The organism is Anaeromyxobacter sp. Fw109-5 (genome assembly GCF_000017505.1).
Classification (GTDB): Bacteria; Myxococcota; Myxococcia; order Myxococcales; family Anaeromyxobacteraceae; genus Anaeromyxobacter.
In genome coordinates, this window is record NC_009675.1 from 2479674 (window position 1) to 2536180 (window position 56507).

General features: G+C 72.1%; 49 protein-coding genes and 5 tRNA genes (1 of these 54 only partly in view). 10 read left to right on the top strand and 44 right to left on the bottom strand.

The window, feature by feature from the left end; genetic code table 11:
* The 3 genes from icd to ANAE109_RS11150 all read right to left on the bottom strand — a co-directional run.
* Positions 1 to 110 carry the start of an NADP-dependent isocitrate dehydrogenase gene (gene icd, locus ANAE109_RS11140; protein ID WP_012096970.1) on the bottom strand. Its footprint begins 1204 nt before the window's first position, so the window shows 110 of its 1314 coding nt (coding positions 1-110); the start codon lies at positions 108 to 110; its stop codon lies off the left edge, out of view.
* Between the two features lie 122 nt (positions 111 to 232).
* A complete protein-coding gene (locus ANAE109_RS11145) occupies positions 233 to 931 on the bottom strand; it encodes a ChbG/HpnK family deacetylase (protein ID WP_049768571.1) in 699 nt (232 codons plus the stop codon).
* Positions 932 to 995: 64 nt separating this feature from the next.
* Entirely contained in the window at positions 996 to 2120 is a 1125-nt protein-coding gene (locus ANAE109_RS11150; protein WP_083776854.1) for a PAS domain-containing sensor histidine kinase, read from the bottom strand.
* A gap of 155 nt (positions 2121 to 2275) precedes the next feature.
* Here ANAE109_RS11150 and ANAE109_RS11155 point away from each other — a divergent pair, with 155 nt between their 5' ends.
* Positions 2276 to 2827, top strand: coding sequence for a bifunctional nuclease domain-containing protein (locus tag ANAE109_RS11155; protein WP_012096973.1), 552 nt, complete (start codon positions 2276 to 2278; stop codon positions 2825 to 2827).
* A 36-nt stretch (positions 2828 to 2863) separates the two neighbouring features.
* On the opposite strand, the gene ANAE109_RS11160 is transcribed toward ANAE109_RS11155, so the two are convergent.
* Genes ANAE109_RS11160 through lepA form a run of 8 tightly spaced genes read right to left on the bottom strand, consistent with a single transcriptional unit; the run spans position 2864 to position 10869 of the window.
* Positions 2864 to 3550 carry a hypothetical protein gene (locus tag ANAE109_RS11160; RefSeq protein WP_012096974.1) on the bottom strand — a complete coding sequence of 229 codons (687 nt, stop codon included), beginning with the start codon at positions 3548 to 3550 and terminating at the stop codon, positions 2864 to 2866.
* Entirely contained in the window at positions 3547 to 4665 is a 1119-nt protein-coding gene (gene carA, locus ANAE109_RS11165; RefSeq protein ID WP_012096975.1) for a glutamine-hydrolyzing carbamoyl-phosphate synthase small subunit, read from the bottom strand. Before carA ends, ANAE109_RS11160 begins: the two co-directional genes overlap by 4 nt.
* Complete coding sequence (locus ANAE109_RS11170; RefSeq protein WP_012096976.1) at positions 4662 to 5963, bottom strand: dihydroorotase; 1302 nt, start codon at positions 5961 to 5963, stop codon at positions 4662 to 4664. The genes carA and ANAE109_RS11170 overlap by 4 nt, the downstream gene beginning before the upstream one ends.
* Before the next feature lie 39 nt (positions 5964 to 6002).
* Positions 6003 to 6953: an aspartate carbamoyltransferase catalytic subunit gene (locus ANAE109_RS11175; RefSeq protein WP_012096977.1), complete on the bottom strand. Its 951-nt coding sequence runs from the start codon at positions 6951 to 6953 to the stop codon at positions 6003 to 6005.
* The gene (pyrR, locus tag ANAE109_RS11180) at positions 6950 to 7483 is read right to left on the bottom strand and encodes a bifunctional pyr operon transcriptional regulator/uracil phosphoribosyltransferase PyrR (protein WP_041449097.1); all 534 of its coding nucleotides are present in this window, start codon (positions 7481 to 7483) and stop codon (positions 6950 to 6952) included. Before pyrR ends, ANAE109_RS11175 begins: the two co-directional genes overlap by 4 nt.
* A gap of 11 nt (positions 7484 to 7494) precedes the next feature.
* Entirely contained in the window at positions 7495 to 8013 is a 519-nt protein-coding gene (locus tag ANAE109_RS11185) for a hypothetical protein (protein ID WP_012096979.1), read from the bottom strand.
* A gap of 20 nt (positions 8014 to 8033) precedes the next feature.
* On the bottom strand, positions 8034 to 9056 hold the full coding sequence (gene lepB / locus ANAE109_RS11190; protein ID WP_012096980.1) for a signal peptidase I: 1023 nt from the start codon (positions 9054 to 9056) through the stop codon (positions 8034 to 8036).
* A gap of 7 nt (positions 9057 to 9063) precedes the next feature.
* Positions 9064 to 10869 (bottom strand): translation elongation factor 4, encoded by a 1806-nt coding sequence (gene lepA / locus ANAE109_RS11195; protein ID WP_012096981.1) that lies wholly within the window; start codon positions 10867 to 10869, stop codon positions 9064 to 9066.
* Positions 10870 to 11450: 581 nt separating this feature from the next.
* Here lepA and ANAE109_RS11200 point away from each other — a divergent pair.
* Together ANAE109_RS11200 and ANAE109_RS11205 are read left to right on the top strand one after the other, a co-directional pair.
* A complete protein-coding gene (locus ANAE109_RS11200) occupies positions 11451 to 14240 on the top strand; it encodes a vitamin B12-dependent ribonucleotide reductase (protein ID WP_012096982.1) in 2790 nt (929 codons plus the stop codon).
* 231 nt (positions 14241 to 14471) lie between these two features.
* Entirely contained in the window at positions 14472 to 14903 is a 432-nt protein-coding gene (locus ANAE109_RS11205) for a hypothetical protein (protein ID WP_012096983.1), read from the top strand.
* A gap of 20 nt (positions 14904 to 14923) precedes the next feature.
* Here ANAE109_RS11205 and ANAE109_RS11210 read toward each other — a convergent pair whose 3' ends face one another.
* The 3 genes from ANAE109_RS11210 to ANAE109_RS11220 form a co-directional block, all read right to left on the bottom strand.
* Positions 14924 to 18517 carry an error-prone DNA polymerase gene (locus tag ANAE109_RS11210; RefSeq protein WP_012096984.1) on the bottom strand — a complete coding sequence of 1198 codons (3594 nt, stop codon included), beginning with the start codon at positions 18515 to 18517 and terminating at the stop codon, positions 14924 to 14926.
* A 76-nt stretch (positions 18518 to 18593) separates the two neighbouring features.
* Positions 18594 to 20261: a DNA polymerase Y family protein gene (locus ANAE109_RS11215; protein ID WP_012096985.1), complete on the bottom strand. Its 1668-nt coding sequence runs from the start codon at positions 20259 to 20261 to the stop codon at positions 18594 to 18596.
* Positions 20245 to 20985, bottom strand: a complete 741-nt coding sequence (locus ANAE109_RS11220) for a hypothetical protein (RefSeq protein WP_012096986.1) — start codon at positions 20983 to 20985, stop codon at positions 20245 to 20247. Before ANAE109_RS11220 ends, ANAE109_RS11215 begins: the two co-directional genes overlap by 17 nt.
* Before the next feature lie 373 nt (positions 20986 to 21358).
* Here ANAE109_RS11220 and ANAE109_RS25770 point away from each other — a divergent pair, with 373 nt between their 5' ends.
* A complete protein-coding gene (locus tag ANAE109_RS25770) occupies positions 21359 to 21808 on the top strand; it encodes a hypothetical protein (protein ID WP_234945287.1) in 450 nt (149 codons plus the stop codon).
* Between the two features lie 131 nt (positions 21809 to 21939).
* Here ANAE109_RS25770 and ANAE109_RS11230 read toward each other — a convergent pair whose 3' ends face one another.
* The 3 genes from ANAE109_RS11230 to ANAE109_RS11240 form a co-directional block, all read right to left on the bottom strand.
* Positions 21940 to 22335: a co-chaperone YbbN gene (locus tag ANAE109_RS11230; RefSeq protein WP_012096988.1), complete on the bottom strand. Its 396-nt coding sequence runs from the start codon at positions 22333 to 22335 to the stop codon at positions 21940 to 21942.
* A gap of 140 nt (positions 22336 to 22475) precedes the next feature.
* Positions 22476 to 23024: a response regulator transcription factor gene (locus ANAE109_RS11235; RefSeq protein ID WP_012096989.1), complete on the bottom strand. Its 549-nt coding sequence runs from the start codon at positions 23022 to 23024 to the stop codon at positions 22476 to 22478.
* A complete protein-coding gene (locus ANAE109_RS11240; RefSeq protein WP_012096990.1) occupies positions 23021 to 24310 on the bottom strand; it encodes an ATP-binding protein in 1290 nt (429 codons plus the stop codon). The genes ANAE109_RS11235 and ANAE109_RS11240 overlap by 4 nt, the downstream gene beginning before the upstream one ends.
* A gap of 214 nt (positions 24311 to 24524) precedes the next feature.
* On the opposite strand from ANAE109_RS11240, the gene ANAE109_RS11245 reads away from it, so the two are divergent.
* Complete coding sequence (locus ANAE109_RS11245; protein WP_041448284.1) at positions 24525 to 24821, top strand: DciA family protein; 297 nt, start codon at positions 24525 to 24527, stop codon at positions 24819 to 24821.
* Positions 24822 to 26423, top strand: coding sequence for a CAP domain-containing protein (locus tag ANAE109_RS11250; protein WP_012096992.1), 1602 nt, complete (start codon positions 24822 to 24824; stop codon positions 26421 to 26423). It abuts the gene before it with no gap.
* A 223-nt stretch (positions 26424 to 26646) separates the two neighbouring features.
* On the opposite strand, the gene ANAE109_RS11255 is transcribed toward ANAE109_RS11250, so the two are convergent.
* Positions 26647 to 26871 carry a hypothetical protein gene (locus tag ANAE109_RS11255; RefSeq protein ID WP_012096993.1) on the bottom strand — a complete coding sequence of 75 codons (225 nt, stop codon included), beginning with the start codon at positions 26869 to 26871 and terminating at the stop codon, positions 26647 to 26649.
* A 277-nt stretch (positions 26872 to 27148) separates the two neighbouring features.
* Between ANAE109_RS11255 and ANAE109_RS11260 the strand changes: the two genes are divergently transcribed.
* Positions 27149 to 29326 (top strand): lytic transglycosylase domain-containing protein, encoded by a 2178-nt coding sequence (locus ANAE109_RS11260; RefSeq protein ID WP_012096994.1) that lies wholly within the window; start codon positions 27149 to 27151, stop codon positions 29324 to 29326.
* A gap of 81 nt (positions 29327 to 29407) precedes the next feature.
* On the opposite strand, the gene ANAE109_RS11265 is transcribed toward ANAE109_RS11260, so the two are convergent.
* Both ANAE109_RS11265 and ANAE109_RS11270 read right to left on the bottom strand, forming a co-directional pair.
* Positions 29408 to 30298, bottom strand: coding sequence for a ribonuclease D (locus ANAE109_RS11265; protein WP_012096995.1), 891 nt, complete (start codon positions 30296 to 30298; stop codon positions 29408 to 29410).
* A gap of 11 nt (positions 30299 to 30309) precedes the next feature.
* Entirely contained in the window at positions 30310 to 31239 is a 930-nt protein-coding gene (locus ANAE109_RS11270; RefSeq protein ID WP_012096996.1) for a pseudouridine-5'-phosphate glycosidase, read from the bottom strand.
* Positions 31240 to 31329: 90 nt separating this feature from the next.
* Here ANAE109_RS11270 and ANAE109_RS11275 point away from each other — a divergent pair, with 90 nt between their 5' ends.
* The 3 genes from ANAE109_RS11275 to ANAE109_RS11285 are packed head-to-tail and all read left to right on the top strand — an operon-like array spanning position 31330 to position 33028.
* Positions 31330 to 32115 carry a lysophospholipid acyltransferase family protein gene (locus ANAE109_RS11275; protein ID WP_012096997.1) on the top strand — a complete coding sequence of 262 codons (786 nt, stop codon included), beginning with the start codon at positions 31330 to 31332 and terminating at the stop codon, positions 32113 to 32115.
* Between the two features lie 50 nt (positions 32116 to 32165).
* Positions 32166 to 32648, top strand: coding sequence for a hypothetical protein (locus tag ANAE109_RS11280; protein WP_012096998.1), 483 nt, complete (start codon positions 32166 to 32168; stop codon positions 32646 to 32648).
* A 2-nt stretch (positions 32649 to 32650) separates the two neighbouring features.
* A complete protein-coding gene (locus ANAE109_RS11285; protein ID WP_012096999.1) occupies positions 32651 to 33028 on the top strand; it encodes a response regulator in 378 nt (125 codons plus the stop codon).
* Here ANAE109_RS11285 and ANAE109_RS11290 read toward each other — a convergent pair.
* The 24 genes from ANAE109_RS11290 to dnaK form a co-directional block, all read right to left on the bottom strand.
* Positions 33025 to 33477 carry a hypothetical protein gene (locus tag ANAE109_RS11290; protein ID WP_041448285.1) on the bottom strand — a complete coding sequence of 151 codons (453 nt, stop codon included), beginning with the start codon at positions 33475 to 33477 and terminating at the stop codon, positions 33025 to 33027. The genes ANAE109_RS11285 and ANAE109_RS11290 overlap by 4 nt on opposite strands.
* The gene (locus tag ANAE109_RS11295) at positions 33474 to 34778 is read right to left on the bottom strand and encodes a FliI/YscN family ATPase (protein ID WP_012097000.1); all 1305 of its coding nucleotides are present in this window, start codon (positions 34776 to 34778) and stop codon (positions 33474 to 33476) included. Before ANAE109_RS11295 ends, ANAE109_RS11290 begins: the two co-directional genes overlap by 4 nt.
* A 34-nt stretch (positions 34779 to 34812) precedes the next feature.
* Positions 34813 to 35418, bottom strand: coding sequence for a FliH/SctL family protein (locus ANAE109_RS11300; protein WP_012097001.1), 606 nt, complete (start codon positions 35416 to 35418; stop codon positions 34813 to 34815).
* A 48-nt stretch (positions 35419 to 35466) separates the two neighbouring features.
* A complete protein-coding gene (nikR, locus tag ANAE109_RS11305) occupies positions 35467 to 35883 on the bottom strand; it encodes a nickel-responsive transcriptional regulator NikR (protein ID WP_041449102.1) in 417 nt (138 codons plus the stop codon).
* Positions 35884 to 35995: 112 nt separating this feature from the next.
* The gene (locus tag ANAE109_RS11310; RefSeq protein WP_012097003.1) at positions 35996 to 36721 is read right to left on the bottom strand and encodes an RNA polymerase sigma factor RpoD/SigA; all 726 of its coding nucleotides are present in this window, start codon (positions 36719 to 36721) and stop codon (positions 35996 to 35998) included.
* A 427-nt stretch (positions 36722 to 37148) separates the two neighbouring features.
* Positions 37149 to 41336, bottom strand: a complete 4188-nt coding sequence (gene rpoC, locus ANAE109_RS11315) for a DNA-directed RNA polymerase subunit beta' (RefSeq protein ID WP_012097004.1) — start codon at positions 41334 to 41336, stop codon at positions 37149 to 37151.
* 117 nt (positions 41337 to 41453) lie between these two features.
* The gene (gene rpoB, locus ANAE109_RS11320; RefSeq protein WP_012097005.1) at positions 41454 to 45704 is read right to left on the bottom strand and encodes a DNA-directed RNA polymerase subunit beta; all 4251 of its coding nucleotides are present in this window, start codon (positions 45702 to 45704) and stop codon (positions 41454 to 41456) included.
* Positions 45705 to 45919: 215 nt separating this feature from the next.
* On the bottom strand, positions 45920 to 46297 hold the full coding sequence (gene rplL / locus ANAE109_RS11325) for a 50S ribosomal protein L7/L12 (protein ID WP_012097006.1): 378 nt from the start codon (positions 46295 to 46297) through the stop codon (positions 45920 to 45922).
* Positions 46298 to 46386: 89 nt separating this feature from the next.
* On the bottom strand, positions 46387 to 46911 hold the full coding sequence (gene rplJ / locus ANAE109_RS11330; RefSeq protein WP_012097007.1) for a 50S ribosomal protein L10: 525 nt from the start codon (positions 46909 to 46911) through the stop codon (positions 46387 to 46389).
* A 271-nt stretch (positions 46912 to 47182) separates the two neighbouring features.
* Positions 47183 to 47887, bottom strand: a complete 705-nt coding sequence (gene rplA, locus ANAE109_RS11335) for a 50S ribosomal protein L1 (RefSeq protein WP_012097008.1) — start codon at positions 47885 to 47887, stop codon at positions 47183 to 47185.
* A 19-nt stretch (positions 47888 to 47906) separates the two neighbouring features.
* Positions 47907 to 48353 (bottom strand): 50S ribosomal protein L11, encoded by a 447-nt coding sequence (rplK, locus tag ANAE109_RS11340; protein WP_012097009.1) that lies wholly within the window; start codon positions 48351 to 48353, stop codon positions 47907 to 47909.
* Positions 48354 to 48458: 105 nt separating this feature from the next.
* Positions 48459 to 48998 (bottom strand): transcription termination/antitermination protein NusG, encoded by a 540-nt coding sequence (nusG, locus tag ANAE109_RS11345; protein WP_012097010.1) that lies wholly within the window; start codon positions 48996 to 48998, stop codon positions 48459 to 48461.
* Positions 48999 to 49119: 121 nt separating this feature from the next.
* Complete coding sequence (gene secE, locus ANAE109_RS11350) at positions 49120 to 49512, bottom strand: preprotein translocase subunit SecE (protein ID WP_012097011.1); 393 nt, start codon at positions 49510 to 49512, stop codon at positions 49120 to 49122.
* Between the two features lie 120 nt (positions 49513 to 49632).
* Positions 49633 to 49708 (bottom strand) — tRNA-Trp (locus ANAE109_RS11355).
* A gap of 18 nt (positions 49709 to 49726) precedes the next feature.
* Positions 49727 to 49885 (bottom strand): 50S ribosomal protein L33, encoded by a 159-nt coding sequence (gene rpmG / locus ANAE109_RS11360; protein WP_012097012.1) that lies wholly within the window; start codon positions 49883 to 49885, stop codon positions 49727 to 49729.
* Positions 49886 to 49897: 12 nt separating this feature from the next.
* Complete coding sequence (gene tuf, locus ANAE109_RS11365; RefSeq protein ID WP_012096692.1) at positions 49898 to 51088, bottom strand: elongation factor Tu; 1191 nt, start codon at positions 51086 to 51088, stop codon at positions 49898 to 49900.
* A 66-nt stretch (positions 51089 to 51154) separates the two neighbouring features.
* A tRNA-Thr gene (locus tag ANAE109_RS11370) sits at positions 51155 to 51230 on the bottom strand.
* A gap of 28 nt (positions 51231 to 51258) precedes the next feature.
* Positions 51259 to 51334 (bottom strand) — tRNA-Gly (locus tag ANAE109_RS11375).
* 42 nt (positions 51335 to 51376) lie between these two features.
* Positions 51377 to 51459: transfer RNA gene (locus tag ANAE109_RS11380), tRNA-Tyr, on the bottom strand.
* A gap of 59 nt (positions 51460 to 51518) precedes the next feature.
* Positions 51519 to 51591: transfer RNA gene (locus ANAE109_RS11385), tRNA-Thr, on the bottom strand.
* 137 nt (positions 51592 to 51728) lie between these two features.
* Positions 51729 to 52466: a 23S rRNA (guanosine(2251)-2'-O)-methyltransferase RlmB gene (gene rlmB / locus ANAE109_RS11390; protein ID WP_012097013.1), complete on the bottom strand. Its 738-nt coding sequence runs from the start codon at positions 52464 to 52466 to the stop codon at positions 51729 to 51731.
* A gap of 55 nt (positions 52467 to 52521) precedes the next feature.
* Positions 52522 to 52944 (bottom strand): hypothetical protein, encoded by a 423-nt coding sequence (locus tag ANAE109_RS11395; RefSeq protein WP_012097014.1) that lies wholly within the window; start codon positions 52942 to 52944, stop codon positions 52522 to 52524.
* Positions 52945 to 53168: 224 nt separating this feature from the next.
* Positions 53169 to 54107 carry a RimK family alpha-L-glutamate ligase gene (locus tag ANAE109_RS11400; RefSeq protein ID WP_083776858.1) on the bottom strand — a complete coding sequence of 313 codons (939 nt, stop codon included), beginning with the start codon at positions 54105 to 54107 and terminating at the stop codon, positions 53169 to 53171.
* A gap of 251 nt (positions 54108 to 54358) precedes the next feature.
* Positions 54359 to 56248, bottom strand: coding sequence for a molecular chaperone DnaK (dnaK, locus tag ANAE109_RS11405; RefSeq protein ID WP_012097016.1), 1890 nt, complete (start codon positions 56246 to 56248; stop codon positions 54359 to 54361).
* Positions 56249 to 56507 lie beyond the last annotated feature (259 nt).

The window sequence follows — 56507 nt, forward strand, 5'->3', positions numbered from 1 at the left end:
CCATCACCCTCGATGAACGGCAGGATGGGACGATCCGGGACGTTCAGCTTCCCGTTCACCAGCGTGATCTTCGCTCCGTCCTTCGGCACAACGGGCTTGGCGTCGGGCATTCGATCGGACCTCGCGTATGGGGAGTGGAGCCGGGTCTTATCACCGCGATCGAGAGGGAGTAAAGGCGAAGGGAGGGCCAAAGCCCTCGGAAAATCGGGAGTTTAGTGACCGCTAGGGTCGACTATGGGAGCCGGCCGGCGACCCTCGTATGGGGCCGCTGCGACAAAAACTCCGCGTAATCACAGAGCACCGCCCCGGCCGCGTCCGCCGCCGCACGCGCCCGGGGGCTGCAGAGCGCGGCGAGCTCGAGCTCGCGCTCGTGCCCGAACGAGGTGCGGGCGTGGCTCGGCGCGTACCCCGGATGTGCCATGAGCTCGGTCGCCCCTTCCTCGAGACCGAGGAGCGCGGTCACGAGCGCCTCCTCCGTCCACGCGGGCCGCCGCGCGGCGTCGCCGAGGAAGCGATCCGCCGTGACCACCCCTCCCGCGCGGAGCGCCGCGCGCATCGGTGCATCGATCGCTCTCACCGGGAGTCCGCGCTCCGCCGCGACCGCGGTGAACGCCGCGAGGATCGCGGGCGCCGCGTGCGCGTGCTTGTGGCTGTCGAGGTGCGTCGGCGCGGCGCCGCGCAGGTCCTCGAACCTTCCCAGCTGGGCCCGCAGCTCCGCCTCGGCCGCCGCGCGCGAAAGGTCCGCCGGGACGACCGCGTGGAGGCCGACGCCGAGCGTGGGCGGGGCGGCTCCCAGGGCGGCGCGCGCGAACGGGCTGAGCACCATCACGGTGGCGCTCGTCACGATCCCGCGGGCGTGGGCCTCGAGGATGCCGCGGTCGATCTCGGGATCGTAGCCGAGGTCGTCGGCGTTGACGACGAGGAGCTTCAAGCGCGCGAGCCTCGCTCTCGCGCCGCGCCCGGTCAAGGGACGCGCACCCCGCGCGCGCTCGCCGTCAGTGGACCGCCGGGGCGTCGAGTGCCGCGGGCGCGTGCTCGCCGGGAGGGTCGCGGGGCAGCTCCACCGTGAACGTCGCGCCGGCGCCGGGCAAGCTCTCGACGCGGATCTCCCCGCCGTGCGCCGCCACGACCTGGCGCGCGACGTACAGCCCGAGGCCGAGCCCTCCGTAGTTGGCGATGGGGACGGCGCGCTCGAACCGCTCGAACACGCGGGCGTGATGCTCCGGCGCGATGCCCATCCCCTGGTCGGTCACCCGCAGGCGCGCGCGCGGGCCGTCCGCCTCGACCTCCACCGCGATCGGCTTTCCCTGCCCGAACTTGGACGCGTTGAGGAGCAGATTCGTGACCACCTGCTCGAGGCGCATGCGATCCCACCGCCCGGGAGCCCGCGCGAGGTCGAGCTGGAGGACCGACCCCGAGCGCGCCACCTCCTCGCGCACCTGGGCGGCTGCGCCGCGCACGACGTCCGCGAGGTCGAGCGCCTCGTAGCGGAGCTCCAGCCGCCCGAGGCGCATGCGGGAGACGTCGAGCAGCTCGTTCACGAGCAGCGCGATCCGGCGCGTCTGGCGCTCGAGGGCCTCGACGCGCGGCTCGAGCAGGCGCGGGACGTCGTCCTTTCCGCGCGCGGCCAGCCGGTGGAGGAGCTGGAGCTGGAGCTGGAGCGCGGTGACGGGGGTCCGCAGCTCGTGGGACGCGACGGAGAGGAACTCGTCGCGCTCGCGCACCTCGTCCTGCGCCTTGCTCCACAGCCGCGCCCGGCCCTCGAGGAGCTTCCGGTCCGTGACGTCCCGCACCGCCGCCACGACGCAGCGCCGCCCGTCGACCTCGATCGGCGAGAGGCTGATCTCGGCCGCGAACTCCGCCCCGTCCTTGCGCAGGCCCGACAGGTCCAGCCCGAGGCCCATCGGCCGCGTGCGCGGCGCCGCGTGGTAGCCGGTCCGGTGCGCCCGGTGCTCGGCGCGGAAGCGGGACGGGAGCAGGATCTCTATCGGCCGTCCCGCCAGCTCGCTGCGCGGCCACCCGAACAGGCGCTCCGCCTCGCGGTTGGCGTGCACGATCTCCCCGTGCTCGTCCGCGATCACCATCGCGTCCGGCACGGAGTCGAGGAGGGAGAAGTCCACGGCCTCACGTTGACCCTCCCCCGGTGCCGCGAGAAGCCTCGCCCGCTCGCCGCCCCCTCGTCCGAGGTGGCGTGGGGCGCGCGCCCGCGCTGGCGCCTCGCACGCGGTCGACCCCACCTTGAGCGAGGCGCCGTCGCGCGCCGGGAGGAGCGCCGATGCCCGCCGCCGGAACCATCTCGCTGCCGCTCGCCGCCGCCGCGGCTGGGATCCTGGCGCTGGTCGCGGGGGGCCAGAGGACGCCGCGGGCGACGCACGGAGGGGGGCGGGTCACGCTCGAGCTCGCGGCCGTGCTGCCGATGCCGGAAGGCCCCGCTGGGCTCGTCGTGCTGCGGGACGGGAAGAGCGGGACGGTGCTCCCCCTGCTCGTGCCCGACGGCGACGCCCTGGACCTGGGGGCGCGATCCGGGGCGGCCCCCGAGGGGCTGCTCGGTCGCGCCCTGGAGGCGCTGGGCGCGCGAGTCCTCGGGGTCGAGATCGACGCCGTCGAGGAGACCTCCGCCGGGGCCCGGGTTCGCCTGGCGCAGGCAGGCCGCGAGATCGAGGTGGCCGCGCGGCCCTCCGAGTCGCTCGCCCTCGCGCTGGCGGCGGGCGCGACCATCTCGACGACCAAGCGGCTGCTCGCCGAGGCGGGGCTCACGCCCGACGAGCTGCGGCACGCGCACGAGGCGCTGGTGGCGGAGACGAGGGCGCCAGCGCTCCGCCTGTGAGGCGGGGTCCCGGGCTGCGAGCGGCGCTACCGCGCGCTACCCGGTCTTGGAGGGCGGCCGCGGGGTCGTCGCCCGCGGCTCGGGCGAGAAGTCGTAGATGGACTCCAGCCGGACGTTGCGGTAGCGCTCGAGCTTCATGGCCATGCGCGCCAGCCGCGCGAGGAAGGCGGGCACGTCGGGCTGGTTGCCCTTCCCCGCCGCCTTCTTCAGCCGCTTCACCTCGGCGAGCACCTCCTTGCGCACCTCCCGCGGGTGGTAGAGGAACGCGCCGGAGAAGAGGAGCGTGCCGTCGAACGGGAGCAGGCGGGCCTCGAGCAGGTCCCCCTTCTCGAGCCCGGCCGTGGTGCGCCGCTCCGTCACGTCGTAGTCGCCGCCAGTGAACACGTCCCGCAGCCGGACCATGCCCTCCGAGATCTTGCGGACCTCGAACAGGCCGTGGACCGTCTTCGAGAGCTCGCGGTACGCCGCGACGTCCTCGGAGGCCAGCGCAGGGCCCTCCGCCTCGAGGAAGCGCTCGAGGGTGGTGCCGGCGCCGCCGGACGGGCGGAAGTCGTACAGGTAGAAGTCCAGCATCCCGTTCAGCCGGACCTCGTGCGTGCGGTCCTCCTCGTGCGGCTCGCCGTAGGCCTCGAAGTGCGCCCTCCGCGCGGCGAGCAGCTCCTCCTTGCGCTCCTCCGCCGTGGCCCACGCCAGGAGCCGTTCCTGCAGCTGCCCGAGCTTCATCGCGCGCGCTCCATGAGCTGCGCGAACCGCCCGAAGAGCTGGCGCGCGTCGTGCGGGCCGGGCGACGCCTCGGGGTGGTACTGGACGCTGAAGGCGGGCGCGTCGAGGAGCTCGAGGCCCTCCACCGTGCCGTCGTTGAGGTTCAGGTGCGTGACGCGGGCGTGCTTGCCGAGCGTCTTGTCGTCCACCGCGAAGCCGTGGTTCTGCACGGTGATGTCGACCTTGCCGGTGACGAGATCCTTCACCGGCTGGTTGGCGCCACGGTGGCCGAACTTGAGCTTGTAGGTCTTCGCGCCCACGGCGAGCGAGAGGATCTGGTGACCGAGGCAGATGCCGAAGATGGGGACCTTCCCGATCATCGCCGCGACCGTCTCGCGCGCGCCCACCACCGCGGCGGGGTCGCCCGGGCCGTTCGTCAGGAAGACGCCGTCCGGCTTCAGCGCCAGCGCCTCCGCGGCGGTGGTGCGAGCGGGCACCACCGTGATCCGGCAGCCCTGCTCGGCGAGGAGCCGCAGCATCGCGCGCTTGAGGCCCCAGTCGTAGGCGACCACGTGGAAGCGCGCCTTCGCCTCGGGCCGCTCCCCGTCGGACCACGCGTCGGCGCCGGTCTCGCTCCAGCCGTAGGACCGGTCGGTCGAGATGCGCGTCGCGAGGTCCTGCCCCTCCATCCCGGGCAGCGCGCGGGCGCGCTCGACGAGCGCCTTCGCGCTCCCCTCCGTCGCGACCACGCCCATCTGCGACCCGGCCGTGCGCAGGTGGCGGGTGAGCCGGCGGGTGTCGATCCCGGCGATCCCGACGATCCCGTGCTGGACGAGGTAGCTCTCGAGGCTCCGCTCCGAGCGGAAGCTCGACGGCGCCTCGGCGAAGTTCTTGACGATGAACCCCGTCGCGTGCGGGCGCGCCGACTCGTCGTCGGGCCCGTTGACGCCGTAGTTCCCCTGCTCCGGGTACGTCATGCAGATCATCTGCCCGACGTACGAGGGGTCGGTCAGGATCTCCTGATACCCGGTCATCGACGTGTTGAAGACGACCTCGCCGGTCGCCTCCCCGGTCGCGCCGAACGCGCGACCTTCGAACGTCGTGCCGTCCGCCAGCGCGAGGATCGCCTGCTTCATCTTTCCGTCCTGCCCTCCTCGTGGACGATCCGGCCGCCCACGATGGTGATCAGACAACGCCCGGTGAGGCGCCGTCCCTTCCACGGCGTGTTCCGGCTCTTCGAGTACATCCGAGCCGGGTCGACCGTCCACTCCGCCACGGGATCGAGCACCGCCACGTCCGCCGGCACCCCGGCCGCGAGGGTCCCCCCCGCGAGGCCGAACGCCCGCGCCGGCCCGGAGGTCAGCGCCTCCACGAGGCGGCGCTCGCTCAGCGCGCCCGCTCGGACGAGGTCCAGGCAGACGGGGAAGGCCGTCTCGAGCCCGGTGATCCCGTTGGCGGCGGCGTCGAACTCCACGTCCTTCTCCACCGCCGAGTGGGGCGCGTGGTCGGTGGCGATCGCGTCGAGGGTCCCGTCGGCGAGCCCCTCGCGGCACGCCCGCACGTCCTCCGCGGAGCGGAGCGGCGGGTTCATCTTGTAGTCGGTCGAGTAGCCGGACGCCGCGACGTCCTCGTCGGTGAGCGCGAGGTGGTGCGGGGTGACCTCGCCGGTGACCGGGAGGCCGCGCGCCTTGGCGTCGCGGATGGCGCGCACCGCGCCCTTCGTCGAGACGTGCGCGACGTGCAGGCGACCGCCGGTGAGCTCCACGAGCGCGATGTCGCGGAGCACCATCACGTCCTCGGCCGCGCCGGGGATCCCCTTCAGGCCGAGGCGCGTCGAGGCGGCGCCCTCGTGCATCACGCCCTTGCCGACGAGCTGGAGCTCCTCCTCGTGGACCGTGAGCGGCAGGCCGAACGCCCTCGCGTACTCGAGCGCGCGCCGCATGAGCGCCGCGGAGAGCACCGGCCGGCCGTCGTCGGAGAGCGCCACGCAGCCCGAGGCGAGCAGCTCCCCGTACTCGGCCAGCTCCTCGCCGTTCGAGCCCTTCGAGATCGCGCCCACCGGGTAGACGCGCGCGAGGCCCGCGGCCGCGGCGCGGGCGAGCACGAGCTCGGTCACGGAGGCGTTGTCGTTGACCGGCTTCGTGTTCGGCATCGCGCACACGGCCGTGAAGCCGCCCGCCACCGCCGCGCGCGCGCCGGTCGCGATCGTCTCCTTGTACTCCTGGCCCGGCTCGCGCAGGTGCACGTGCAGATCGATGAACCCCGGCGTCACCCACTTGCCGCGCGCGTCGATCGCGCGGGCGTCGCGCGGCCGCTCCAGGCGCGCGGCGACCTCCGCGACCTTCCCGTCGCGGACGACCACCGTGCGGACGCCGTCCGTCCCGCTCGCGGGATCGATGACCCGCCCGCCCTCGATGAAGAGCACCTCAGCCATGTCGTCCCCGCAAGGAAGCGCCGGCTCTCGCCGCGCGCGTCACGCCTTCGCCTCGCCCGCGTCGGCGGGGTTGCCGCCGGCGAGCAGGTACAGGATCGCCATCCGGACCGCCACCCCGTTCTGCACCTGGTCGAGGATGACGCTCTGCGGTCCGTCCGCCACCTCGGGCGAGAGCTCCACGCCGCGGTTGATCGGGCCGGGGTGGAGGATCACGCACTCGGGCCGCAGCCACTCCGCGGCCTTCTTGGCGTTGAGGCCCCACAGCTTCGAGTACTCGCGCGTCCCCGGGATCAGCGGATCGCCGATCCGCTCGTGCTGGATGCGCAGCATCACGACGGCGTCGGCCCCTTCGACCGCCTCGCGCAGCTGGGTGCGCACGGTGGCGCCGAGCGCCTCGATGCCGGCGGGGATCATGGTGGGCGGGCCGCACAGCCGGACGCGCGCGCCGAGCTTGGTCATGGCGTGGAGGTCGGAGCGCGCGACGCGCGAGTGGGAGATGTCGCCGACGATGGCGATCGTCTTCCCCTCGAGCGTGCCGAGCTTCTCGCGCAGGGTGAAGCAGTCGAGGAGCCCCTGGCTCGGGTGCTCGTGGGCGCCGTCGCCCGCCGAGACCACCGAGCAGCCCACGTGCTCGGCGACGAGCCGCGGCGCGCCGCCGGCCGAGTGCCGGATGACGAGCACGTCCGGCCGCATCGCCTCGAGGTTGCGCGCGGTGTCGACGAGGGTCTCGCCCTTGGTGACGGACGAGGCGGAGGCCGTCCAGTTGAGCGCGTCCGCGGAGAGGACCTTGGCGGCGATCTCGAACGAGCTCCGCGTGCGCGTGGACGCCTCGAAGAAGAGGTTCACCACCGACTTGCCGCGCAGGCTCGGCACCTTCTTGATCGGTCGCTGGAGGACCTCCTTCATGGAGACGGCGAGGTCGAGGACCTCGAGGATCTCCTCGCGCGAGTACTCCGCGAGGGAGATGCAGTGCTTGTGACGGCCGATCACGTGCCCCTCCTCTTCACGACCACGTCGTCCTGCGCGGCGCCGCCCTCGGTGAGCCGCACCTCGACGACGTCCTCGTCCGCGACCTGGAGCCGGACGCCGACGAAGTCGGCGGCGATGGGCAGCTCGCGTCCGCCGCGGTCTACGAGCACGGCGAGCCAGACCGCGCGAGGGCGGCCGAAGTCCACGAGCTCGTCGAGCGCGGCGCGGACGGTCCGCCCGGTGTAGAGCACGTCGTCCACGAGGACGATGAGCTTGCCCGCGATCGGGAAGCGGATGTCCGTCGGGCCGATGATGGGCGCGGCGCCCCGCTCCGAGAGATCGTCGCGATAGAGCGCGATGTCGAGGGTGCCGAGCGGCGGCTCCGCGCCGAGGAGCCGGGCGAGCTCCGCGCGCAGCCGCTGGGCGAGGTGCACCCCGCCGCGGCGGATGCCGACGATGGCGAGGTCGCGCGCCGCTCCCGACGCCTTGGCGCGGTCGGCCACCTCCTCCGCCAGCCGCCGGATCCCCCGCTGCAGCTCCTGTGCGTTCATGCCGTGCTCCATCAGCGCCCCGGCCCCCAGTCCGGCCGGGTGAGATCGCTCGTGAGGTCCACCGTGAAGACCTTCGTGCCCGTCCGCTCGAGGAAGGGATACCTGACCGACCGCTCGTAGTCGAAGGCGACCCGCAGCGTGGGCACCGCGGCGCTCGCGTCGCGCTCCCAGCTCACGGCGGCGGGATCGATGACGACCGCGGGCACCCGGGCGGCGGCCCCGTAGGCGTCCTCCCCGTCGACCGAGGCGAGCACCTCGAGCTTGTGCACCATGCCCCGCACCAGCTCGGCGTCGTTCGGGTTGCGCACCGCCTGGTTCATGTACTCGCGGACGACCTGCCTCACCTCGTAGTGGACGACGTAGACCGGCCCCCACACCCAGAGCCAGTAGCCGGCCAACGCGACGGACGCGAGGAGGAGCAAGCCGACCCACGTGACCTCTCCGCGCTCGGCGCGGCGGCGGCCGGAGCGCGCGTCTCCGGAACGCGCGGCGCCGGCGGCGCGCGCGGGAGCGGAGGGAGGGGCGAGCATCGAGGTGAGACTCTTACCAGCTACTCGATGCGCTTGAAAAGCCGCTCGATGCGCGGGCCGCGGCGGTCGCCGAGGAGGCCCCCGCCGTCGCCCCAGCTCCAGAACACCAGGGTCGCCCGACCGGCGATGTGGTCCAGGGGGACCTGCCAGCCGCCCTCGCCGCGGCTGTCGGCGGACCGGTCGCGGTTGTCCCCGAGCACGAACACGTGGCCGGGACGGACGATCTCGAACGGCCCCTCCGTCTGGGCGAGCCGGGCCCTGCGGCACTGGAGCACGTCGTAGGTGGCCACCCCGGCGGCGGCCCCGCTCTGCCAGCTCGCCTCCGCGTCCGCGGCGGCCTCGCCGTCCGGCCGCGTCAGCTCGCCGCGGGCCAGCGCCTCCCGGTAGCGGCGGCAGGTGTCGTTGAAGACGGCGCCCGTGACGTCGCTCCGCTCCTCGTAGGCGAGCTCGCCGGAGGCGGAGCGCGGCTGCGGCACGCCGTTCACGACCAGCACCTGCTCGCGGAGCTCGAGGACGTCGCCGGGCACGCCCACCACGCGCTTCACGTAGTCCTTCGTGGGGTCGAGCGGGTTCTCGAACACGATGACGTCGCCGCGGCGCGGGACGCCCAGCTCGACGAGCCGCAGGTGGGTGAACGGGACGCGGATCGCGTAGGCGAGCTTCGACACGAAGATGTGGTCGCCGACGAGCAGCGTGGGGACCATCGACCCCGAGGGGATGCGGAACGCCTCGACCACGAAGCCGCGCAGCGTCAAGGCCACGAGCACCGCGGCGAGCGTGGACTCCGCGTACTCGCGCCACAGCGGGCGCGCGCGGCGCGCCAGGTGCGCCTCCCACTGCGCGTCGAGGGCGCGCAGCGCGGTCGAGAGGCGCTCGGACGTCCCCTCCTCCGCGGCCCGCTCGACCTCCTCCGCCGCGGCGTCGATCTCCGCCCGCGCCGCGCCCAGCTGGCGTGCGTGCCGGGCGGCGAGCCGCCGGGCGTCCCGCGCGAAGCGGCGCGCGTCCTTGCGAGCGCGGGCGAGCCGGCGGGCGGCGCGGTCCACGCCGCCGCTACTCCTCGACCTTCAGCACCGCGAGGAACGCCTCCTGCGGGATCTCCACGGAGCCGACCTGCTTCATGCGCTTCTTGCCCTCCTTCTGCCGCTCGAGGAGCTTGCGCTTGCGGCTGATGTCGCCACCGTAGCACTTCGCGATGACGTCCTTGCGGAAGGCCTTCACGGTCTCGCGGGCGATGATCTTGGCGCCGATCGCCGCCTGGATGGCGACCTCGTACATCTGCTTCGGGATGACCTCGCGGAGCTTCTGGCAGAGCTCGCGGCCGCGGTGGTAGGCGCGCTCGCGGTGGACGATGACGCTCAGCGCGTCGACGGGCTCGCCGTTGATGAGGATGTCGAGCTTGACGAGATCCGCCTCCTCGTAGCCCTTCAGCTCGTAGTCCAGGCTCGCGTACCCGCGCGAGACGCTCTTCAGCTTGTCGAAGAAGTCGAAGACCACCTCGGCGAGCGGGATGTCGTAGGTGATCTGGACGCGCTTCGTGCCGAGGTACTTGAGATCCCGCTGCACGCCGCGGCGGTCCTGGCAGAGCTGGAGGATCGCGCCCACGTCATCCGTGCGGGCGTGGATGTGGCAGGTGAGGTGCGGCTCCTCGAGCTTCGCGATCCGCTGGACCGGCGGGAGCTTCGCGGGGTTGTCGATCTCCACCACCTCGCCCTGCGTGTCGGTCACGCGGTAGACGACCGAGGGGGCGGTGGTGATGAGGGAGAGGTTGTACTCGCGCTCGAGCCGCTCCTGGACGATCTCCATGTGGAGGAGCCCCAGGTACCCGCAGCGGAAGCCGAACCCGAGCGCGGTCGAGGTCTCGGGCTCGAACGTGAAGGCGGAGTCGTTGAGGCGGAGCTTCTCGAGCGCGTCGCGGAGCTGCTCGTAGTCCTTCGCCTCGATGGGGAACACGCCCGAGAACACCATCGGCTTCACGACCTTGAAGCCGGGGAACGGATCCTCCGTGGGCCGATCCGCCTCCGTGACGGTGTCCCCCACCTTCGCGTCCTGGACCTCCTTCACGTTCGCGACGACGATCCCCACCTCGCCCGCCGTGAGCCGCTGCACGGGCTTCGCGAACGGCGCGAAGATCCCGAGCTCCTGCACCTCGAACTTCTTCCTGTTCGAGACGAGCTGGATCTTCTGCTTCGGCGCGAGCGTCCCCTCGAACACGCGCACGAGCATGACGACGCCGCGGTACGAGTCGTACCAGGAGTCGAAGATGATCGCCTTGAGCGGCGCCTCGGGGTCGCCCTTCGGCGGCGGGACCTTGCGGACGATCTGCTCGAGGATGTCCCCGATGCCGATCCCTTCCTTGGCGGACGCGGGGACCGCCTCCGAGGCGTCGAGCCCGATGACCTCCTCGATCTCCGCGCGCACGCCGGGGACGTCGGCGCTGGGCAGGTCCACCTTGTTGATGACCGGGATGATCTCGAGGTCGTGGTCCAGCGCCTGGTAGACGTTCGCGAGCGTCTGGGCCTCGACGCCCTGCGTCGCGTCCACGACGAGGATCGCCCCCTCGCACGCGGCGAGCGAGCGCGACACCTCGTAGGCGAAGTCCACGTGCCCGGGGGTGTCGATGAGGTTCAGCTCGTAGTCCACCCCGTCCCTGGCGCGGTAGCGCATGCGGACGGTCTGGGCCTTGATGGTGATCCCCCGCTCCCGCTCGAGCTCCATGTTGTCGAGGAACTGCGCCTGGGCGTGACGCTCGCTCACGGTCCCCGTGTGCTCGAGGAGGCGATCCGCGAGCGTGGACTTGCCGTGATCGATGTGGGCGATGATCGAGAAGTTTCGGATGTGCGCGTTCGACTCGGGCATGGAACGCGGGGCTTGTAACACGCGCGTCCCCAGGGGGCCACGCCGCCCACCGCCCCGCCCGTCGCTGCGGGCGGCGAGCGGGCGCGACGTCGTGCCGCTCGACGCGTGATCGGCGGGGGTGATATCGCTGCGCGCCGCGCGGCGTGGCCTGGTCGCGCGCCCGTGTAGGCAGTGCCCTCCTGGCGCGGCGCTCGCCGCTGGACCGAGCCGTGCCCGCATCGGTTACCTCTAAAGGGGAGCCCCAGGAATACCAGCGGGTTGTATTGCCCTACGTGTATGGCACTATATATTGTAGTCACGCGTTGACATCAGGTGGTCGGCTGCTAGAGTAGACATTCGCGGTTGGGCGGCGTCGCAGAGGTCGGAGGGCGGAGTGCGGCGCTACGCGCGGGAAATCCAGACATTTGCGCCTCGTGAAGAGGCGCTGCGGCGGGCGCGTCAGACGCGCTTGCTACACCTCCGGCACTGAACGAGGGCCGGCCGGGGGCACGAACGTTCGATCGGCTGCGCGCCTGGCGTGCAGCCGAAGGGGCAGGCGTTTGCCCGCGCTCGCCGGGGCGCGGGGGCGGAGGACGAGGGACATGATGGAGCGCGAGATCACGGGGCAGCGGGCGCGGGGCGCGAAGGCCAGGAAGGTCGCGAGGAGGGGACTCACCATCCCGCGCACCTTCACGACGCGAGGGGTCGATCCGGCGGAAGAGCTCGCCTGGGAGACGCGAACCGCGCAGATCAACGGCGAGGGCGGCGCGGTCATCTTCGAGCAGCGCGACGTGGAGGTCCCGAAGTCCTGGTCGATGCTCGCGACGAACGTCGTGGCCTCGAAGTACTTCCGCGGATCGCTCGGGTCCCCTACCCGCGAGCGCTCGGTGAAGCAGCTCGTCGGGCGTGTCGTGTCCACCATCGCCGCCTGGGGCCGCAAGGACGGCTACTTCGCGACGGAGGAGGACGCCGCCGCCTTCGAGGCCGACCTCGCGCACCTCGTGTACCGGCAGAAGATGAGCTTCAACTCGCCGGTCTGGTTCAACGTCGGCGTCGAGGAGCACCCCCAGTGCTCCGCCTGCTTCATCAACTCGGTCGGCGACTCGATGGACTCGATCCTGAGGCTCGCCCACACCGAGGGGATGCTCTTCAAGTACGGCTCCGGGGCGGGCTCCAACCTGTCGAAGATCCGCTCGTCGAAGGAGCGGCTCTCCGGCGGCGGCGAGGCCTCCGGCCCGGTGTCGTTCATGCGTGGCTTCGACGCGTTCGCGGGCGTCATCAAGTCGGGCGGCAAGACGCGGCGCGCGGCGAAGATGGTGATCCTGGACGCCGACCACCCGGACATCGGGGAGTTCGTCAGCTGCAAGGCCGACGAGGAGAAGAAGGCCTGGGCCCTCATCGACGCCGGCTACGACGGCGGCTTCAACGTGAAGGGCGGCGCCTACGACTCGGTCTTCTTCCAGAACGCGAACCACTCGATCCGGGTGACGGACGGGTTCATGCGCTCGGTCCTCGACGATCGCGCCTGGGAGCTCACGGCGCGCACCGACGGCCACGCCCTGGAGTCGATCCGAGCGCGCGACCTCATGCGGCAGATCACCGAGGCGGCCTGGCTGTGCGGCGATCCGGGCATGCAGTTCGACACCACCATCAACGCCTGGCACACCTGCCCGGCCACGGATCGCATCAACGCGTCCAACCCGTGCTCGGAGTACATGTTCCTCGACGACTCGGCCTGCAACCTGGCGTCGCTGAACCTCATGCACTTCCGCGGGATCGACGGCGCCTTCGACGTGGAGTCCTTCAAGCGCGCCGTCGACCTCACCGTCCTCGCGCAGGAGATCCTGGTCTCCAACGCGAAGTACCCCACCGAGCAGATCGGGAAGAACAGCGAGGACTACCGGCCCCTCGGGCTCGGGTACGCGAACCTCGGCGCGCTGCTCATGGCGAGCGGCCTGCCCTACGACTCCGACGGTGGCCGCGCCTGCGCGGGGGCGATCACCGCGCTCATGACGGGCGAGGCGTACGCGATGAGCGCCCGCATCGCGGAGCGCATGGGGCCGTTCGCCGGCTACGAGCGGAACCGCGAGCCGTTCCTCGGCGTCGTCCGCAAGCACGCGAACCACGTCGATCGCATCGACCCGACCTTCGTCGAGCGTCCCCTCCTCGACGCCGCGCGCGACGCGTGGGGCGACGCCCTCCGGCTCGGGACGCAGAGCGGCTACCGGAACGCGCAGCTCACCGTGCTCGCGCCGACCGGCACCATCGGGTTCATGATGGACTGCGACACGACGGGCATCGAGCCGGACATCGCGCTCGTGAAGTACAAGAAGCTCGTCGGCGGAGGCGTGCTCAAGATCGTGAACAACACCGTCCCGCTCGCGCTGCAGCGGCTCGGGTACTCCGCCGACGCGATCGCCTCGACGCTGGAGTTCATCGACAAGGTCGAGACGATCGAGGGGGCCCCCGAGCTCCGCGACGCCCACCTGCCCGTGTTCGACTGCGCCTTCAAGCCGCAGAACGGCACGCGCTCCATCCACTACATGGGCCACATCCGCATGATGGGCGCGGTGCAGCCGTTCCTCTCGGGCGCCATCTCCAAGACGGTGAACATGCCCACCGAGGCGACGCCGGCGGACATCGAGACGGCGTACCTCGAGGCGTGGAAGCTGGGGCTCAAGGCCATCGCGGTGTACCGCGACGGCTGCAAGCGGAGCCAGCCGCTCAACACCGGCAAGGCGAAGGAGGAGGAGAAGCGCGAGAGCGCCGGCGAGCGGCTCGCGCGCCGCCGCCTCCCCGACGAGCGCCGCGCGCTCACGCACAAGTTCTCGATCGGCGGGCACGAGGGCTACATGACCGTCGGCATGTACGACGACGGCTCGCCGGGCGAGGTCTTCATCACGATGGCGAAGGAGGGGTCGGTGGTCTCCGGCCTCATGGACTCTTTCGCGACCTCCATCTCGATGGCGCTCCAGTACGGCGTGCCGCTCAAGGTGCTCTGCGACAAGTTCAGCCACATGCGCTTCGAGCCCTCGGGGTTCACGGGTAACCCGGACATCCCGATCGCGAAGTCGATCTCGGACTACCTGTTCCGCTGGCTCGCGCTGAAGTTCCTCCCCAGCGAGGGCGCCGTCGCCGAGGCCCCGCAGAACGCGCTGCCGCCGGGGTCGGCCCCGACGGGCTCGTCCGCGCGCGCCGCGCAGCAGACCGTGGAGGCGAAGCCGCTGGCGGCCTCCTCGAACGGCCACGCGAACGGGTCGTCCAACGGCGTCCAGACGGCGTACAAGCGGGAGAGCGACGCCCCGCCGTGCCCGACGTGCGGCTCCATCACGGTCCGCAACGGCGCCTGCTACAAGTGCGTGAACTGCGGGTCCACGACCGGCTGCAGCTAGCCGAGCACCGGGCCGCGACCTCGCGGCCGTGATCTTCACGCGCCGGGGCGGCTCGTCCGCTCCGGCGCGTGACGTCTTGGACCCGGTGGGTCGCGTCGCAGCGGGGTGGCGCCGAACGCCCGCACGCTCCCCTCCCTGGCGCAGCCTCCCTCACACCCTGCCCCGTTTCACCCTCGGGCGCTGCATTGCCCGGCGCGCCCCCGCGCCAAACGTTCGTGGCGGAGGTCCGCCATGAGCTCGCGCGCAGTCGCCCTCGTCCTCCTCCTCTCCGCGGGGTGCGGCTTCTCCCGCGGCGCGGTGCTGGCCCGCCGCGTGGAGGAGGGACCCCCGCTCGAGGACCCCGGCTCCGAGTCGTATTCCCTCTGGCACGACGGCGGCGGCTGGCACCTGCGCGCTCGCTCCGACCTGCCGCGGCGGTTCCACGGGGAGATCGCGGGGACCGGAGACCGGGCGTCCGCGGTGGGAGTCGCGGGGGACGCGGTGAGCGCGGGCGGAGGTCGCATCCGGTTCTCGTTCCAGGCGGGCGACGACGCGGGGTTCGACTTCGGAGGCGGCTGCGTGGACGTCGCGCTCTACATCGACGGGGACCCGCGCCCGCTCCGCGTGTTCATCGGGGAGTTCGGCGCCGCGCCGGGGCGGGTGCCGTTCCGGGTCTGCCCGTAGGCGCTGCGCGCGGCGGCTGGTCAGCGGAACTCGCGCGCGCGGTTCCCGACCTGGGGCGCGAGCGCGAGCGGCGCGACCGAGCTCACCCGCACGTTCACGACCTCGCCGCTCCGCTCCACCCGGCCGCGCGCCAGGAGGAACGGGGCCGCACGCACGACCGGCCGGAACCGCTCGTACACGTCGGGCATCACGACGAGGTTGGCGATCCCGGTCTCGTCCTCGAGGCTCACGAAGACGATGCCCGCGGCGGTCTGAGGCCGCTGCCGGACGATCACGAGTCCCGCCACCTCGACGGGCGCGCGGTCGGGCAGGCGCGTCAGCTCCCGGGCGGTGCGGACGGCGCCGCCGGGGAGCGTGCCGCGCAGGACCGCCATCGGATGGCCGCGCACCGAGACGCTGGTCGTCGCGAAGTCCTCCGACACCTCCTCCGCCGCGCTCGCCGACGGGAGCGTCGCGTCCGGCTCGGCCGGGGTGACGCCCGCGAAGAGGTCGCCCCCGTCCGCCTCCATCGCGAGGCTGCGCCAGATCGCGCCGCGCCGGTCCGGCGCGAGCGATCCGAGCGCGTCGGCCTCGGCGAGCCGGACGAGCCAGGCCCGCGAGAGCCCCCCGCGCCGGACGAGGTCGCCCAGATCGGCGAGCGGGCGCGCCCGCCGCGCCGCCACGATGGCGTCGCCGACGTCCCGCGGCAGCCCGCGCACGAGGTGCAGTCCGAGCCGGATCGCAGGGGCTTCGCCAGCCCCCGCAGGCTCTCCAGGCGCCCTCCCCTCGAGGCCGCTCTCCCAGCCGCTCGCGCACACGTCGACCCCTCGCACCTCGACGCCGTGCCGCTTCGCGTCCTCGACGAGGGTGTGCGGCGCGTAGAAGCCCATGGGCTGGCTGTTCAGCAGGGCGCAGGCGAAGGCGGCGGGGTGATAGCGGCGGAGCCAGGCGGAGGCGTAGACGAGCAGGGCGAACGAGGCGGAGTGCGACTCGGGGAAGCCGTAGCCGGCGAACCCGAGGAGCTGGTGGAAGATGAGCTCGGCGTCCGCCGCGGAGATGCCGCGCTCGGCCATCCCGGCGAGCAGCCGCGCCTTCATCGCCGCGAGCTTCTCGTGCGATCGCCGGTGGGTCATGAGTCGACGCAGCTCGTCCGCCTCGCCCGGCGTGAACCCCGCGGCGACGACCGCGAGCCGCATGATCTGCTCCTGGAAGAGCGGCACGCCGAGGGTCTTCGCGAGGACCGGCTCGAGCGGCGGGTACGGGTAGCGGACCTGCTCCTTGCCGTCGCGCCGGCGCAGGTACGGGTGCACCATCCCCCCCTGGATCGGCCCGGGGCGCACGATCCCCACCGAGATCACGAGGTCGTAGAAGTTCCGCGGCTTGAGCCGCGGCGCGAGCGACATCTGCGCGCGCGACTCGATCTGGAACACGCCGATCGAGTCCGCCTTGCAGAGCATGTCGTAGACGGCGGGATCCTCGGGAGGGATGGTCGCGAGCGAATCCGGATGTGCGAGGCCAGCGGCGGTGGGGAGCGCCGGGGCCGGCCGGTGGGCGGCGAGGAGCGCGAGCGCGCGCGAGAGCGCCGTGAGCATGCCGAGCCCGAGGAGATCCACCTTGAGCAGGTCGAGGTCGGCGAGGTCGTCCTTGTCCCACTGCACGATGGTGCGCCCCGGCATCGCCGCGGGCTCGATGGGGACCGTCTCGCAGAGCGGCCGGCGGGTGATCACGAACCCGCCGACGTGGATCGAGAGGTGACGCGGGAAGCCCTGCAGCTCGCGGGCGAGGTCGAGCGTCATGCGCACGCGGTCCGACGCCTCGACGTCGAGGCCCGCCTGGGCGAGGAGCTCCGGTCCGACCTCCGAGAGGTCCTCGTACATGCCGACGAGCTTGGCGAGCCGGTCGACCTGCGGGAGCGAGAGGCCGAGCGCCTTGCCCACGTCGCGGAGCGCGGACTTGCCGCGGTAGGTGATGACCTCGCAGACCATGCCCGCGCGGTCGCGTCCGTAGCGCTCGTAGACGTACTGGATCACCTCCTCGCGCCGCTCGTGCTCGAAGTCGATGTCGATGTCCGGCGGCTCTCCCCGCTCCGCCGAGATGAACCGCTCGAACAGCAGGCCCATCCGGACGGGATCGATCGCCGTGATGCCGAGCGCGTAGCAGACGGCGGAGTTCGCCGCGCTGCCGCGGCCCTGGCAGAGGATCCCGCGCGAGCGCGCGAAGCGGACGACGTCCCAGACGGTGAGGAAGTAGCTCGCGTACCCGAGCTGCTCGACGAGCTCGAGCTCCCGCGCGAGCTGCCGGGCGACGTCCTCCGGCGGCTCCCCGCCGTAGCGCCAGCGCGCCCCTTCGCGCACGAGCGCGCGGAGGAGCGCCATGCCCGAGACTCCGTCCGCTGGGTCGATCGGGGTCGAGGTCGTCCCTCGACTCCGCGCCTCCGCTGACGCGGAGTCGCTACGCTCGGGATGAGCGGCCTCTTTCCCCGGCGGTACCGGCGTCGCGGTCGGGGTCGCGGTCGGGGTCGCGGTCGGGGTCGCGGTCGGGGTCGCGGTCGGGGTCGGGGTCGCGGTCGGGGTCGCGGTCGGGGTCGCGGTCGGGGTCGCGGTCGGGGTCGCGGTCGGGGTCGGGGTCGTCCCTCGACTCCGCGCCTCCGCTGACGCGGAGTCGCTACGCTCGGGATGAGCGGCCATCGATTCCGCGGCAGGAGTTGGCGTCGTCCGCAGCGACCGGTTCGGCACCGCCGCGACGGCGCGAGCGTCCTGCGCCGGGCTCGACATCGCGGTCGCTGCGCCGCCCGCGAGGGTGGCGCGATCGACGACGACGGGCGGCAGCGGGTGCTCTCCCCGGATCTCCTCCAGGCGGAACCGGCACCCGTCCGCGATCTCCGCGGCGGCCTCGAGTCCCTCGGGGAAGTCGCCCCACAGGCGCGCCATCTCCTCGGGGGCCTTGAGCGTCCGCTCCGCGTTCGGGAACAGGCGCCGGCCGGCCCGGTCGACCGTGGTGCCGTGGCGCACGCAGGTGAGGACGTCCTGCAGCACCTGCCGCCGCCGGTCGTGCGTGTGCACGTCGTTCGTGACCGCGATCCGGATGCCCAGCCGCCGGCCGATCGCGCGCGCGGCGAGCACGCGCGCCTCCTCGCCCGCCACCCGGTGACGGGCCACCGCCAGCGCGAGCCGCGCGCCGAAGATCTCCTTCAGGCGTGCCGCCGCGTCTCCGTCGGCGCCGGGGAAGAGCGCGAAGAGCCCGCGCGCCCGGGCGGCGACCGCCTCGAGCGCCACGGCGACCTCCTCCCGCGGCCGGCGGGGCGCGGCCCGCGCCGGGTCCTCCGCCCCGTGCGCGCGGGTCGCGAGGCGGCAGAGCCCCGCGTATCCCTCGCGATCCTGCGCGAGCAGCACGAGGCGCGCGGGCCGGCCGGTCGCGAGCCCGGTCACCACCAGCTCCGCGCCGACCAGGAGCGGCAGCCCGCGCCGCTTCGCCTCCCCGTGCGCGCGGACGATCCCGTACAGCCCGTTCACGTCGGTGAGCGCGAGCGCCGAGAGCCCGAGCTCCGACGCGCGCGCGACGAGCTCCTCCGGATGGCTCGCGCCCTCCAGGAAGGAGAAGCAGGAGCGGCAGCGGAGCTCCGCGTAGCGCGGCACGCCCGGCCGGAGCGTCTTCCGCGCGCCGCCGGACGCGGCCGGTCCCGTGTCGATCCGCTGTCGCTCGTGGTTCACGTCAGTCGAAGTAGCCGTGCAGGTAGAGCCGTCCGTCCGCGGCGTCGCGGTACACCCAGCAATCGCCCAGCCCATCGAGCCGGACGCGGTAGTAGTCCCGGTCGAACGGCGCGGGCGCCCACCACTCGCCGCGCAGCCGCTCCGGCCCCTCCATCGCGATCACCGCCCGGGCGCGCCCCTCCACGCGGAGCGCGGTCACCCGCCCGCCCTCGCCCTCCGCGAGGATCGGCGCGGGGGGCTGCACGAGCCGGGTGGGCCGGGGCGGCGCCCCTTCGTCGCGCGCGGGGGCCGCGTCCCCGTCGCGGAGGAGGCTCCGCGGGCGCGCGGCCCCGGGCCGCGAGGCGGAGGGCTCGAACGGAACGGGCCGGTACGCCGCCTCGGGCCGGTAGCGCTCGACCGGCTCGGCGGCGAAGAGCGCGCCGTCGCCGAGCCGCCCGGTGAGCCGGGCGAGGACGTTCTCGAGGGCGGCGAGCGCCTCGGGCCGATCGTCGATCGCCAGCTGCTCGGCCGCCAACGGGGCGACCTCGATCGCTGCGAGCTGGACGGAGGTGACCGCACCGGGCAGCCGCAGCGCGAACACGTGCTCCTTCGCCGGGACGAGCCAGCGCGCGGCCGCCGCGGTGGGCTGGGCGAGCGGCACGATCACGCGCTCCTCCCCCCGCGGGTCGAGCTTCAGGACGATCTTGAGCCGCGTCGCGCCGAGGCCGCGGCCGGCGAGGCGCGCGGCGACGCGGTCGGCGAGCCGCTTCACCGCGAACAGGAGCGGCTCGGCGCTCTCGGCGGGCGCGTCGAGCTCGAGCGCCTCGACCGGCAACGTCTCCGGCGCGTAGGGCGAGAGCGGGGTGTCGTCCTCGCCGCGCGCGAGGCGCGCCGCCGCGACGCCGTCCGGCCCGAAGCGGTGCGCCAGCGTTCCGGCCGGCAGGCGCGCCAGCGCGCCCGCGTCCGCGACGCCGAGGCCACGGAGGCGCGCCGCCACCGCCGGCGCGAGCCCGAGCGCCTCGAGCGGCAGCGCGGCGAGGGCGCGTCCGGTCTCCTGCCGCGGCACCTGGACGATCCGCGCGGTCACGCCGTCGTGCGCGGGGAACGCGCCGTGCCGCGCGAGCGCGCCTGCCGCCGCGCGACCCGTCGCGATCGCCGCTTGCGCCACGTACCCCATCTCCGCCGCCGCCGCGATCGCCCGCTGCGCGAGGACCCGCTCGCCCGCGACGAGCGCGCGATCTCGCGCGGCCATCGTGCCGGTGATCACGGGAGCCGACGGAGCCGTTCCCCCGGCGGCGGTGGCCTCCGCGCGGGCCCCCTGCACGGCTCCGGCGAGGAGGTGCGCCGAGCTCGCGTCGAGGAGCACCACGTCCGGCGTGACCGGCTCGACCGCGGGGGCGAGCAGGAGCACCGCCTCCGCGACCGCGCGCAGCGCAGCGCGTTCCGCCGCGGGATCGAGCGCGACGGTGCGCAGCCGACCGCACGCGGCGAGCGCCGCGGATACCGTGGCGCCAGGGCGGACGCCGTCGGCGGCCGCGGCGGCGTCGCAGTGGACGATCTTCCCGTCGGAGACGACCGCGAGCGGTCCCTCCCCCCCGTCGATGCGCAGCCTTCGCGCGCGCTGGAGCGGCAGCTCCGGCAGGCAGAGCGCGACGACGCGCAGCCCGCTCGCCTCACGCCGCGTCGCCATCTCCCACCTCCCCGCCGCCGCGCGCCTGCGGCCACCAGAGCCCGCGAGCGAGACCGCAGTGAGCCGCCGCGCCACTCCCCCATGCCGGCGCCTCCGCCGCTTGCCGGCGGCGACCGACGATCCGGCCGTCCTCTGCGCACAGCTCGAGGCGGACGGCCGCAGGGACACGGAGCCCCGTCCCGTTCTGCGCGGCGAGCCACAGCCCCACGGCGCCGCCCTTCTCCGCCGCCGCCTGGAGGCGGCGCGCCGCGGCGTCCGCGCCGCGCACTGTGCGCGCCATCGGCACGTCGATCGCCACCGCGTCGAACGCACCCGACCCGAGGAGCGCCTCCGCGGCCCACAGGGCGACGAGCGCCGGGTCGCGCTCCGGGCCTCCACCGTGCGCCCGGGGCGGCGGCCGTACGACGAGGAGCCTGGAGAGCTCGACTCCGAGCGCCGCCGCGGCGGGCGGGTACAGCTCCCCTCGCCCATCGACGTAGGCGGCGAGGGCTCCTGGGCCGAGCGCAGCGAAGAGCGCCAGCGCGATCGCAGTCTTGCCGCTCGCCGGCCCTCCCGCGAGCTCGGTGAGCGCCCCACGCCGAAAACCGCCGTCTGGCAGCAAGGTGTCGATCTCCGCCCGGCCGCACGCCAGCACCCCTTCCCGCCGGGAGGGGCGCCGCTCGATGCGGCGGATCTCGTCGCGCAGCCGCGCGACCACCCGTTGACGCTCCGCCCCCGCCGACATGCCGACCGCTGCCTCCGCGTCGCAAGATAGCTGCTCAAGCGTTCAGGTCGCAAGCCGTAGCAATCGGGTCTGACACGCGGCGTTGGGATGCTCACCCTATTCGCACATCAGCGAGCCACGGCAGTTCGGCCGGGCTCCGTCATTCGGAGCAAGGGAGGGTATTGGAATGAAGCATTTCGGATGGGTCGCGGGTCTCGGAGTCGCGGGTCTTCTCGTCGCGGGCATCCCCGCGCAGGCTCAGTCCGGCTCGACGACCGGCAGCCAGTCGACCGAAGATCAGATGAAGGGCTCCGGCTCCACGACGTCGCAGGGCACCGGCTCGGCCGGCTCCTCGACGATGGGCTCGGGCTCGGCCACCGGGTCGAGCACGGGGATGGAGAGCAGCAAGAACGAGCTCACCGGCACGGTCCAGAAGTTCGACCGCGAGACGAAGGAGCTCACCCTCGCGAACAGCGACAAGACGCTCAAGGTGAGCGAGAGCACCACCGTGATGAAGGACGGCCAGGCCGGCACCCTCAGCGACATCAAGGAGGGCGAGCAGGTCCGCGCGAGCTTCTCCGGCTCGGGTGACACGCTGCAGGTGAGCCAGATCGAGGTGATGACCGCGGGCAGCACCGGCACGTCGGGCATGGGGACGGGCTCCACCGGCACCACGACGCCGCCGTCCGACACCGGGACCGGCTCCACGGGCACCACCACGACGCCGCCGTCCGACACCGGCACCGGCTCCACGGGCACCACCACGACGCCGCCGTCCGATACCGGGACCACGCATGACAGCGGCTCGAGCGGCGCGACCCCGCCTCCGAGCAAGGGTTACTAGCGAGGCGTCGGCAGTCGAGAACGAAGGGCGGGTGACCGAGAGGTCACCCGCCCTATTTTCTTCGCAGGCTCGGACGACCTTCTGGCCGTCCGGGTCGTGAGCGTTCGACGAGGGAGATCGCGGACGAGCGCTCAGACCGAGGCGCGCTTCGTGCCGCCCTCCTGCTCCTGCGCGGCGATCTCCGCTCGCACCTTCTCCATGTCCAGGGCCCGGACCTGACGGATGAGATCTTCCAGGGCCGCCTCGGGCAGCGCGCCGGCCTGCGAGAACAGCAGCACCTTGTCGCGCAGGATCATCAGCGTCGGGATGGAGCGGATGTCGAACGCCCCCGCGAGCTCCTGCTCGACCTCCGTGTTCACCTTGCCGAAGGTGAGGTCCGGGTGCTTCGCCGCGACCTTCTCGTACGTGGGCCCGAAGACCCGGCACGGTCCACACCAGGGGGCCCACCAGTCGATGAGGACGATTCCGTCCTTCTCGACCGTCTCCTTGAAGTTCTTGCCGGTGATCTCGACCGTCGCGTTGCCCATGCTCGATCCTCTCGGCGCCCCCCGCCGTCCATCGGCCCTTCGGCGCCTGATGAGGGATTGGACCCGGCACGCCGGGAAAGGATTCGCGGGGCGTGCCCGCCTCGCAGGCACGCCCCGGCTGGGCAGACAGCGGGCCGGCGTCAGCGCGACGGCGGGTACTTGTGCAGCTTCCGCTGCAGGGATCGGCGGTGGATCCCGAGCCGCCGCGCCGCCTCCGAGATGTTGCCGCCGCAGTCGGTGAGGACCCGCTGGATGTGCTCCCACTCCGCGCGCGCGAGCGACGGGGTCTCGACGCCCGACTGCTTCGCCGTGTTGGTGCCGTTCAGCGCCGCCAGGATCTCGTCCGCGTCGGCGGGCTTCGGGAGGTATCCGACGGCCCCCTCGCGCACGGCCTCGACAGCGGTCGAGATGCTGCCGTAGCCGGTCAGCATGAGGACGCGGGTCGCGGGATCGTGCCGGCGGAGCTCCTTCAGCAGGTCGAGCCCCCCGCCGCCGGGCATGCGCAGGTCGAGGACCGCCATCTCCGGCGATTCCTTCGCGGCCTCGCGCAGCGCCTCCTCCGCGCTGCCCGCGGTCCGGACCTCGTAGCCGCGGGCTCGGATCGCGGTCGCGAGACGCTCGCGCAGGACCTCGTCGTCGTCCACGAGCAGGATGCTCGGGAGGGTTTCCTGCGTCCCTTCGACGTTCATTGGGCACTCCTCTCGCCGGCGTCCGCCGGCAGTTCGATGCAGGCCTCGGTCCCGGCCCCGGGATGCGAGGTGATGTGGAACTGGCCGCCCAGCTGCTCGACGAGCGCTCGGGTGAGGAAGAGGCCGAGGCCCATCCCTTCGCCAGGGCTCTTGGTGGTGAAGAACGGCTCTCCGACACGGCGCAGCACCTCGGCGCTCATGCCGCGCCCGCGGTCCACCACCCGCGCGCGAATGTCCCCGTCGGTCGACGTCAGCTCGAGCGTCACGCGCTCCCCCGGCGGCGACGCCTGGATCGCGTTCTTCAGCAGGCCGCGGAGCGCGTCGCCGAGCGCCCGCGGCGGCCCGACCAGGATCGCCTCGAGCGCGCCGCCCTCGGGCGCGACCTCGACGCGCTCCCGCGTCGGGAGCCCGTCGAGCGCAGTGTCCACCCAGGCCTTCACCGTCATCGGCGCGAGCGGCTCGCCGGCGTGCTCACCGGCGTTCGCCGACATCCGATCCAGGATGTCGCGGCAGCGGCCCACCTGCTCGCGGACGAGCTGGAGGTCGCCGCGGACCTCGGCGGGGACGTCGGCCGGGAGCGAGCGCTGCAGCTCCTTCGCCACGACCGCGATGGTGGAGAGCGGGGTCGACAGCTCGTGCGCCGCCCCGGCGGCGAGGGTGGCGAGGGAGGCCAGCTTCTCTCGCCGCTCTGCGCGCGTCCTTGCCTGCTGCAGCTCGCGCTCGCGGGCGGCGAGCGCGCGAGAGACGCGCTGCACGAAGAAGACGATGAACACCGACGCGATCGCGAACGCGATCCACATCCCGCGCAGGTGCGAGTCCATCATCTGCAGGGCGTCCATCTGCGTGCGGATGTGGTGCGCCCGGGAGGTCGCGCCCTCGTGGACGTACAGGGAGGCGAACCCGCTGAGGGTCGCGACGGTGAGCGCCCACGACCAGCGCGGCGGCAGGAGCACGGCGCCCAGGGCGATGTTCACGAGGTACAGGGTCGAGAACGGGTTCGACGCGCCGCCGGTCAGATCGAGCAGGACGGTGAGCACCGCGGTGTCGACGAACATCACCGCCGCGACGCCCGCGTTCGTCGCGTTCGGGCTCGCGCGCCGAGACCAGGCGCGCAGGGCCACGTTCCCGGCCACCTCCAGCACGACGATCGCCAGGAGCGGCACGAGCGGGACGCCGATGCTCGTCCAGGACGACGCGCCCACGACGATGACCACCTGGCCGAGGATCGCCCACCAGTGAAGCTGGACGATCCACGAGAGGTTCACGCGTGCGCGCTCGACGCGCATCTCGGCGCGTGACGTCGCCTGATGTGGGACGGGGGTCGTCGCGGCGGGTTCCACTGTCGCCATCTGAGCCCGCGGGGCGCGCATGGGCCGAAACCTCCTGGCGAAACTACCACACCCGAACGCGTGCGGCGCCGGCGCGACCCGTTGCCGCAGCCCTCGCGTCCGGCGCGGTCGCTTGACGCATCTCACGCCCTGCTCGTACCTTGCGGCACCCGTGAGAGGCCGCCGCCGCACCGTCGCTGCCGTGCTCGCCGAGACCTTCGCGCACCGGCGTAGCGCGGAGCCGGCGGCGCTCGTCGCCGCGTTCGCCGAGGCCTGCGGCCCTCGGCTCGCGCGCGAGGTCTCGATGCGGGGCGCGCTGCGGGACGGCCGCCTCCTCGTGCTGGTTCGCTCGGAAGAATGGGCGGCGCAGCTCAGGGCCGCTGAGAGCCTGCTGTGCGAGCGCGTGAACGCTCGGCTCGGACGGACCGTGGCCAAGGGCCTCGAGGTGCGCCTCACGCAGGAGGGTTGATTGGCCGGCGCCCCGTTCCCGCGGGCGACGCTTCGCTCGGCCCTGCCGCCGGCGCTCCTCGCGGCGCTCCTCGGCGGCTGCGCCGCCCGCCCGACCGCGGGCGATCCCCCTCCCCCGACGGCACCAGACGCGACGGAGCGCGCCGACCTGCCCGTCCAGGGCAGCTACGGGCCGGAGCCGGAGACGCACCTCGCCCCGATCGAGCGCCAGCTGCTCGAGGTGGCCTCCGCCGCCCTCGGGGGCGCGCGCGCGTCGAGCGCGCTGTCGGTCGCGGCGCGCGAGCTCGCGGGTCGGGCCGCGGCGGGAGAGCTCGCGGCGAGCGCGGGGCTGGCCTCGCGCGAGGTGCTCGCCCGCGCGCTCTGCTACGACCCTTCACCTGCGGTCTACTCGGTCCGCGCGCGCCCGGAGGACGCAGCCGAGGCGCTCGCGCGGCTCCTGCCAGGCTCCTCCGCCTCGCACGTCGGCGCCGGCGCGGTGGAGCGCGCGGGGTTGCTCCACGCCGTCGTCCTCGCGGTCCAGCGCAAGGCCGCGCTCGACCCCTTTCCGCGCGAGGTCCCGGCGGGCGGCGCGGCCGTGCTCTCCGGCACCCTGGGGCGAGGGCTGCGCTCCGCCCGCGTGTTCGTGGGGGGACCGGCGGGGGACGTGCGGGAGGTGGACAACGCCGCGAGCGGAGCGCGCTTCCGCGCGCGGATCGCCTTCCCGGAGCGAGGCGCTCACACGGTGGAGGTGATCGGAGACGGAGCGCGGGGGCCCGAGGTGGCCGCGCTCCTCACCGTCGCCGCGGGGGGAGCGCGGCTCGAGGCGTCGCGGGGCGCGGGGGTCGGGGCGGATGACCCGGCCGACCCCGCCGCCGCCGAGGGGCGGATCATCCAGGCCATCAACGCGACGCGGGCGCGGCGCGGGCTGCCGCCGGTACAGGCGACCTCGGACCTGGTCGCGCTCGCGCGCCGCCACAGCGCGGCGATGCGCGACGCGGCGACGGTGGCGCACGTGCTGCCCGGCTCCGGAGAGATCGGCGAGCGGCTGCGGCGCGCGGGGATCCCCTATCGCGCCGCCTTCGAGAACGTCGCGCAGGGGCCGACGGGGCTGGCGGCGCACGCGAAGATCGAGGAGAGCCCGGCCCACCTCGCGAACGTGATCGCGCAGGCCGCCCAGGTCGGCGTCGGGATCGCCCGCGGCGCCCTCCCCTCCGGCGCACCCGCCGTGTACCTCACCGAGATCCTGGTCGAGCCGCCGGACGACGGCCGGCAGAGCGCGCTGACGCCGGACGCGCGCGTGCGCGAGGCGCTCTGGCGCGAGCGGGCGCGGCTCGGGCGCGCGCCGCTGCTCGCGGATCCTGCGCTCGACGCCCTCGCCCGCGAGGCCGCAGAGGCGATGCGGACGGCGGACGCTCCCGACTCGGGCGACCTCGGCACTCGCGCGCTCGCCGGGCGCGGCATCGCCGCCGTCGACGTGTTCGTCGCGAGCGCGCCGGCCGAGGCGGTCCGCTCGCGCAACCTGCCCGACCCGCGCTTCCGCCGGGCCGGCGTGGGTGTGGCGACCGGCGACAGCCGTCGCTACGGAGCGCGGCGGCTCTGGATCGCGGTGGTCTACACGGACTGATGGCGGCGATCACGCGGGTCGAGCCATCCCCTCGCCCTTCGCCAGGCTCCGGGCGCGGATCGGGGACGGCCGGTCGGTGAGCCTGCCTACGAACCGCGAGCGCGCCCGATCGACGCGAGCGGGCGGGCCATGACGACGCCGGTCGGGAGACGGGCGATCCGGGCTCGCTGGAGGCCGCGCGCCGGGGGCCTCGCAGGGAGGCCGCGATGTGCGTCGGGCGGGGCTAGACGAGGCGGCGCTGAGTGGCGTAGCTCTCGAGGCCGCCCTCGACCTCGGGCTGGAGGGCGTGGAGGGCGCAGCGCGTGCAGGTCCAGCTGTTCCAGCCCTTCTTGACGGCCTCGTCGAGGCACGCGTCGTAGAAGGTGCAGAAGAGGTTGCGGTGACCCTCGACCCCACGGTCGGGGTTGATCGGAGCGGTGAGCTCGCTGGGGCACGGCTTGTCGAGCACGATGGACTCCTCCGGATGGCCGGGCCATCCCTCCAGGCAGCGCGACAGCGCGTCCTGCCCATCCGCCGTCGCCGCCGTCCCCCCTCGAGAATCGGCGTGCGGCCCGGCGCCCAAGGCGGCGCCGGAGCGCGCGCAGCCCCCCGATCGACAGGGGCCGGGCGCGCGCGCTATATGGCGCCGCTCCATGGAGCGAGTCAAGCCCTGCCGTACCGATCGTGAAGGCCGCGAGAGGCGTCGCGACGAAAGCTGCGGACGCGCTTGGGCTTACACCCGTGGGGTGATCGCCTTGCTTGCTTTACTGGGGGTCGCGCCGACCCAGGCCGCGGTACGTGAGCCGCTGTGCGCCTGGCTCTCGGGCATCGCGGAGGCCGCGCAGGCGCAGGCGGACGGCGACGCCGCGGCGGCGGAGATCGCGGCACGACGGGCGCTCGGCGCACGCCCGCGCGGTGCCGCGGCGGGGCGTGCTTCGGCGGCGCTGGGGCTCGCCCTGGCCGGCCGTGGCGCGAACGCGGAGGCCGCCGAGACCCTCGAGACCGCCCTCGCGGGGGCGACGCAATCCGCCCGCGCCCACCTCGCCCTGGCGCGCGCCGAGGCGCTGCTCTCCTCCGGGGACGCGCCGCGGGCGGCCAAGCTCTTCGGAGACGTGGCGGTTTCCGGCGATCTCGCGGTCGCGCGGCGCGCGCGCTGGCGCGAGCCGGAGGCGCTGCTGGCGGCCGGCCTCGCCCCGGAAGCCGTGCCGCTCCTCGAGGCGCTCCTGCGCGACCAGCCGGCCGACGGCGCCGCGCCCGCCGCGCGGCTGGCGCTCGCGCGCGGCCTGCGCGAGCTCGGCGAGGACGTCCGCGCGGCCGAGGTGTATCGGTCGCTGTGGCTCGAGCGGCCGGAGCTGCCGCAGGGGCGCGCCGCGGGCGGCGCTCTCGAGACGTGGCGCGCCGCCGCAGGTCCCGTCCCCCCTGCGACCGCGGCCGAGCAGCTCGCGCGCGCGGACCGCCTCCTCGCCACGGGGTGGCCCGACGAGGCGCTCCTCGCGCTGGACGCGGCCGAGCACGCGGATCCTCCCCCTGCCCCCGAGCGCGCCGCAGTGCTGCGCGCGGGAGCGCTCGTCGCGCTCGGTCGCTTCGAGGAGGCCCGGCGGCTCGCCGCGCCGCTCACCGGGGCGACGGACGAGAGCGACCGTCGCGGCGCGCTGCTCGTGCTCGCGCGCGTGGCGGCGAGGGCGGCGCGCGTGGACGAGGCGAGCCGCCTCTACGGCGAGCTGGCGGCGCTCCGGGCGCCCGTCCCGGGCCTCCCGGGGTGGCGGCAGCGCGACCTCGGCGACGAGGCCGCCTACCTCGCCGCCTGGCTCCACTACGATGCCGGGCGGTACGCGCGCGCCGCGACGGCGCTGGACGCGTTCGCGAAGGCGAACCGCCGCTCGCGCCGCGCGGACGACGCGCGCTGGTTCGCGGCGTGGTCGCTGTACCGTCTCGGGCGCGGAGCCGCCGCCGCGCGCGCGCTCGCGAAGCTCGAGCGCACGTCGTACGCGGATGCCGCCGCGTACTGGCGCGCGCGCCTCGCCCGCGCGCCGCGCGAGCAGCGGCGCCTGTACCGCGCGGCGATCGACGCCGGCGGCGACGGCTGGTACGCGCTGCTGGCGCGCGCGCGGCTCAGGGCGCTCGGAGAGGAGCTCGCGCGGGTGCCGCCGGCGGACGCGCGCCCCTTGCCCGAGGTGCGCGACCCCGACGCGGCGGCGCGCCTCGCGGTCGCGGTCGAGCTCCTCGGGCTCGGGCTACGCACCGAGGCGCTGGAGGAGCTCTCCGACCTGGCCCGCTCCTGGCGCATCCGTCCGGCGGCGCCGGTCGTCGCGCAGCTCGCCGCGTTCGCGGGCGACGCGGAGGTCCCGTTCCGCGTGGCCCGGGATCACCTCCTGCCCACCCGCCGCACGCTGCGGTGGGCGCACCCCGAGCCCTACCCCGAGCTCGTCCCGGCGCGCGCGACCGCCGTGGGCCTCGATCCCTCCCTGCTGCTCGCCGTCATGCGGCGGGAGTCCGGGTTCCGCCCCCGGATCCGGAGCGGCGCCGGCGCCGAGGGGCTGCTGCAGCTTCGGCCGGCGACGGCCGAGCGCGTCGCGGCGGTGCTCGGGCTTCCGCCGGGCCTCGGGGCGCGGCTGGGCGAGCCGGAGGTGAACATCACCCTCGGCTCGCACTACCTCGGGCTGCTCCTCGCGCGGTTCGGCGAGCCGGCCCTCGCGGTCGCCGCGTACAACGCGGGCCCGGCGGCGGCCGCGGAGTGGGCCCGGTCGCGCGCCGGCATGCCCCTCGACGCCTGGGTCGAGTCGATCCCGTACCGGGAGACGCGCAGCTACGTGAGGATCGTGCTCACGGACTGGGACGTTTATCGGGCGTTGAGGGGAGACGCGCCCGCGCCCATCGATCCCGCCCGCGTGGTGTCGGCCCCGCGCGGCGGCGTCGCGTTCTGACCCGGGGCGCCGCTCACAGGGTTGTCCAGAATGCCGGGGACCTTCGCCGCGGCGACGGGACCGGCGTTCTGGACAGCCCGCTCAGGTGCCCTCGGAGACCGGCGGCGCCGCCGCACGCACCGCGGCGAGGATCTCGTCACCGAGCCGCCGCATCACCGAGGGGGTGACGCCCGGGATGCGTCCGAGCTCGTCCGCGTCGCGCGGGAGCCGGCGGGCGATGGCGATCATCGCGTCCTCGCCGAGGACCTTGAACGGCGGACGATCCAGGCCGCTCGCCCGCTCCTCGCGCGCGACGTAGATCGCGCGCAGGACGGCCAGGCCGGCCGGGTCGAGCTCGCGGGCGCCGCGCAGCCGCCGGAAGCCCTCGGGGTCGAACACCCGCTCGCGGGCGACGACCGCCGCGATCCGCTCGAACTCGCGGCGCGCCTGCTCGCTGGCGCCGAGCGTGTCGAGCTCGCCCGCGAGCATGTCGCGCAGCGCGAGGAGGTAGTGCGTGTCGAGCGCCGCGTAGGCGAGCTGCGCGGCGGTCAGCGGCCGCTGGCCCCAGTCCGAGCGCTGGAACGTCTTCGAGAGGCGCACGCCGAAGTGGGCCTCGACGAGCGCCGAGAGCCCGAGCCCCTGCCGCCCCAGCCGGCGGGCCGCCGCCATGGTGTCGAACAGGCGCGGGAGGTGCCACCCGTACTCGCGCCTGAGGCAGCGCACGTCGTAGTCGGCGCCGTGGAGCACCGTCTCCCGCCCGTCGCAGAGCACCTCGCCGAGCGGCGAGGGATCCACCGCGAGCGGATCGACGATGTAGTCGGCCGCGCGGGTCGACACCTGCAGCAGGCAGATCCGCTCGCGGTAGACGTGGAAGCTGTTCGATTCCGTGTCGAGCGCCACCACCGGCTCCGCGCGGACCTCCTCCACCAGCCGCGAGAGCGACGAGGAGTCGGCGACGAGGAGCGGGGTGGCGCCTTGTCGAGGAGGCGTCATCCTGCGGGATTCTAGCCGACGCGGGCGAGCGCCGCTGCCACCTCGGCGGCGACCCCTGCATTTCGCTCCAGCAGCGCCACGTTCGCCGCCCGCGCCCGGCCGTGCGTCGCGCGGGCGACCGCCTCCAGCAGGAAGGGCGTCACCGCCTTGCCGCGCACGCCGCGGTTGCGCGCCTCGACGAGCGCCGTCGCGATGGCCGCGTCGACGACCTCGCGCGGCACCGGCTCGGGCGGCGGGACGGCGAGCACGACGCCTTCCCTGCGCGCGAGCGCGCCGAAGTGGAGCGCGAGCACGCGGGCGACCTGCGCGGCGTCCTCGACGCGGTGCTCGAGCCCCACGCCGCTGCCGTCGGAGTAGAAGGCGGGCAGCTCGGAGGTGCGCCAGCCGAGCACCGGGATCCCCAGCGTCTCGAGGGCCTCCGCGGTCGCGGCCACGTCCAGGATCGCCTTGGGCCCGGCGCACACGACGCAGACGGGGCAGCGCGCCAGCTCGGCGAGATCCGCCGAGACGTCCGCCGCGCCCACCGCCGGCTCGCCCTCGGGGATCCGGTGTACGCCGCCGAGGCCGCCCGTCGCGAACACCCGGATGCCCGCGTGCGTCGCGACGGCCGCGGTGGCGGACACGGTCGTCCCGGCGTCGCGTCCCTCCGCCACGACCGCGGCGACGTCCCGGAGCGCGGCCTTCGCCGGGGCGCGCGCGGGGTCGGCCAGCCGGGCGAGCTGGGCCTCGGAGGCGCCGACGACGACGGTCCCCTCGAGGATCGCCACCGCCGCGGGGACGGCGCCGCCCGCCCGCACCGCCGCCAGGCACCGGCGGGCGGCCTCCAGCCCATGCGGCGGAGGGAGCCCCTGCGCGACGACGCTCGACTCGAGGGCGACCACCGGCCTGCCCGCGGCGAGCGCCTCGCGCACCTCCTCGGAGATCCGGAGCGGCGTGTCCATGCGGCGAGCATAGCTCGGGAAACGCGGCCGGCGCGTGCTATAAGCCGTGCAGGAGGCGTGCGGGCGGGCGACACTCGCGCGAGGGATCGAATGCTGGCGAGACTCCGAGGCTGGGTGGTGCTGGCCTACACCGCCGTCTCGATGGTGTTCTTCTTCCTCGTCAGCCTCCCCGACACGATCCTGGGCCGAGGCGACCTCGCGATGTGGTTCGCGAAGTTCACCTGGTCCCGATCGATCCTCAAGCTCGCGGGCGCCAGGGTGCGCGTGCTCCGCGTGCCCCAGCTGCCGGACGGCCCGCTCATCTTCGCGTGCAACCACGAGAGCGCGCTCGACATCCTCGCGCTCGTGGCGTCCCTCCCGCGCATCATCCGCTTCGTCGCCAAGATCGAGCTGTTCCGGATCCCCGTGTTCGGCTGGTACCTCCGGATGGGCGGCCACATCGCGGTGGACCGCGGGAACCACTCCCGCGCCATCGAGTCGCTGCGTCGCGCGGGGGCGGCGGTGCGCGGCGGGACCTCCCTCATCGTGTTCCCGGAGGGGACGCGCTCGGTCGATCTCCGCGTCCACCCGTTCAAGAAGGGACCGTTCGTCGTCGCGATGGAGGCCGGCGTCCCCGTCGTGCCGGTCGCCATCTCCGGCGCGGGACGGATCACCCCGAAGCGGATCATCGCGGTCTACCCCGGGGAGATCCGCATCGCCCTCGGCGACCCCGTCGACCCGCGCGCCTTCCCCGACAAGAGCGACCTCCTTCGCGAGGTGCGCCGGCGCGTGATCGAGCAGCATCGCGCCATCGGAGGCGCGGGCGGCGACCCGGACGACGCCGTCGCGGCGGCCGGCCGCGAGGGGACGAGCGCGCGCGCGGGCGCGCCGGTGTAGGCAGCCTTGCGCCTTGTCGTCCCCGGCGAGCGGGCGGTACCCTCCCCTGGATGAAGGAGCCGGTCCGCCCCGAGCCGCTCGCCGCGGCGCACCGCGTGAAGGACCTGGCGCGCGACCTGGCCCAGGAGCTCACCGACGGGTACCGGCGCTCGACGCGCTACGTCCGGCTCCGCGCCGCGGTCGTCGGTGCGTGGGCCCTCCTCTCGCTCGGCGCCCTCTGGGCGTCGTGCCCGGGCTCCACCGCCTCCAACGACCTCGACGCCGAGGCCCAGCTGCTCCGCGGGTCGATCATGGGGACGCAGCTCCTCGTCAAGAACGGCTCGGACCGGCACTGGACCGAGGTCGCGTTCACCCTGGACGGCGGCTGGCGCTCGGAGCGCAGGACCGTCCGCTCCGGCGACAAGCTCGTCCTCTCCCTCACCCAGTTCCGTGGCCAGGACGGCGCCGCCCCGCCGCCGGACCTGCGCCCGCGGGCCATGACGATCGAGTGCGTGGAGGGTCGCGCCGCCCTCCCCCTCGGCGCCGCGGAGTGATCGTGGCCAGCCCGCGCGTGCTCCTCGTCGACGACGACCCCGACATCTGCGAGTTCCTCGGAATCCTGCTCGCCACGGAGGGGATGGAGTCGCGCGCCGCCGCCTCGGCCGAGGAGGCGCTCTCGGCCCTGGGGGAGGCCGCGGCGGTCCTCCTCGACGTGGCCATGCCCGGCGTGGACGGCCTCGAGCTCTGCGGCCGGATGCGCGCCGCCGGATTCTCCGGGCCGATCCTGATCGTGTCGGCGCGCCCCGCCGCCGACCTGGCGCGCCGGGCGGCCGCGGCCGGGGCCGACGCCTTCGTGCGCAAGCCCTTCGAGAACGCGGAGCTCGTCGGCACCCTCCGCCGCGCGCTCGCCGCGCGTGAGTCCCGCGCGATCTAGCCCGCTCCGTCCCGCGCCCGCGCGGCGGCGAGGTCGTCGAGCGCCGCGTCCTCCGCGCGCTCCCGCGCGCCGAGGCGCCCCTTCTCCCAGGTCTCCCGGTGCCGCGCGATGGCCTGCCGCGCCGCGGAGGCGGCGGCGAGCGACCTCCGCGCCGCGGCCACGGCGCCGGCCGCCGCCGCGAGCGCCTCCTCCGCCGTGCGCTCGTCGCGGCGGAGGCGTGCCGTCCAGCCTGCCGCGGCCGCCAGCGCGCCGGCGGAGGGCTCGAGATCTCGGGCGTCGCAGGGGGCCCGGGGCGCCGCGGCCGCGCGCTCGAGCGCGACCCGCAGGCGATCGCGGCTCCGCCGGGCCCGCTCCTCCGCCGCGAGCGCGTCCGCCAGGGCCGCCCGCGCCGCCACCTCGTCGCGCTCGCGCAGCGCGAGCACCGCCGCGAGCGGGTAGCGGTCCGTCACCGCACCAGCTCCTCGAGGCGGGCGCGCGTGCGCTCCGGAGCCTCGGCCTCGTCCGCGCGCTGGCGGAGGAACGCCTCGATGGCGGGGAGGCGCGCCAGGGCCTCGTCGGCGTCGGGATCCGAGCCGCGCGCGTAAGCGCCGACGGCGATGAGGTCGCGGTGGCGCTCGTGGGCCGCGAGGAGCGCGCGAAGCCGGTCCGCGGCGGCGCGGTGCGAGTCCGTCGTCACCGCGGGCATGACGCGCGAGAGGCTGCGCAGGACGTCGATGGCGGGGTAGCGGCCCGCGGCCGCGACGCGCGGGTCGAGCACGACGTGACCGTCGAGGATGCCCCGCACCTCGTCCGCGATGGGCTCGTCGAGATCGCCGCCCGCGACGAGGACGGTGTAGAGGGCCGTGATCCCGCCGCGCGCGCGGTTGCCCGTGCGCTCGAGGAGGCGTGGCAGCGCCGCGAAGACGCTGGGCGGATAGCCGTGCCGCGCGGGGGGCTCGCCGGCCGCGAGGCCGACCTCGCGCTGCGCGCGCGCGTAGCGCGTCAGCGAGTCGAGCATGAACAGGACCCGGCGGTCGCGCTCCGCGAACCACTCCGCGATCCCCGTCGCCACGTGCGCCGCCTTCAGCCGCTCGAGGGCCGGCGCGTCGCTCGTCGCGGCGACCACCACACTCCGCGCGAGCCCCTCGGGTCCGAGCGCCTCCTCGACGAACTCGCGCACCTCCCGCCCGCGCTCTCCCACGAGGCAGATGACCGACAGCTCGGCCCGCGTGTGCCGCGCGATCTGGCCGAGCAGGGTCGACTTGCCCACCCCTGCGCCCGCGAAGATGCCGATCCGCTGCCCCTCACCGACGGTGAGGAGCCCGTCGATCGCGCGCACCCCGAGCGCGAGCGGCGCCGTGATGCGGCGGCGCGCGAGCGGGCCGGGCGCCGGCCGGTCCACGGCCCATTCCTCGAGGGACGCTGGCAGCGGCAGGCCGTCCAGGGGGCGCCCGAGCCCGTCGAGCACGCGCCCGAGGAGGCCGTCGCCGGCGCGGATCGAGAGCGGACGCCCCGTCGAGACGATCTCGCTGTCGGCGCCGAGGCCCGCGGGATCTCCGAGGGGGAGCAGCACCGCCCGCTCGTCGCGGAACCCGACCACCTCGGCGAGGAGGGGCTCCCGGCCGGGCGTGAGGATCTCCACCGCCTCGCCCTGCCGGACGCCGGCGGCCTCGGCCTCGATCACGAGGCCCACGAGGCGCGTCACGCGGCCGCGCAGGCGCAGCGGGGCGGCCCGGTCGAGCGCGTCGCGGTGGCGGTGGGGCGCGCTCAAGCTGCCGGGCCCCCCGGCGCGATCCCCGGGGCGCTCACGCTCCCTCCCCGTCGAGCGCCCTCGCGAGGGCCGCGAGCTGGGTCTCGACGCGCGCGTCCACGCGGCCGGCCTCGGTCTCCACGATCGCGTCGCCGCGGGCGAGGCCAGGGTCCTCGCGCACCGCGAGGCCCGGCGCCCTGGAGAGGACCGCCGCGAGGCGCCCGGCCGCCTCGCGGATCGCCTCCGCGTCGGCCGGGTTCACGCGCAGCACGACCTCCCGCCGGTCCCGCGCCGCGGAGAGAGCGCGCGCGGCGAGATCCGCGACGGCGGCGGGATCCTGGGCGAGCTCGCGACCGATGATCGTCCGAGCCACGTCGACGGCGACCGCGGCCACCTCGCGCTCGGCCAGCGCCAGGCGGCGGTCGCGCGCTGCGGCGGCCGCTGCGAGCGCCGCGGCGGCCCGCGCGAGCCCCTCGCGGCGCCCCTCCTCCTCCGCCTCTGCCCGGAGCCGAACGCGGTCCGCCTCCGCCGCGTCGCGGATGCGGCGCGCCTGCTCCTCGGCGGCGGCGATCAGGGCCTCGGCCCGCGCGCGCGCGTCGAACGCCTGGGCCTCGATGCGAGCGCCGCCGGACGGTGGCCCACCCTTGAGGATCTTCGCCAAGCGCCCCTCCCGCCGCGATTGTAGCGCGGCGTGCGGGGAGCGGGCTCGCTACCGCAGGGCCTCACCGGTCGTCGCAGGGACGACCTTGCCGTACTTCACCCCGCGCGTGGCCACCAGGCTGTCCGCCATCTGGAGGATCTCGCCGGCGCGCCCGCGCAGCACGAGCACCTCGAGGCAGTTGTGCGCGTCCATGTGGACGTGCAGCGCGGAGACCACCGCCTGGTGGTTCTCGTGCTGGATGTGGGTGAGCTTCTGCGCGAGGCTCGAGGACTCGTGGTCGTAGACGATGGCCACGACCGCGACCTGCTCGCCGCCCTCCGACTCCGACCACTGGCGTTGCACGAGCTGGTCGCGGATGAGGTCCCGCACGGCCTCCGAACGGTTGACGTAGCCCTTGCGCTCGATGAGCTCGTCGAACTGCTCGAGCAGGCTGCGCTCGAGGGAGATGCCGATGCGTTCCAGCATGGCGCGCATCGTTACCAGCGACGCTCGACCGTCGCAAGCGCCGCCCGGAAAGCGGCGAGCCCGCCGCCGGGGGGACCGGGGCGGGCTCGGGCGTCACGGCGCGGCGACTGGATCAGGCGGCGTCGCGCTCGGCCGGCTGGAGGTAGCGGTGGAGGAACTGCTTGGTCTTGAGCTCGACCTGGCGGACGCGCTCTCGCGACACCCCCCAGCGCTTGCCGATCTCCTCGAGCGTGCGCGGCTGATCCTGCTCGAGGCGGTTGTGGACGATGTCCCAGCCCAGCTCCCCGATGCGCTTGCGGACCTTCCCGAGCGCGTCGCGGACGTCGCTGTCCCCCTCGGCCTGGAGGTAGGTGTCCTCGGGGCCCGGGCCGTCGTCCTCGATGCGCTCGAGGTGGGTGGCGTCACCCTCCTCGTCGATCGCGCTGTCGAGCGACAGGTCCGGCTGCGCCACGGTCCCGCTCTGCGGCCGGACGGTGGAGCGCGCCTCCTTGAGGTACTTCCCGATGTAGGCGCGGATCCACCACACGGCGTAGGTGGAGAACCGCGTCCCGGCGTGCGGATCGAACTTCTCGACGGCGCGCATGAGGCCGACGTTCCCCTCCTGGATCAGGTCGTCCAGGCGGACCGTGCCTCGGCGCTGCTTGCGCGCGATCGCCACCACGAACGCGAGGTTGTGGCGGACGAGCTTCTGCTTCGCGCGGACATCGCCCTTCCGCGCGCGGAGCGCGAGCGCGTGCTCCTCGTCGCGGCTCAGCGGCGGAAAGTCGCGGACCGCCTTGAGGTAAGGAGCGAGTTCCTCGAACTCCCTGCTGCTCTTCTGAGTGGTCGCCATCCTCATGTACCGATTGCCCCTCTCGCCTGCGTCAGAGCGCCCCGGGTAGGTTACGTAACGTGACTTTATTAAGATAGACTCAACAGGTCAAGTATCCCACAGATGCCCGAAGACCCTGGAAGTCTTCGGTGGATGAGGGAAGCCGCACACCACGCAAGTACCGAGCGACGCAGAATATGAACACGATACGGGAGTTGGCATTTCGCGCCCGCACGCCTGCTCCCCTGATCCCCGGACAAGTCCCGGAAATTGCTCCACATCAAGTCCGGTAATGGCCCCATTCGGGAAACACCAAGGGTGCGGCCTCGTATCGCAAGTGGCTGCTTACCAGTCCGAAACGGTGGGTGGTCGCACCTCGAAAAGATAAGGGCCCGGCCCCACCTGGGACCGGGCCCTCATGCTGGGCACCGTAGCGGTCGCCTGACGGCCGGAGCTACTCCTCCCCGCTCGCGACGGCGAGGGCCTCCTCCGCCTCCTCCACCGCGTCGACCGGGGTCTCGACCTCGATGTCGAGGTGCTTGTAGTGCGGCAGGCCGGTGCCGGCCGGGATGAGCCGGCCCATGATGACGTTCTCCTTGAGGCCGCGGAGGTGATCGACCTTGCCGCTGATGGCGGCCTCGGTCAGCACCTTCGTCGTCTCCTGGAAGGACGACGCCGAGATGAACGACTCGGTGGAGAGCGACGCCTTGGTGATGCCGAGCAGCAGCGGCTCGCCCTGGGCCGGGCGGCCACCCGCCGTGATCACCTTGTCGTTCTCCTCCTCGAACACGAACTTCTCCACCTGCTCGTCCGCGAGGAAGTTGGTGTCGCCCACGTCGACGATCCGCACGCGGCGCAGCATCTGCCGGACGATCGTCTCGATGTGCTTGTCGTTGATCTTCACGCCCTGGAGCCGGTAGACCTCCTGCACCTCGTCCACCAGCCAGCGGGCCAGCTCCTTCTCGCCGAGCACGCGGAGGATGTCGTGCGGGTTGGCGGCGCCGTCCATGAGCGCCTCGCCCGCCCGCACCCGGTCGCCCGTGTGCACCGAGATGTGCTTGCCCTTGCCGATCAGGTACTCCTTCGCGAGATCGGGGCGGAGCTTGCCGTCCACCTCGGGCGTGATGACCACCTTGCGCTTGCCCTTCGTGTCCTTGCCGAAGGCGACCACGCCGTCGATCTCGGAGATGACCGCGTGCTCCTTGGGCTTGCGGGCCTCGAAGAGCTCGGCGACGCGCGGGAGACCGCCGGTGATGTCCTTCGTCTTGGTGGTCTCGCGGGGCATCTTCGCGATGACGTCGCCGGCGTCCACCTCGTCGCCGTCGTTCACCACGAGGTTGGCGCCCTCGGGGAGCATGTAGCGGGCGTCCGCCTCGGAGTTGGCGAGCTTCCGCGTCTTCCCCTGGTCGTCCTTGATCGAGATGCGCGGGCGCGCGTCCGGATCCTTGGAGGCGATGACCGCCTTCCGGGCGAGGCCGGTGATCTCGTCCACCTGCTCGCTGATCGTGACGCCGTCGACGAGGTCGCCGTACTTCACGTGGCCGGCGACCTCCGTGATGATCGGCATCGAGTAGGGATCCCACTCGGCGAGCAGCGTGCTCGTCTCGATCTTCTGCCCGTCGCGGACGAGGAGCTTCGCCCCGTAGACCACGCCGTAGCGCTCCCGCTCGCGGCCCTGGTCGTCGGTGACGATGATCTCGCCGTTGCGGTTCATGACGATGAGCGTGCCGTCCTTCTTCTTCGCCACGGCCACGTTGTGGAACTTCACGAGGCCGGGGTTCCGGTTCTCGATCGTCGACTGCTCCGCCCGCCGGGAGGCCGCGCCGCCGATGTGGAAGGTCCGCATCGTGAGCTGCGTGCCCGGCTCGCCGATCGACTGAGCGGCGATCACGCCGACCGCCTCGCCGATGTTCACCTTGCGCCCGCGGGCGAGATCGCGCCCGTAGCACTCGACGCAGATGCCGCGCCGCGCCTGGCAGGTGAGCACCGACCGGATCTTCACCTTGTCGATGCCGGCGTTCTCGATGAGCTTGACCTTGCTCTCGTCGATCTCCTCGTTCGCCTTCACGAGGACGCTCGAGGCGAACGGGTCGTGGATGTCGTCGAGCGCGACGCGGCCGAGGATGCGCTCGCCCATCGGCTCGATGATCTCGCCGCCCTCGACCAGCGCGCCGAGGGTGATGCCGTCCATCGCGCCGCAGTCGTACTCGGTGATGATCGCGTCCTGGGCCACGTCGACGAGGCGGCGGGTCAGGTAGCCTGAGTTCGCGGTCTTGAGCGCCGTGTCGGCCAGGCCCTTGCGGGCGCCGTGCGTCGAGATGAAGTACTGCAGGACGTTGAGGCCCTCGCGGAAGTTCGCGGTGATGGGCGTCTCGATGATCTCGCCCGAGGGCTTGGCCATCAGGCCGCGCATGCCGGCGAGCTGCCGGATCTGCTGCGCCGAGCCTCGGGCGCCGGAGTCGGCCATGATGTAGATCGGGTTGAACGAGGGCTGCTTGCGCTCCTCGCGCTTCCCGTCCTTGCCCGTCCCGATCGCCGTCTCCTGGCCGATCTGCGACATCATCTCCTGGGCCACCTCCTCGGTGACCTGCGCCCAGATGTCGATGACCTTGTTGTACCGCTCGCCGATGGTGATGAGACCCTCGGTGTACTGGGTCTGGATGTCGTCGACCTCGCCCATCGCGCGCTCGAGGAGCTCCTGCTTCTTCCTCGGGATGATCATGTTCTCGAGGGCGATGGAGATGCCCGCGCGCGTAGCGTTGCCGTAGCCCATCGAGCGGACGCGGTCCGCGAGGAGCACCGTCTCCTTCTCGCCGCAGAGCCGGTACGTCAGGTCGATGAGGTTCTGCAGCTGCTTCTTGTCCATCACCTTGTTGATGGACTCGAACGGCAGCCGCTTCGGCACGATGTCGTAGAGCAGCACGCGGCCGACCGTGGTCTCGACGCGCTTGCCGTCGAGGCGCACCCAGATCTTGGCCTGGAGATCCACCTCGCCCTGGTCGTAGGCGGCGCGGACCTCCTCCTCGCTGGCGAAGACCTTGCCCTCCCCGCGCGCGAACGCCCGCTCGCGGGTCATGTAGTAGATGCCGAGCACGATGTCCTGGCTCGGCACGATGATCGGCTTGCCGTGCGCGGGCGACAGGATGTTGTTCGTGCTCATCATGAGCACGCGGGCCTCCATCTGCGCCTCGATGGAGAGCGGCACGTGCACGGCCATCTGGTCGCCGTCGAAGTCGGCGTTGAAGGCGGTGCAGACGAGCGGGTGCAGCTGGATCGCCTTGCCCTCGATGAGCACCGGCTCGAAGGCCTGGATGCCCAGGCGGTGGAGCGTCGGGGCGCGGTTCAGCAGCACCGGGTGCTCGCGGATCACCTCGTCGAGGATGTCCCAGACCTCGGGGCGCTCCTTCTCCACCATCTTCTTCGCGCTCTTGATGGTGGTGACGTACCCCTTCTCCTCGAGCTTGTTGTAGATGAACGGCTTGAACAGCTCGAGGGCCATGATCTTCGGCAGGCCGCACTGGTGGAGCTTGAGCTCCGGGCCGACCACGATCACGGAGCGGCCGGAGTAGTCGACGCGCTTGCCGAGCAGGTTCTGGCGGAAGCGCCCCTGCTTGCCCTTGAGCATGTCGCTCAGCGACTTGAGGGGCCGCTTGTTCGGGCCGGTGATGGTCTTGCCGCGCCGGCCGTTGTCGAACAGCGCGTCCACGGCCTCCTGCAGCATCCGCTTCTCGTTGCGGATGATGATGTCCGGGGCGTTCAGCTCCTGGAGCCGCTTCAGGCGGTTGTTGCGGTTGATGACGCGCCGGTAGAGGTCGTTCAGGTCGGAGGTGGCGAACCGGCCGCCGTCGAGCGGGACGAGGGGGCGGAGGTCCGGCGGGATGACCGGGATGACCTCCAGCATCATCCAGTCGGGCTTGTTGCCGGACTGGACGAACGCCTCGACGACCTTGAGCCGCTTGGCGATCTTCTTCCGCTTCGCGTCGCTCGTGGCCTCCTTCATCTGCGCGCGCAGCTCGTCCGCGAGCCCGTGCACGCCCTCGCCGTGGCCCTTGTCCGCCGGCCCGACGACCTTGAGGAGCTCGAGGACCGCCTCGCCGCCCATGCCGGCGAGGAAGGCCTCCTCGCCGAACTCCTCCATCGACTTGTGGTAGCGGTCCTCCGAGAGGAGCTCGCCCCGCTGGAGCGTGGTCTCCTTCGGATCGATGACGATGTACGACTCACAGTAGAGGACCTTCTCGAGGTCCTTCAGGGTGATGTCGAGCAGGTTCCCGATGCGGCTGGGGAGGGACTTCAGGAACCAGATGTGCGCGACCGGCGTGGCGAGGGTGATGTGGCCGAGCCGCTCGCGGCGGACCTTCGACTGGATCACCTCGACGCCGCACTTCTCGCAGACGACCCCGCGGTGCTTCATGCGCTTGTACTTGCCGCAGTTGCACTCGTAGTCCTTCACGGGGCCGAAGATCTTCGCGCAGAAGAGGCCGTCGCGCTCCGGCTTGAAGGTCCGGTAGTTGATGGTCTCCGGCTTCTTCACCTCGCCGTGGGACCACTGGCGGATCTTGTCCGGGCTCGCGAGCGAGATGCGGATCGCGGAGAACGACAGCGGATCCTTCGGCTTCTCGAAGAAATTGAAGATGTCCTTCACGTCGGCTCCTTACAGAAAGGCTCGTTTCGTAGACGTCAGGGCCACGGGCTGCGGGCTGCGGACTTCAGGCCGGGCGCCCCCACCCGAAGCCTGAAGCCCGGAGCCTGAAGCCTCGTCCTACGCCGTGTTCTTCTCGGCGGCGGCGCCGCGCGGGGTGCCGAGCGGTCCGCCGAGCTCGCCCTCGGCCTGCTCGCGCGCCGCCTTCGCCTCCGGCGTCTCCAGGAGCTCGACGTCGAGCGCGAGGCTCTGGAGCTCCTTGATGAGCACGTTGAACGACTCGGGCAGGCCCGACTCGAGCGTGTTCTCGCCCTTGACGATCGCCTCGTACATGCGGGTGCGGCCGACCACGTCGTCGGACTTCACCGTGAGGAACTCCTGCAGCGAGTAGGCCGCGCCGTAGGCCTCCATCGCCCAGACCTCCATCTCGCCGAGGCGCTGGCCGCCGAACTGGGCCTTGCCGCCGAGGGGCTGCTGCGTGACGAGCGAGTAAGGCCCGATGGAGCGGGCGTGGATCTTCTCGTCCACGAGGTGGTGCAGCTTCAGCATGTACATGACGCCGACGGTGACGTCCTGGTCGAACGGCTCGCCGGTGCGGCCGTCGAAGAGGATCGACTGCATCGTCGCGGAGCCCTCGCCGAGGAGCGCCTTCATCTCGTCCTCGTGCGCGCCGTCGAAGACCGGCGTCGCGACGTGCATGCCCTCCTTGAGCTTGGTGGCGAGCTTGGGCAGCTCCTGCGCCGGCAGCTCGTCGATGAGCTGGCCGAGCCGATCGCTCCCCTCGACGCCCTCGAACGCCTTCTTCAGCTTCTTGCGGAGCTGATCCGGCCCGAAGTTCTTCTCGATCATCTCCTGGAGCCGCCAGCCCACGTTCTTCGCGGCCCAGCCGAGGTGCGTCTCGAGGATCTGCCCCACGTTCATGCGGGAGGGGACGCCGAGCGGGTTCAGGACGATGTCCACCGGCCGGCCGTCCTCGAGGTACGGGAGGTCCTCCTCCGGCAGCACGCGGGAGACGACGCCCTTGTTGCCGTGGCGGCCCGCCATCTTGTCGCCGACCGCGAGCTTGCGCTTGATGGCGACGTACACCTTCACCATCTTGATGACGCCCGGCGGGAGCTCGTCGCCCTTCTTCAGGCGGCCGATCTTCTCGCCGAAGAGGAGCTTCACGAGCTCCTTCTGCTCCTCGAAGTTCTCGACGATCTTGCGGACGAGGTCCTGCACGTCGCCCTCGACCGCGATCTCGCCCCAGTAGCGCTGGGGCACGGTGTCGAGGAGCGCGTCGTCGAGGACGTCGCCGCGCTTGAGGAGCTGGTTGCCCTTGTCGTCGACGAGGCGTCCGGAGACCTCCTTGCCGAGCAGCAGGCGCCGGATCTTCTGGAACGCCGAGTCCTGGATGATGCGGATCTCGTCGTTCTGGTCCTTGAGGAGCTTCGCCTCCTCCATCTCCTCGATGGCCTTCGCGCGCTCGTCCTTCTCGACGCCCTTGCGGCTGAAGACCTTCGCGTTGATGACGGTGCCCGAGACGCCCGGCGGCACGCGCAGCGAGCTGTCGCGGACGTCGCCCGCCTTCTCGCCGAAGATCGCGCGGAGGAGCTTCTCCTCCGGCGAGAGCTGCGTCTCGCCCTTGGGGGTGATCTTGCCGACGAGGATGTCGCCCGGCTTCACCTCCGCGCCGATGCGGATGATGCCCGACTCGTCGAGGTCCTTCAGGGCCTCCTCGCCGACGTTCGGGATGTCGCGGGTGATCTCTTCCTTGCCGAGCTTGGTGTCACGGGCGACGCACTCGAACTCCTCGATGTGCACCGAGGTGAACACGTCGTCCTTCAGGAAGCGCTCGGACAGGAGGATCGAGTCCTCGAAGTTGTAGCCCTGCCACGGCATGAACGCGACGACCACGTTCTGACCCAGCGCCAGCTCGCCCATCTCGGTCGCGGGCCCGTCGGCGATGACGTCGCCCTTCTTCACCCGCTCGCCCGGCTTCACGATGGGCTTCTGGTTGATGCAGGTGTTCTGGTTCGACCGCTGGTACTTGATGAGGTTGTAGATGTCGACCTCGTTCGCGACGTCGGTCGCGGAGGTCGGCACGTCCGCCTTCACCACGATGCGGGCCGCGTCGACGGACTGGATGACGCCGTCGCGCTTGGCGACGACGCACACGCCGGAGTCGCGCGCGACGATGCCCTCGATGCCGGTGCCGACGAGCGGCGCCCGGGTGCGGAGCAGCGGCACCGCCTGGCGCTGCATGTTCGAGCCCATGAGGGCGCGGTTCGCGTCGTCGTTCTCGAGGAACGGCACGAGCGAGGCGGCCACGGACACGAGCTGGTTCGGGCTCACGTCCATGAGATCGACCTCGTCCGGACGGGCGTTGATGTACTCGCCCTCCTTGCGGCACGAGACGATGTTGCCGGTGAAGACGCCCTTCTTGTCCACGGGCGCGTTCGCCTGCGCGATGATGTGCTTCTCCTCCTCGAGCGCCGAGTAGAAGGAGACCTCGTCCGTCACCCGGCCCTTCTCGACCTTGCGGTACGGCGTCTCGACGAAGCCGTACTCGTTGACGCGCGCGTAGGTGGAGAGCGAGGCGATGAGGCCGATGTTCGGACCCTCGGGCGTCTCGATGGGGCAGATGCGGCCGTAGTGCGTGGAGTGGACGTCGCGCACCTCGAAGCCCGCGCGCTCGCGGGTGAGGCCGCCCGGCCCGAGCGCCGAGAGGCGCCGCTTGTGCGTCACCTCGGAGAGCGGGTTCGTCTGGTCCATGAACTGCGACAGCTGGCTCGAGCCGAAGAACTCCTTGATGACCGCGGTGACCGGCTTCGCGTTGATGAGGTCGTGCGGCATGAGCGTCTCGATCTCCTGGAGGCTCATGCGCTCCTTGATCGCGCGCTCCATGCGAACGAGGCCGATGCGGTACTGGTTCTCGAGCAGCTCGCCCACCGCGCGGACGCGGCGGTTGCCGAGGTGGTCGATGTCGTCGACGTCCTTGTTCGGCGTGCCGTTCTTGAGGTCGATGAGGAAGCGGACGACCTCGAGGATGTCGCGCTTCGTGACCACGGTGTTGTCGAGCGGCTCCTCGATCCCGAACTTGTAGTTGAGCTTGAGGCGGCCGACCTTCGAGAGGTCGTAGCGCTCGGCGTTGAAGAAGAGGTTGACGAAGAGGTTCGTCGCCGTCTCCGGCGTCGGCGGGTCGCCCGGGCGCAGGCGGCGGTAGATCTCCATGATCGCCTCCTCGGGCGTGGAGATCTTGTCCTGCATGAGCGTGTCGCGGAGCGACGGCAGCACGTTCAGGTTGTCGATGAAGAGGACCTTGAACTCGCCGATGCCGCGCTTGCGCAGCTCCTCGAGCTTCTCCTCGGAGACCTCCTCGTTCACCTCGAGGAGCACCTCACCCGTCTGCTCGTCGACCACGTCCTCGGCGGAGATCTTGGTGTAGACCTCCTCCGGCTCGATGGGCAGCGACTTCATCTTCGCCGCGACGAGCTTCTTGATCGCGCTCTCCGTGAACTTCCGGTTCTTCTTGACGACGATCTCGTTCGTCTTCGGATCGCGGATGTCGCGCGTCGCGCGCTGGCCCTTGAGCAGGTCGGGGTTCAGGTCCTTCTCGAACTTCCCCTTCCCCTCGATCCGGATCGTCTCCGTGTCGTAGTAGTACTTGAGGATCTCCTCGGCCGAGCCGTGGAACTCGATCGGCGTCTTCTTCGCCGTGTCCGGCACGCCGCCGAGGGCGCGCAGCAGCACCGTCGCGGGCAGCTTCCGCCGGCGGTCGATGCGCACGTAGAGGATGTCCTTGTGATCGAACTCGAAGTCGATCCAGGACCCGCGGTACGGGATGATCCGCGCGTTGAAGAGGAGCTTGCCGGAGGAGTGGCTCTTCCCCTTGTCGTGATCGAAGAAGGCGCCCGGCGAGCGGTGCAGCTGGCTGACGACGACGCGCTCGGTCCCGTTGATGATGAAGGTCCCGTTCTCCGTCATGAGCGGGATCTCGCCGAAGTAGACCTCCTGCTCCTTGACGTCCCGGATCGACTGGGCGCCCGTCTCCTCGTCCTTGTCCCAGACGACGAGGCGGACCACGACCTTGATCGGCGCGGAGTACGTCATGCCGCGCTGGTGGCACTCGTCGACGTCGTACTTCGGCTTCTCGAGGTGATAGCTGACGAACTCGAGCGAGCTCGTCTCGTTGAAATCCTTGATCGGGAAGACGGACTTGAACACGCCCTGCAGGCCGGTGTCCTCGCGCTTCTCGGGCGGGACGTCGGCCTGGAGGAACTTGTCGTAGGAAGATTTCTGGATGGCGATGAGGTTGGGGATCTCGGCGATCTTGTTGATCTTCCCGAAGTTTCGCCGGATTCTGAAGTTGTTCTGGATCGTCGTCGCCATCGAGTTCGGTCCTCTGGTCCCTTTGGAGACCCGTACAAACAGGTCTAGCCGGCCAGCCGGCCGGCTACCCAACTACGTCCGGCCGAAAAGGCCGGGAGTCCGGAATCAGTGAAAGGGATACGGGTTCTTAACGACTCCGCGCCCGCCCGTCAAAGATTCCAACGTGGTGCACGGCGGGGTGGCCTGCAACACCGCCCCGCCGTGCACACGCCTCTCTACTTGATCTCGACCTTGGCGCCGGCCGCCTCGAGCTTCTTCTTGAGCTCGTCGGCCTCCGCCTTCGGGATGCCCACCTTGACCTCCTTGGGGGCGCCCTCGACGAGGTCCTTCGCCTCCTTGAGGCCGAGGCCCGTGATCGCGCGGACCTCCTTGATCACGTTGATCTTGTTCGCGCCGGCGTCCGCGAGGACGACATTGAACTCCGTCTTCTCCTCGACGGGAGCCGCGGCGGCGGCGCCGCCCGCGCCACCGGCGACCATCACCGGCGCGGCGGCGGAGACGCCCCACTTCTCCTCCAGCTTCTTCACGAGATCGGCGGCCTCCATCACCGTGAGGCCCGACAGCTGATCCACGATCGTGTTGAGATCTGCCATTTCCTTCTTCCTTCTCTGTTCCGGGGCGTCCTTCGGGACGCCCGCAGCGTCTGGCCCGCGCGTCGCCGCGCGAGCGGTTCACGTACCGTTTAAGACTGCTTCTCGAGCTGCTCGCGGCGTGCGCCGAGGACGCGGGCCAGCTGCTGGCCCGGGGCCCCGAGAACGCGCGCGAGCTGGGTCGCGGGCTGCGCGATCATGGCGGCGATCTGGCCGCGGAGCTCCTGGAGCCCCGGCATCTTCGCCAGGGACTGGATCCCCTTCGCGTCGACCACTCGCCCCTCGATCACCGCGGTGCGAATGGTGAAGTTCTCGCGGTCCTTCATGAAGTCCGCGAGGAGCTTCGCCGGCGTGACGACGTCGTCGTAGCTCATGACGAGCGCCGTCGGCCCCACGAACTTCTCGGCGATCGACTCCACCGGCGTGCCCTTGGCGGCGCGCGCGGCGAGGGTGTTCTTCACGATCCGGTACTCCACCTTCGCCTCACGCAGCTTGCGTCGAAGCTCGGTGACGGTCGCGACGTTCAGCCCCTTGGGCTCCGCGAGGATGGCCGCCTTCGCCATCGCCATCTTCTCGTGGAGCTCGCCGATGACCTGCTCTTTTTCCGTCCGGTTCAATTGAGTCTCACCACCTTTCCGACCGGCCGGCTCTCGCCGGCTCGGCTTCGCTCGGGGTTCGGACCGGACGTCGGTACGAAGACCCCCTGGCCAAGCAGGGGACGCTGCGGAGAGGCTGCAGGTTCCCGTCTCGGCGGGTCGGACCCTCGCGGATCCGCTTGGCCGCTCGCTCGCCCCGGAACTGCGCTCGCACCCGGGGCCGTTCGCGGGCCCGCTGTCTTGGACCAGAAACCCCGGCGGCGTCATGCCGCCGGGAACTCCTGAGGTTTCGCTAGCCGTGGGCCGCGGCGAGCTCGGAGAGATCGAGCTTGATGCCCGGGCCCATCGTCGTGGAGAGCGTGACGTTCTTCACGTAGACGCCCTTCGCCGTCTGCGGCTTCGCCTTGTAGATGATCTCCATGATCGCGGAGAAGTTCGCCTTCAGCTTCTCCGGCTCGAAGGAGGCCTTGCCGAACGGGACGTGGACGATGCCCGCCTTCTCGACGCGGAACTCGACCTTGCCGGCCTTCTGCTCCTTCACGGCGCGGGCGATGTCCGCGGAGACGGTGCCGACCTTCGGGTTCGGCATGAGGCCGCGGGGGCCGAGGACCTTGCCGAGGCGGCCGACGACGCCCATCATGTCCGGCGTCGCGAGCACCTTGTCGAAGTCCATGAAGCCGCCCTGGACCTTCTCCGCGAGATCCTCGGCGCCGACGATGTCCGCGCCGGCCTCCTGGGCCTCGCGCGCCTTGTCGCCCTTCGCGAACACCGCGATCTTGACCGCCTTGCCCATGCCGTGCGGCAGCACGACGGCGCCGCGGACCACCTGATCCGCGTGCTTGGGGTCGACGCCGAGGTTGATCGCGGCGTCCACCGTCTCGTCGAACTTCTTCGTCGCGGTCTGCTTCACGAGGCTCATCGCCTCGTCGAGCTTGTACCGCTTCACCCGGTCGACCTTCGCGGAAGCCGCCTTGAACTTCTTCGCAACGTGAGCCATGTCCGTGTCCTCCTCGCGGCTAGCCGACGACGTCGATGCCCATGGACAGCGCGGTCCCCTCGACGGTCCGCATCGCGGCCTCGAGGCTCCCCGCCGTCATGTCCTGCATCTTCGTCTTCGCGATCTGCTCCACCTGCTTGCGCGTCACCTGCCCGACCTTCTCCTTGCCGGGCTTGTGCGCGCCGGAGCCCTTCTTCTTCTCCGTGTGGAGGCCGGCCGCCTTCTTGAGGAGGATGGCCGCGGGCGGGGTCTTCAGCTGGAAGGTGAAGGAGCGGTCCTGGTACACCGTGATGATGACCGGGATGATGAGCGCTTCCTTCGCCTGAGCCTGCGTCGCCGCGTTGAACTGCTTGCAGAACTCCATGATGTTCACGCCGTGCTGGCCGAGCGCCGGGCCCACGGGCGGGGCCGGGTTCGCCTTTCCGGCGGGGAGCTGCAGCTTGATCTGTCCAGTGACCTTCTTCATCTCTGCTCCTCGGGGCCGCCGAGGCGGACCCGCGTGGTCGTACGAGCCGTTGACTCGGCTCTCCCACGGATTCGCCCACGGTGACTCACCGCGGGCGGTGCCTCACTACGTCTTCTCCACCTGCATGAAGTCGAGCTCGACGGGGGTGGCGCGGCCGAAGATCGAGACCAGCACGCGAAGCTTGCCCTTGTCCGGCTTGACCTCTTCCACCGTGCCGTTGAAGTTCGAGAACGGGCCGTCGATCACGCGGACCTGATCCCCCTCCTCGAACTGGACCTTCGGCTTCGGCTTGAGCGAGCCCTCCGAGATCTGCGTCGTGAGCCGCTGCACCTCGACGTCGGACACCGCCGGCACCTCGTTCGGCGTCTTGGCGTTGCCGACGAACCCCGTGACCTTCGGCGTCCCCTTCACGAGGTGCCAGGTGTCGAGGGTCATCTCCATGTTCACGAGGATGTAGCCGGGGAAGAACTTGCGCTTCGAGGTCTTCTTCTCCCCCTTCACCATCTCCTGGACCACCTCCATGGGGATGAGGACCTCCCCGAACTGCTCCTGGAGGCTGTGCTGGCGGACGCGCTCCTCCAGCGACTTCTTCACCTTGTTCTCGAAGCCAGAGTAGGTGTGGACGACGTACCACTTCTTCGCCATTTGCGAATCTCCGTGTCGTCGCCGCGTGTCCCGTCGAAACGCCGCGGGAGCCGCCGGCGGCCTGCCGCCGCCCAGGGCTCCCGTCGGTCGTGAGCCTCGAACCGCTCGCCCGCGGGCGACCCTAGTAGACCTTCGAGCTCAGCCAGCTCCAGACGAAGTCGAACACCCCGAGGATGACCGCCGCGATGGTCGAGGCGACGATCACCGCCACGGTGGCCGCCCGCGTCTCGCGGAGGCTGGGCCAGGTGACGCGCCGGAGCTCCAGGGCGACCTCGAGCGAGACCTCCTGGGTCTTCGGGATGCGCCAGAGCGCGACCGCCAGCACGATCGCCAGGCCGAAGCCGATGATCGTGGAGAGCGTCCAGTCGCCCAGCACCGCGACGTCGTTCACGCGGGCGTACGAGAACACGAGCGCGAGGATCCGCTCGAAGAACACGCCGACCGCGATCGCGGCGAGCACGTAGAAGATCACCACGATCCGCTTCGGCTGCTCGACCCCGCCCACGTTTTCCATGGCTCGCCTTCGGTGCTGCGCGGGGGCGGGACGCCTCGGCGCCCCGCCCCCTGGTTTCTGCTCGGTTTGGCAGAGAGGAGAAGCGACTCGACCTCTCCTCGGTGCGACCCTGCCTTCTTCTGGCAGGCCAGGAGGGATTCGAACCCCCAACCCGCGGTTTTGGAGACCGCTGCTCTACCGTTCGAGCTACTGGCCTATCCCCGGCGGCTTCGCGCTACTTCGTCTCCTTGTGGTCCACGTGCTTGCGGCAGCGCGGGCAGAACTTGGAGAGCGCGAGCTTGTCCTGCGTCTTCTTCTTGTTCTTCGTCGTGGTGTAGTTCCGCTCTTTGCAGGTCTTGCACTCGAGCGTGATGATGCTGCGATTCCCGGCCATGGGATCCCTTCCTTACTGGATCACCTCGGCCACGACGCCGGCGCCGACCGTCCGGCCACCCTCGCGAATCGCGAACCGAAGCTCCTTCTCCATGGCGATGGGCGTGATGAGCTCCACCTCCATGCCAATGTTGTCACCGGGCATCACCATCTCGACGCCCGCCGGCAGCTGCACCGAGCCCGTCACGTCCGTCGTGCGGAAGTAGAACTGGGGCCGGTACCCGTTGAAGAACGGCGTGTGGCGCCCGCCCTCCTCCTTCGTGAGGACGTAGACCTCCGCCTTGAACTTGGTGTGCGGCGTGATCGAGCCCGGCTTCGCCAGCACCTGACCGCGCTCCACCTCCTCGCGCTTCAGGCCGCGGAGCAGCGCGCCGATGTTGTCGCCCGCCTGCCCCTCGTCGAGCAGCTTGCGGAACATCTCCACGCCCGTCACCACCGTCTTCGCCGTGGGCTTGAGGCCGACCACCTCGACCTCCTCGCCGACCTTGATGATCCCGCGCTCCACGCGCCCGGTCGCCACCGTCCCGCGCCCGGAGATCGAGAACACGTCCTCGACCGGCATCAGGAACGGCTTGTCCGTCGCGCGCTTCGGCGTCGGGATGTAGCTGTCCACCGCGTCCAGCAGCTGCTGGATCGCCGGCTCGCCCAGCTCGCTCTTGTCCCCCTCCAGCGCCTTCAGCGCCGACCCCTTCACGATCGGGATCTCGTTCCCGGGGAACTCGTACTCGCTGAGCAGCTCACGGACCTCGAGCTCCACGAGGTCGAGCAGCTCCTTGTCGTCCACCATGTCGACCTTGTTCAGGAAGACGACCATGTACGGCACGCCCACCTGCCGCGCGAGCAGGATGTGCTCCCGCGTCTGAGGCATCGGGCCGTCCGCCGCGCTGACCACCAGGATGGCGCCGTCCATCTGCGCCGCGCCCGTGATCATGTTCTTCACGTAGTCCGCGTGGCCCGGGCAGTCGACGTGCGCGTAGTGGCGCTTGTCCGTCGAGTACTCGACGTGCGCCGTCGCGATCGTGATGCCGCGCTCGCGCTCCTCCGGCGCCTTGTCGATCTGGTCGTACGCCATGAACTGCGCCCGACCCTGCGTCGCGCAGTACTTCGTGATGGCCGCCGTCAGCGTGGTCTTGCCGTGGTCGACGTGACCGATCGTCCCGACGTTCACGTGCGGCTTGTTGCGCTCGAACTTCTCCTTGGCCATGTTCGCTCCTGCTGTGGGTGCCGCCGGCGCGAGCAGCCCTCCGAATGTCCGCGCGCCGTCTTAGACTGGAGCCCTCGTCCAGGATTGAACTGGAGACCTCGTCCTTACCAAGGACGCGCTCTACCGACTGAGCTACGAGGGCGTATCAAATTCCGCTGTGTCGACCTCTCTGGAGCGGGAAACGGGATTCGAACCCGCGACATTCAGCTTGGAAGGCTGACGCTCTACCAACTGAGCTATTCCCGCAAGGCTTTTGGCGAATCCCTTTCGCTCGAGGACGAACCGCTGTGGAGGGGGGTGGATTCGAACCACCGAAGGCGTAAGCCGGCAGATTTACAGTCTGCTCCCTTTGGCCGCTCGGGAACCCCTCCGTAACCTCTTCAACCGCTCCTCACCACCCCGCTCCGTGCTCGACCCACTGCTCGTCTTGAGCTGGCGGTGGGACTCGAACCCGCGACCTGCTGCTTACAAGGCAGCTGCTCTACCAACTGAGCTACGCCAGCAAGATCCTTCCGGAAGCTCGGGCCGACCGCCGCCGCGCGCCCGCGCCGACGCCCCGCCCCCTGCTGCGTGGAGCGGTGCCTTTTAGATGACCTCCCAGGCCTTGTCAAGGACGCACTTCGTCGGGCGAACCGGGCGGTTACCGGCCCCGCTGGCGGGCCGCCTCGTACAGCGCCACCGCAGCCGAGGCTGAGACCGAGAGCGAGTCGAGATCCCCGCTCATGGGGATACGCGCCGAGTGGTCGCACGTCTTGCGGACGAGGGGGCGGAGCCCCTCCCCCTCGCTCCCCAGGACGAGGGCGATGGGCCCGGTGAGGTCCACGGCCCCGAGCGGCGCGTCGCCGTCCGCGGCCAGCGCCACCGACCAGATCCCGGCCTCCTTCAGCGCCTCGAGCGTCTTGGAGACGTTCGTGACGCGCGCCACGGGGCAGCGCTCCACCGCGCCGGCCGAGGCCTTCGCCACGGCAGGGGTCACCCCCACCGCCCGATCCTTCGGGATGACCACCCCGTGCGCTCCGAGCGCGTGCGCGGAGCGGATGATGGCGCCCAGGTTGTGAGGGTCCTCGACGCCGTCCAGGACCACGACGAGCGGCGGCCGCCCGCTCGCGCGGGCCGCGGCGAGGAGATCCTCCACCTCGGCGTAGCGGAAGTCCGCGACCATCGCGACGACGCCCTGGTGACGATCCGTGCCGGCGAGGCGGTCGAGCTTCGCTCGCGGGGCGCTCCGCACCTTGGCGCCCGCGGCCCGCCCGAGCCGCTCCAGCTCGCCGAACGCCGCTCCGCGGGTGCCCCCCTCAGCGAGCCAGAGCTCCGAGAGGCCCTCGCCGCCCGCGCGCAGCACCTCGCGGACGGGGTTCAGGCCATAGACGACGCGCATGGGCCGAGGCTCCGGGAGCGGACGCCGAGGAGAGACGGGCGGCCGCGCCGCGGGATCACTTCACGTTCACCGCGACGGTCACGTCGCGAGTCTGCTTCACGCACCACTGGTCGGAGCAGATGAAGAAGTCGAGCTTCGCGGTCGCGTCCTGCTTGCCGGCCGCGGTGGCCACGAACGGGACCTCGAAGCGAGGCCCCTCCGCCTTCGGATCGACGGCGTCCTTGTGGCCCAGGGAGGTCTTCTCGAGCGTGAGCCCGCGCGCCTCGAGCGTGATCTTGAGCGGCGCCTGCGGGTGCACGTGCACCTTCTCGACGGGCACGATGGAGAGGACGAGCGTCCCCTTCCCTCCCGCCTTCAGCTCGGTCGTCGAGCCCTGCGTCTCGATCCGGTAGCTCTTCGCCGCCTCCGCCGCGGGGTCCGCGGCGCGCGTAGCCGGCGCGAAGACGAGCAGGGCGAGGGTGGAGAGGACGCGGATCATGCGGGCTCCTTGCGGGGATGCGACCGCTCTATACCAGGGACGGCGGTGGACGGCCATGCATTCAGGGGTTGTTCAGAACGCCCGGGGACCGAGCCGGGCGAGCGAGACGCGAGCAGCGCGAGGCGCGACGACCGAGCATGGCCGGAGGCCATGTAAGGGAGGAGCGACGCAGCGATGGACGCGGTCGTTCGCCGCGGCGACGGGACCGGCGTTCTGGACAGCCCTCATCCTTGCGCCCGCACGGCGCGGCCCCTGAGCGGCCGGCGTGGCGACGCAGCGCGCCCGCGCGCCTCGGCGAGCGCCACCGCCCGCTCGACGATGCGGCCCGCGGCGTCCACGCCGCAGGCCACCTCGGCCTCGCGGATGGACGGCGAGCTGTTCACCTCGAACACCCGGGGCACGCCCTTCACGTCCAGCATGTCCACCGCGCAGACCTCGAGCCGCAGCACGCGCGCGGCGTCCACCGCCGTCCGCGCGTAGGTGGCGGGCAGCTCCACCGGCTCGAAGCGGGCCCCGCGGCGCAGGTTCCGCGCGAACCTCCCGATGGGCGGGCTGCGGCGCATGGCGGCCACCACCTCGCCGCCGACGACGAGCACGCGCAGATCGCGCCCCTTCGCGCCGCGGAGGTACTGCTGGACGACGATGTTCTGGCCCAGGCCGAGGATGGCCTCCAGGGCGGCCTCGAGCGACTGGAGGCTCTCGCAGATCATGACGCCGCTCTTCTCGTTGACCGCGAGGAGCTTCACGAGGACCGGCACGCCTCCGACGACCCGCACCATCTCCTTCAGGCGCGACGGATCGCTCGCCATGACGGTGCGCGGCACCCGCACGCCGCTCGCGGCGAGGAGCTGCAGGCTGCGCATCTTGTTGCGGCTCGCGGCGATGCCCCAGGCTCCGTTCAGCGTGGGGACGCCGAGGAGCTCGAGCTGGTTCACCACCGCGAGGCCGTACTGGTGGATGGAGAGGCCGACGCGTGGGACGACCACGTCCGTCGCGGGGAAGCGGCGCCGGCGCCAGTACAGCGCCGGGGCGTCCCCGCCGAGCCCCATCTGCACGTCGAGCGGGTCGAGGACGCGGGTCGAGTGGCCGCGCGCGCGCGCCGCCTCGACGATGCGGCGCGTGGTGTAGATGGCGTTGGAGCGCGAGAGGACGGTGAGGTGCACGCGCCGGATGGTAAGCCCACGCGGCCCGCGGCGCACGGTGCCGGACGCCCTCCCCTCGACTGCGGCCCGCGACGCGGGCCTGCGCCGGGGTGAGCGGACGGCCTCATCGCTGGCGGCGCCTGCGGCGTACGCCTCGGCGGCGCCTCGCTGCGGGGACCGGCTCGGCTCGGGTGCGGTACCCTGCGCCTCGGCGAACGGAAAGGGCCGCCCGCGCGAACGCGGACGGCCCCGGACGGCGGGCGGGTCGCCGATCAGACCTGCTTGAACTCGGCGTCGACCACGTTCTCCTTCGGCTTCTCCTCGCCGGGCGCCCCCTCTTGCGGGCCAGGCGCCGCGCCGGGGGCGGCGCCCTTGTAGAGCTCCTCCGCGGCCTTGTGGCTGGCGCGCTCGAGCCGCTCCATCGCCGCCTTCAGCTCGTCGGCCGTGCCCTTCTCGCGCAGCTTGTGGACCTCCGCGACGGCCTCCTCGATCTCCTTCACGCTGGCGGCCGGCAGCTTGTCCTTGTTGTCCTTCAGCAGCTTCTCCATCTGGTAGGCGAGGTTCTCGGCCCGGTTCTTCTGCTCGACCTCCTCGCGACGCTGCTTGTCCTCCGCCTCGTGCGAGCGGGCGTCCGCCACCATCTTCTCGACCTCGTCCTTCGCGAGGCCCGAGGACTGGGTGATGGTGATCTTGGTCTCCTTCCCGGTGCCCTTGTCCTTCGCGGACACGTTCAGGATGCCGTTCGCGTCGATGTCGAACGTCACCTCGATCTGGGGCACGCCGCGCGGCGCGGGCGGGATCCCCTCGAGGTGGAAGCGGCCGAGGGTGCGGTTGTCCCGCGCCATCTCGCGCTCGCCCTGGAGCACGTGGATCTCGACGGAAGTCTGGCTGTCGGACGCGGTCGAGAACACCTCGGAGCGCTTCGCCGGGATGGTCGTGTTGCGCTCGATGAGGCGCGTCATGACGCCGCCGAGCGTCTCGACGCCGAGCGAGAGCGGGGTCACGTCGAGGAGCAGGATGTCCTTGACGTCGCCGGAGAGCACGCCGGCCTGCACCGCCGCGCCGACGGCGACCACCTCGTCCGGGTTCACCGAGCGGTTCGGCTCCTTGCCGAAGAGCTTCTTCACCCGCTCCATGACGGCCGGCATGCGGGTCTGGCCGCCGACGAGCACCACCTCGTCGATCTGCTCGGCGGAGAGCTTCGCGTCGGCGAGGCACTTCCGCGTCGGCTCGACCGAGCGCTCGATGAGGTCCTCGACCATCTGCTCGAGCTTCGCGCGCGAGAGCTTGATCGACAGGTGCTTGGGTCCGGTCTGATCGGCGGTCAGGAACGGCAGGTTGATCTCGGTCTCCATCATCGAGGAGAGCTCGATCTTGGCCTTCTCCGCCGCCTCCTTCAGGCGCTGGAGCACCATCTTGTCCTTCGAGACGTCGATCCCGGTGTCCTTGCGGAACTCGGCGATGAGCCAGTCGATGATCTTCTGGTCGATGTTGTCGCCGCCGAGGTGCGTGTCGCCGTTCGTGGCGAGCACCTCCACCACGTTCTCGCCCACCTCGAGGATCGAGATGTCGAACGTGCCGCCGCCGAAGTCGTAGACCGCGATCTTCTCGTTCTTCTTGCGGTCGAGGCCGTAGGCGAGCGCGGCCGCGGTGGGCTCGTTCACGATGCGCCGGACGTTGAGGCCCGCGATCTCGCCCGCGTCCTTGGTCGCCTGCCGCTGGGCGTCGTTGAAGTAGGCCGGCACCGTGATGACGGCGTCGGTCACCTTCTCGCCGAGGTAGTTCTCCGCGGCGCGCTTCAGCTTCAGCAGGATCTGCGCGCTGATCTCGGGCGCGGAGTACTGCTTGGAGTCCACCTGGATGCGCGCGTCGCCGTTCGGCCCCTCCACCACGTGGTAGGGGACGCGCTTCATCTCGTCCTGCACCTCCGAGAACCGGCGCCCCATGAACCGCTTGATGGAGTAGATGGTCTTCTCGGGGTTGGTGATGGCCTGCCGCTTCGCCACCTGCCCGACGAGCCGCTCCCCTTCCTTGGTATAGGCGACCACGCTCGGGGTGAGGCGGGAGCCTTCCTCGTTGGTGATGACGACGGCGTCCTTGCCTTCCATCACCGCGACGACGGAGTTCGTCGTCCCGAGGTCGATGCCGATGATCTTGGCCATGCTGTGGGAGTCCTCCTGGACGGGGGCAACCTAAGACCGCGAGCCTCCCTGTCAAACGGCGCCCGGCGCGATTCCGGTGCGTAGCTCGCTACGCGGTCCGCCACCGCGGCGACGCGCCGCGCGCCCCCTCGGGGCGAGAGCACACAGACGCAAGTCCCCGGTTTGTCGGGAATTCGTCGCAGTGACGCGCCGTGGCACCCCGCTTGCTCCAGGACCGCGACATCCGCGTCACATCCTCGCCGGGGTACGCATGCTTCGA

Bases quoted from the DNA above. Each gene is read 5' to 3' on its own strand.
- ANAE109_RS11155 (WP_012096973.1), top strand. From the start codon at position 2,276: ATGCCCGCCGCCGGAACCATCTCGCTGCCGCTCGCCGCCGCCGCGGCT.
- ANAE109_RS11160 (WP_012096974.1), bottom strand. From the start codon at position 3,550: ATGAAGCTCGGGCAGCTGCAGGAACGGCTCCTGGCGTGGGCCACGGCG.
- carA (WP_012096975.1), bottom strand. From the start codon at position 4,665: ATGAAGCAGGCGATCCTCGCGCTGGCGGACGGCACGACGTTCGAAGGT.
- ANAE109_RS11170 (WP_012096976.1), bottom strand. From the start codon at position 5,963: ATGGCTGAGGTGCTCTTCATCGAGGGCGGGCGGGTCATCGATCCCGCG.
- pyrR (WP_041449097.1), bottom strand. From the start codon at position 7,483: ATGAACGCACAGGAGCTGCAGCGGGGGATCCGGCGGCTGGCGGAGGAG.
- ANAE109_RS11185 (WP_012096979.1), bottom strand. From the start codon at position 8,013: ATGCTCGCCCCTCCCTCCGCTCCCGCGCGCGCCGCCGGCGCCGCGCGT.
- lepA (WP_012096981.1), bottom strand. From the start codon at position 10,869: ATGCCCGAGTCGAACGCGCACATCCGAAACTTCTCGATCATCGCCCAC.
- ANAE109_RS11200 (WP_012096982.1), top strand. From the start codon at position 11,451: ATGATGGAGCGCGAGATCACGGGGCAGCGGGCGCGGGGCGCGAAGGCC.
- ANAE109_RS11205 (WP_012096983.1), top strand. From the start codon at position 14,472: ATGAGCTCGCGCGCAGTCGCCCTCGTCCTCCTCCTCTCCGCGGGGTGC.
- ANAE109_RS11215 (WP_012096985.1), bottom strand. From the start codon at position 20,261: ATGGCGACGCGGCGTGAGGCGAGCGGGCTGCGCGTCGTCGCGCTCTGC.
- ANAE109_RS11220 (WP_012096986.1), bottom strand. From the start codon at position 20,985: ATGTCGGCGGGGGCGGAGCGTCAACGGGTGGTCGCGCGGCTGCGCGAC.
- ANAE109_RS25770 (WP_234945287.1), top strand. From the start codon at position 21,359: ATGGAGAGCAGCAAGAACGAGCTCACCGGCACGGTCCAGAAGTTCGAC.
- ANAE109_RS11230 (WP_012096988.1), bottom strand. From the start codon at position 22,335: ATGGGCAACGCGACGGTCGAGATCACCGGCAAGAACTTCAAGGAGACG.
- ANAE109_RS11235 (WP_012096989.1), bottom strand. From the start codon at position 23,024: ATGAACGTCGAAGGGACGCAGGAAACCCTCCCGAGCATCCTGCTCGTG.
- ANAE109_RS11240 (WP_012096990.1), bottom strand. From the start codon at position 24,310: ATGCGCGTCGAGCGCGCACGCGTGAACCTCTCGTGGATCGTCCAGCTT.
- ANAE109_RS11265 (WP_012096995.1), bottom strand. From the start codon at position 30,298: ATGACGCCTCCTCGACAAGGCGCCACCCCGCTCCTCGTCGCCGACTCC.
- ANAE109_RS11270 (WP_012096996.1), bottom strand. From the start codon at position 31,239: ATGGACACGCCGCTCCGGATCTCCGAGGAGGTGCGCGAGGCGCTCGCC.
- ANAE109_RS11275 (WP_012096997.1), top strand. From the start codon at position 31,330: ATGCTGGCGAGACTCCGAGGCTGGGTGGTGCTGGCCTACACCGCCGTC.
- ANAE109_RS11280 (WP_012096998.1), top strand. From the start codon at position 32,166: ATGAAGGAGCCGGTCCGCCCCGAGCCGCTCGCCGCGGCGCACCGCGTG.
- nikR (WP_041449102.1), bottom strand. From the start codon at position 35,883: ATGCTGGAACGCATCGGCATCTCCCTCGAGCGCAGCCTGCTCGAGCAG.
- ANAE109_RS11310 (WP_012097003.1), bottom strand. From the start codon at position 36,721: ATGAGGATGGCGACCACTCAGAAGAGCAGCAGGGAGTTCGAGGAACTC.
- rpoB (WP_012097005.1), bottom strand. From the start codon at position 45,704: ATGGCGACGACGATCCAGAACAACTTCAGAATCCGGCGAAACTTCGGG.
- rplL (WP_012097006.1), bottom strand. From the start codon at position 46,297: ATGGCAGATCTCAACACGATCGTGGATCAGCTGTCGGGCCTCACGGTG.
- rplA (WP_012097008.1), bottom strand. From the start codon at position 47,887: ATGGCTCACGTTGCGAAGAAGTTCAAGGCGGCTTCCGCGAAGGTCGAC.
- rplK (WP_012097009.1), bottom strand. From the start codon at position 48,353: ATGAAGAAGGTCACTGGACAGATCAAGCTGCAGCTCCCCGCCGGAAAG.
- nusG (WP_012097010.1), bottom strand. From the start codon at position 48,998: ATGGCGAAGAAGTGGTACGTCGTCCACACCTACTCTGGCTTCGAGAAC.
- secE (WP_012097011.1), bottom strand. From the start codon at position 49,512: ATGGAAAACGTGGGCGGGGTCGAGCAGCCGAAGCGGATCGTGGTGATC.
- rpmG (WP_012097012.1), bottom strand. From the start codon at position 49,885: ATGGCCGGGAATCGCAGCATCATCACGCTCGAGTGCAAGACCTGCAAA.
- tuf (WP_012096692.1), bottom strand. From the start codon at position 51,088: ATGGCCAAGGAGAAGTTCGAGCGCAACAAGCCGCACGTGAACGTCGGG.
- rlmB (WP_012097013.1), bottom strand. From the start codon at position 52,466: ATGCGCGTCGTCTATGGCCTGAACCCCGTCCGCGAGGTGCTGCGCGCG.
- ANAE109_RS11395 (WP_012097014.1), bottom strand. From the start codon at position 52,944: ATGATCCGCGTCCTCTCCACCCTCGCCCTGCTCGTCTTCGCGCCGGCT.
- dnaK (WP_012097016.1), bottom strand. From the start codon at position 56,248: ATGGCCAAGATCATCGGCATCGACCTCGGGACGACGAACTCCGTCGTC.